Origin of the sequence: Streptomyces sp. NPDC012935 (assembly GCF_042900345.1) — a bacterium.
GTDB lineage: Bacteria > Actinomycetota > Actinomycetes > Streptomycetales > Streptomycetaceae > Streptomyces.
Map to the genome: position 1 here is coordinate 1 of NZ_JBIBBC010000003.1, position 57,173 is coordinate 57,173.

The following is a 57,173-nucleotide window of genomic DNA, read 5'->3' on the forward strand; positions in this document are numbered from 1 at the left end:
GGCGCTGAGGGCGGCGGTCAGGCCGCTGTACGAGTAGAACGAATTCCGGTTCGGGAACATCTGGTTGAACTGCGACTCGCTCACGACGAACCCGGCGGCGGACGCGCTCGGGGCCGGCTGGAACAGCAGAGCGGCGCTGCCCAGGGCGAGTGAGGAGAGCAGTGCGGCTATGCGGCGCCTCGACACAGGATCAACTCCTTTGCGGAGCACGGCCGCACCCGGACAAGGGCAGGGCGAAGCAGAGCCTTGAGCGCACGCGCCGACCGGGTCGGCCACGGCGTGGGGGCGGCCGTGGTGGGGGTTTGGAGACACACTCAACCGCGTTGGTATGTACCAGTCAAGGGTGTAGACCAAATAAGGTGTAGACCAATCAACCGGCCAGGGGGCCAAGGAAGTCGAGACGCGAGCTGACCCGCCGATCCGGCGAGCGAGCCGCTCCCGGCCGCATGACACAGGTCAGCTCAACGCGTCGGCAGAAGCCGGTCAGGCCACGGTGCTGGATCACCGCACCCCTCGGCCCGCGTACGCCCGGACGTCGGCGTCGGGGTCGTTCACCGCGGTCGTCAGCGCCGTGCGGGCTTCGGCATGGGCGGCGTGCCGCAGCAGGCTGAGTACCGCGGCCTTGCGCACATCGGCGTCGGTGTCGCGCAGCAGCCGGGCGAGGGCGGGCACAGCGTCTTCGGGTGCCGTCCCGCCGAGGGCCTTCGCCGCGCCCGCGCGGACCTGCCACGCCGGGTCCGCGAGCGCCGCCGTCACGGTGGCGAGGAGTCCGTCCGGGACGCCGAGGACGCCCAGGGCTTCCAGGGCCGCCGCACGTACCAGGGCGTCGGGGTCGTGGATCAGGCCGTGCAGGGCGGACGGCGTACCTGCCTGCGCCCGCGCAATGGGCGTGGCCAGAGCAGCGAACCCGCGCGCCACGGCGACCCGTACCTCACGTGCGGCGTCCGCGACCGCCCCCGACAGGGCAACGACCGCGTCCACCGAGATCAGGGCGCGTACGGCGGCCAGGCGCACCTCGATGTCCGGGTCGGCCAGGTGCACGGCGAACAGGGCCTCGTCACCCAGACGCAGGGCGCGCAGCACGTCCAGGGCCGCGGCGCGGGCCGTCGGGTCCGCTGCCGTCAGTGCGCGGACCAACGGCGCCCGCAACTCCGGCTCCGCCGTGAGGACTTCGGCCAGCTCACGCAGCGACGACGCGGCGGCGGCGCGCACCTGTCCGTCGCTGTCGGTCAGGGCGGAGCCCAGCGCGGGGCCCGTTCCGGGTGGGGCCGTCTCGGTCAGCGTCTTCACGGCCGCGAGGCGTACGGCGGCGTCCGGGTCCTTCAGGTAGGGCTCCAGCGCCGGGAGATCGGGTTCCTCCTCCGAGAGCGCGACGAGTTCGAGGATCCGTTCCCGGTTGGACTCCGAGGCGTCGTGCGCCGGGCCGTCGGGCGGTGCGGCCTCGCCCGGTTCCGCGGTGGCCTCGGCCGGCGGCGCCTCCCGGCGTCCCGCCGTCGCCGTGGCGAGCGGTTCCACCTCGCCCAGGTGGCGGGAGGGGCCGCCGGTGGGGGTGAACTCGTCGACGGGCACGAGGTAGGGGGCGACGGGACGCGCCGTGAATTCCATGGCTCCCGAAGGACCCTTGCGCAGGTCGAGGTGGTGCAGCCAGCGCGTGTCGTCCCGCTGGGGGTGGTCGAGGCGCTCGTGGTACAGGCCCCAGCGGGACTCGGTACGGGCCAGGGACGACCGGGCCGCCATCTCCGCGCAGTCGCGGATGAACGAGACCTCGGCGCAGCGCATCAGCTCGTGCGGTGTCCGCGCCCCCATCCCGGCGATCTCGTCCCGCATCCGCTCGAAGTGCTCCAGCGCGAGGGAGAGCCGGGCGCCGCTCTTGGGCGGGGCGACGTAGTCGTTGACGAAGCGGCGCAGTTTGTACTCGACCTGGGGCTGAGCCGGGCCGTCAGGACTGCGCAGCGGACGGTAGATCAACTCGTGGGCCTCGGCAAGCTGGTCCTGTGGCAGCTCGCCCTGGTACGCCTTGTACTGAGCCGCGTCCTCGCCCGCCAGGTCACCGAAGACGAACGCCCCGATCATGTAGTTGTGCGGGACGCAGGCCAGGTCGCCCGCCGCGTACAGGCCGGGGACGGTGGTGCGGGCGTGGTCGTCGACCCGTACTCCCGAGGCGGAGTGACCGCCGCACAGACCGATCTCGGAGATGTGCATCTCCACGTCGTGGGTGCGGTAGTCGTGGCCGCGTCCGGAGTGGAAGGTGCCGCGGGTGGGGCGCTCGGTGGAGTGCAGGATGGACTCCAGGGCCGAGATCGACTCCTCGGGGAGATGGCTGAGCTTGAGGTAGACCGGGCCGCGGTCGGAGGCGACCTCGGCGGCGAACTCGGCCATCATCTGCCCGGACCAGTAGTCGGAGTCGACGAACCGCTGCCCGTGCCGGTTGACCTGGTAGCCGCCGAACGGGTTGGCGACATAGGCGCAGGCCGGGCCGTTGTAGTCCTTGATGAGCGGGTTGATCTGGAAGCACTCGATACCCGTCAGCTCGGCACCCGCGTGGTACGCCATCGCGTAGCCGTCGCCTGCGTTCGTGGGGTTCTCGTACGTGCCGTACAGATAGCCGCTCGCAGGCAGCCCCAGACGGCCACAGGCCCCGGTCGCGAGGATCACCGCACCCGCCCGCACGACCACGAACGCCCCGGTGCGGGTGTTGAATGCGGCGGCGCCGACCGCCTTGCCGGCGGCGGTCAGGACCCGCACCGGCATCAGCCGGTTCTCGATACGGACCTTCTCGCGCACCTCCCGCCTGCGCAACTGCCGGTAGAGGACCTTCTTGACGTCCTTGCCCTCGGGCATGGGCAGTACGTACGAGCCCGAGCGGTGCACCTGGCGGACCGCGTACTCGCCATGCTCGTCCTTCTCGAACTTCACCCCGTACGACTCCAGGCGCTGCACCATCTCGAAGCCCCGAGTGGCCGTCTGACGAACCGTCGACTGGTCGACGATGCCGTCATTGGCGCGGGTGATCTCGGCGACGTAGTCGTCCGGTTCCGCACGGCCGGGGATGACGGCGTTGTTGACGCCGTCCATCCCCATGGCCAGCGCTCCGGAGTGCCGGACGTGTGCCTTCTCCAGCAGCAGCACGGACGCACCGCGCCCGGCGGCGGTGAGCGCGGCCATGGTGCCGGCGGTGCCGCCGCCGATCACCAGGACGTCGCAGGTCAGCTCCTCGGCCGAGTCCAGGGCGGGGATCTCCGTCAGGGTGGCGGTGGCTGGGGTCATGGCAGGGGTGCCTTTCAGGACGTACGGGGGGCAGCCGAGGGTCGTGCGGGGCCGAGCCGGGTGGGTGCTCGGGACGTGGGGCCGAGGCACGCTCAGGTCGGGCGGGAGCCGAGGGACTCGAGGATGTCGTGGCGCAGTGCCACCGTCGCAGTGTCGTCGCGGGCGCCCCGGTCACGGGGCCGCGGTACCGTCCGGACACCGGTGAGGCCACCCGCGCCGAGCAGTGCGACGCGGTCACCGAGGAACAGTGCCTCGTCCACGTCGTGGGTGACGAACACGACGGTGGCTCCGGTCCCGCGCAGCACCTCCACCAGCAACTGCTGCATGCCGGCCCGGGTCTGGGCGTCCAGGGCGCCGAAGGGCTCGTCCATGAGCACGGCCCGCGGCTGCCCGGCGAGCGCGCGTGCGAGCTGTACCCGTTGGCGCTGCCCTCCGGAGAGCCGGTGCGGCAACTGCCGCTGCCGGTCGGGCAGGCCGACCCGGTCCAGCCACTCCTCCGCCCTGACACGGCGCTCGACGCGGCCCAACCCTCTGATGGCAAGCGGCAGTTCGACGTTGGCCCGGGCCGTGCGCCACGGCAGCAGCGCGTCCTCCTGGAAGACGAGCGCCCGGTCCGCGCCGGGGCCCGTGACGGGCCGCCCGTCCTGGGCGACCTGTCCGGCGAGCGTGGGCAACAGCCCGGCAAGCGTCCGCAGCAGGGTCGATTTCCCGCACCCGGACGGGCCGACGACCGTCAGGATCTCGCCGGGGGCGGCTTCGAGGTCCACCCCGTGCAGCACGACGGCGCCGGGTCGTCCGAGGTCCGTCCCGGTGAGGCTGAGCCGTGCCCCGGAGGCGGGGAGTTCGGCCCGCGAGGCGGTGGAGGGCGTATGTATGGCGGAAGCGGTGGCGGTGGTGGTAGTGGTGGTGTCCGATTCCGTGCTCATGACGTGGCACTCCCTTCACGGCGCGGCAGCCAGTGCGTCAGGCGGCGTCCCAGGAGCTCCACCACGGTGGAGGTCAGCCAGCCGAGCATGCCGATGCTGACGATGCCGGTGAACACGCCCGGATAGTCCAGGACGGTGTAGTCCTGCCAGGTGCGATAGCCGATCCCGTACTCGCCGGAGATCATCTCCGCGGAGATCACGCAGATCCACGAGACGCCGATCCCCACCGACAGTCCGCCGAAAATCCCTGGCAGCGCGCCGGGCAGCACCACGGAGGCGAGCACCCGCCACCGTCCGCCGCCCATGGTGAGCACGGCCTCCTCCCACACCGGGGCCAGTGCGCGCACCGCGTGCCGGGTGGCGACCAGGACCGGGAAGAAGGCGGCGGTGAAGGTGATGAAGACGATGCCCTGCTCATTGCTGGGGAAGAGCAGGATCGCCACCGGTACCAATGCGATCGCGGGGACGGGTCGCAGCACCTCCAGGACCGGTCCGATCAGGTCCGCGGCCCAGCGGGAGCGGCCGACTGCCACGCCCGCTGCGACGCCGAGCACCGCGGCGAGCAGGAACCCGGTGACGATCCTGCGCAGGCTGTCGCTCACGTCCTGCCAGTACGCGCCGTCGGCGAGCCGCTGCCCGAACTCCCGGGCCACGTCGGTGACGGACGGGAACTGGTCGAAACGCAGCCACAGTTGGACGTCCAGCGTGGTGAGCAGCTGCCACACCGTGAGCGCCGCGAGCAGTGACAGCACGCGTACGACCGGTCGGAGGCGGGCCGTGCGCCGAGCGGGGGCCGGCCGCGCGGAGGCCTTGCTCGCCTTGCTCGCCTTGTTCGCTTTCCTCGGCTTCGTCGGCGGGGCGGTCACCGCGCTCATGACGCCCGCTCCAGTGCGGTGGCGTAGGAGACGGTACGGGCCCCGGGGTGGGCCTCGGTGTACGCGCGCGCGGCTGAGGGCGTGACGAACGGCCGCAGTTCCTCGCCGTCCTGGACCCAGACCGCCTTGTCGGCGTACCAGCGCGTGCCGGTGGCGGCGTCCGGTACGTACGCGGCGCGCACATCGCCCTTGCGCCCGGCGACGAACTTCAGCAGTGCGGCGGGCGAGTCGAAGGGCCGGGTGCTGTCCTCGCCCTTGAGCCACACCTCACTGCGCGAGGGCTCGGGGGTGGCGGCGAGCCGCTCGGCGTACTCCTTGCCGTACACGCGCGTGATCGGGCCCTCGTCGACGAAGGCGTCCACGTCCACGTCGCCCACGAGTTTCGCCGAGCGCAGCACCGGCACGTCCTTCTTCAGCGCGGAGACGAGCTGCGGCTTGACGGTCGGGTCGAAGGTGGCGATGCCGCCACTGCCGTTGTAGAGGTAGACGACCTCCGCGGGCAGGCCGGTGGCCTCGGCGACCTTCTCGGCGGCCTGGACGGGGTGTTCGTTCAGGTAGCGCGTGGCCTCGATCTGTGCGGCGAGGAAGGCGTCGAGCACCTTCGGCCGCTGCTCGGCGAAGTCCTCACGGACCGTCACCCCATGGAAGGTCGGCAGGTCGAGTTCCGCACCGTCGTACAGCGCCTTCGCCTTGCCCTGGAAAGCGAGCAGACCGGGCCAAGCCACGAACTGCGACAGGGCGTCGGCACTGCCCGCTTGCAGTGCCGATGCGCCCACCGACGGCTGCTGGTTGAGCTTGCGGATGTCCTTCTCCGGGTCGATCCCGGCGCGCTGCAGCGCTCGTACGAGGGTCCCGTCGGCGGCCGAACCGATGCTGGTGGACACGTTCTTGCCCCGCAGGTCCTTGAGCGAGGCGAGCTTCGAGTGCGGCGCCGTGACCACGGTGTTGAGGGCGCCGCGCAGGTTGTAGCCGGTGACCGAGACGAGCCGGGTGGGACGATTCAGCTGTTTGCCGCGGGCGGCGTTGATCAGCAGCGGGAAGTCGCCCATGGACCCGATGTCGATCTTCCCCGCGGCCATCTGCGCCGTGATGGGCGCGCCCGTGGCGTAGTCCTGCCACTGGACCTTGTAGGAAACACCGTCCCGTTTGCCCTGGGCGGCGAGTTCGCGTTCGAAGTAGCCGAGCGAGCGCAGCAGGGTGCCGGCGGTGACGGTGTTGATGGTCTTGGACTGGTAGCCGACGGTGACGGTGACGTGCTTGTCGTCGCCGGCCGCCGCATTGCCGCCGCAGCCCGAGACGAGCGTGCTGACGAGGGCTGCCGCGAGCAGGGCTGCTGGAGTCGTGGGTTTCATGGGGAGAGGGCCTTTCACCGCAGCAGGTAGGGCATGTTGACCGTGACGGCCCCGGTGGGGCAGCGGGCGGCGCAGGGGCCGCAGTACCAGCACTCGTCGACGTGCATGTACGCCTTGCCGCTGTCGGGGTTGATCGCCAGGGAGTCCAGCGGACACATGTCGACACAGAGCGTGCAGCCGTCGATGCACTTCGACTCGTCGACGGTCACGGGCACGTCGGCCCGCTGGGGCACCAAGGGCATGGCTGTCTCCAGTGAGGTACTGCGAGGGATGAGTTACGCCTGACGTCCGACTCCCGGCATCAGGCTCCGCGTGGATCGCGGGTGTTCACAGGGAGCGGCGCAGCAGCCCGCTCATCGCGATACGGTCCCCGCGAAACCGGATGAACTCCAGGTCCACGGGCCTGCCGTCGCACAGGTGGGTGAGGCGCTCCAGCATCAGCACGGCGGTGCCGCGCGGTGCCTGGAGGACGGTGGCGGAGTGCGCGTCGGCGTTGACGGCCTCCAGAGTGATCTCCGCGTGCCCGAGCGGTTGCCCGGTGATCTGCTCCAGCAACCGGAAGACGTCGGTGTTCTCCAGGTCGGCGCTGATCAGTTCACTGCCGATGTCCAGCGGCAGATAGGTGAGGTCGAGGGAGAGCGGCAGCCCGTTCAGCCTGCGGAGCCGCTCGATGTAGAGGACATCGGTGCCGGTGGGCAGCCGCAGTCGCTCGGCCACGAGTGCCGGCGCGGCGACCGGGCCCATGGTGCGTACCTCATTGCTCACTCGGCCGTGTTCCCGCAGGGTCTCCGCGAGGCCCATCAACCGGTCGAGGCCGTGCGAGTACTTCTCGGCGACGACGACGGTGCCCACACCGGGCAGCCGCTCGACGAGCTGCTCGGCGCGCAGCAGGTCCAGGGCATGCCGGACGGTGTTCCGTGACACCTGGTAGTCGGCGGCGAGTACGTCCTCGTGGGGCAGTACGCCGCTGGGAAATCCCCCGGTCAGCACCAGGTGCCGCAGCAGGTCCGCGAGCTGCCGCGCCCGGTCGGCACGCAGCCGCCGGCGGCGGGCTGCGGCGAGCGGCGCGGTGTGCTCGCGGGTTCGTTCTGCTGGCATGCGCAGACCATACCGACGGTTGCCGCTCAGTGGTGTTACCGCATCATTGCGCCACCTGAGCACCTCTCGCCAGGACGCTGACCTGTGACTTTGCGGGAGGGCGGCATGGTTTCGCCACTACGTGCCCGGCTCGGCCGTCAGCTGCGGAGGAGTTCACGACGGCGGCGTTCGAGGTACGCCCGCTCCGCCGGGTTCTCCGCGAGCGCGCGGGCGGACTCGTACTCTCGCACGGCCTCCGTGTGGCGCCCCAGGCGGCGCAGGAGGTCCGCGCGGACGGCGTGGAAGACGTGGTAGCCGTCGAGATCCAGCGCGTCCACGAGGTCGAGGGCCGACGCCGGGCTTTCGACCTCGGCCACGGCGACGGCTCGGTTCAGAGCGACGACGGGGCTGGGAGCGATGGCCAGGAGGTGGTCGTAGAGCTGTCGGACCTGGATCCAGTCCGTGGCCTGCGGGGTGGGCGCGTCGCTGTGCACCGCCTGGATCGCCGCCTGGATCTGGTACGGCCCCGGCCGGCCCAGGCGCAGGCACCGGCGGACGAGAGACTGTCCCTCGGCGATCAGTTCACGGTCCCAGCGGCCGCGGTCCTGTTCCGGGAGCGGTATGAGCTCGCCGCGGTCGTCCTGCCGGGCGGGCCGGCGGGACTCGACGAGGAGCATCAGCGCGAGCAGCCCGGCGACCTCGGGCTCGTCCGGCATGAGTTCGGCCAGCAGACGACCGAGGCGTACGGCTTCCGCGCACAGGCCCGCCTCACCCTCGTACCCCTGGTTGAAGATCAGGTAGACGACGGCCAGCACCCCCGCGAGCCGGTCCGGCAGGTCGGCGTCGCGGGGCACGCGGTACGGGATGGCGGCGTTGCGGATCTTCGCCTTGGCCCGCACGAGCCGCTGGGCCATCGTCGGCTCCGGCACCAGGAAGGCCCGCGCGAGCTGCGCGGTGGTGAGCCCGCCCAGCAGACGCAGGGTCAGGGCGACCCGCGCCTGGACGGCGAGGGCGGGGTGGCAGCAGGTGAAGATGAGCCGGAGCCGGTCGTCGCGCACGGGGCCCTCCTCGGGAGGTGCGTCGGAGGTGTGCAACAGGGCGGCCTGGGCGTGGCGTTCGGTCCTGGTGGCCTCGCGGCGCAGCCGGTCGACGGCGCGGTTGCGGGCGGTGGTGATGATCCAGCCTGCGGGGCTCGGCGGCACGCCGGTCTCCGGCCAGCGCCGCAGGGCCGTGGCGAAGGCGTCCTGGACCGCTTCCTCGGCAAGGTCGATGTCGCCGAGGAAGCGGACGAGTACGGCGACCGCGCGGCCGTACTCCGCACGGAAGACGCCTTCGACGTCCGTGGCCGTCATCAGTCCTCGGCCTCGCCCATGAACGGCCGCACCTCGATTGGCAATGTGGTCGCCAGTGCGAGCTTGCGGCCCCATTCCAGCGCCGCGTCCAGATCGGGCGCCTTGATGAGGCTGATGCCCCCGAGCATCTCCTTGCCCTCGGCGTACGGTCCGTCGGTGACCAGGATGTCGCCGTCGCGGGGCCGCAGCACGGTGGAGGACTCCGGTCCGTGCAGTCCTCCGGCGAACACCCAGGCGCCGGCCTCGCGCAGCTCCCGGTTGAGGGTGTCGAGGTTCTTCTCGATCTCACCGAGGACGTCCGCAGCGGGCGGTTCTGCGACGGGCTGCATCACATTGAGCAGGTAGTACTTCATGACGGTCTCCTCGTACATCGTGACCGGTCTGCCGGTCTCTCACCTCCTACACGAACGGCATCCGCCCGGATCGACACCCCGCACGCCGACACCGGTGAGAAGTTCCGGAGAGTCACTCCGCTTACATCGTCATGAACCCGTCGAGCTCTACACATAAAGAAGAAATAAGCGCAGAATGGCCCTAGGCGGCTCTTACCGCACACCGCACCAGACGCGGTCAGGCCTGCGAGTCAAAGGAGACGAGTCATGGCCAACGTCTCGCCCACCAGAGGTGACATAGCAGCTCACCCTGATGTATCCGAAATGCGGGACCGCTACGCCCGCATGCTCGGCGGTCGCGATGTGGCGCTCGTGGACGGACCGGTGTTCCTGCTCGGTCTCTACTGCGCGGCATCCCCCTGGATACTTCACTACACGACGAGCCAGCCGGCACTCGTGACTCACAACCTGATCATGGGTATCGCGATCGGCCTGCTGGCCCTCGGATTCACCCGGGCCCCGGAACGCATGTACGGCCTCAGCTGGGCCTTCTGCGCGATGGGCGTCTGGATGATCATCGCGCCGTGGGTCGTCGGGGAGAGCCCGGACGCGGGCGTCATCGTGAACAACATCATCATCGGCGCGCTGGCCGTGATCCTGGGGATGGTGTGCGCCGGTACAGCGGCGAAGAGCACCCCGAGGCCGTAGCGGCAGACCGAGAGCAGGACACGCAGGCCGGTCCGCACCAGCGGGCCGGCCTTCGCGCGTCCGCCTCCGGGCAACCCGGCTCAGCGGGCCGGCATCAACCACGGTTCCTGGGGCAGGACATGGCCTGTCTCCAGGAGCGACTTGAGGTTGGACAGCACCGCAGGCCAGCCGGACGACACGTCGGCACGCGCGCTCTCGTCGGGCAGGTCCTCGTGGGTCACTGTGAGACGGACGATCTCGGCGTGCTGCTGGATGTCGAAAGTGACCCGGGAGTACTTGTCGTCCTGCCCCTCCTCGTCGGGCGCCACCCAGGTGGTGACGAGGCGGCAGGGGCGTTCGCTCTCCACCACGGTGCCCACCACGTCGGCGATGCCCGAACCGTCCGTACGGACGTGTTCCCAGCGGGAACCGGCCCGCCAGTCCGAGACGTTGCTGTGGCCCCAGTAGGCGGCCGTCAGGTCGGCGTCGGTGAGGGCGTCCCAGACCTTCTCGGCGGTGCTCTCGATATAGGTGACGTACACATACGTGGGCTGGTCGGTCATGGCTTCCTCGGCTCGTCGTTTCACGGCCCCGAGCACGCGCAGGCGCGGGCTCTCGAACTTGTCGATCCACCGCTCCTGGATCTCGTGGAGCGGGACCGGATTGAGGTAGTGCAGCTTTTCCCGTCCCCGCCGCACCGTGCTGACCAGGTTGGCGGCTTCCAGGACGGCCAGATGCTGAGTCACGGACTGGCGCGCCATGTCGATACGCGCGCACAGCTCGCCCAGCGTCTGCCCGTTGTCCTCGTGCAGCCGGTCCAGGAGCCGCCGGCGGGTTCCGTCGCTCAGCGCCTTGAAGACCTGGTCCATCTCGGGGTCGCCCTCTGATCGCACACTCAACGTTATGCAGGCAATTACCTGCATGTCAATGGAGACAGATCGCGAGCCCGCCCGCTTCGACCAATAAATGCCGAATGCCTGTTACACGACGTATGGGGCCCCTTGATGAGCGATCCGTAGCTTCGAACGCATCGGTACGAACGAACCCCACCTAAGGACGATTCACTGATGCGTGCCCCCCGCACCCTGCGCACCGCCCTCATCGCCACCGGCGTCACCGCCGCGCTGGGGGTCTCGGCCGCGGGCGCCTTCGCCGTCGACGCGCCCTCCACCCCGACCGCGAGGTCCGCGGCGCACCAGTCCAAGACCAAGCGCGTCTACGTGAAGACCGTGAAGCTCGCGGACAAGGTCAGCCGGGCCAAGGTCTACAGGACCGGCAAGAACCACTACGAGGCGGAGCTCTGGGCCGAGGGCCTCCAGTACGGCGCCCTCTACACCCAGGGATGGCCCGCCTACGCCCAGAACAACGGACTGCACATCACCCTCCACCCGAACGGCAAGGTCACGTCCTGGCTCCAGCACGCCAAGCCGAAGCCCCAGCCGGTCACGAAGCGCGTCCTGGTCGCCATGCCGACCCTGGCGGACGGGAAGACGCAGGCGAAGCTCTACAAGCTGACGGACGACCATTACGAGGCCGACCTCCACACAGGCACCACCCACCTCGACACCCTCGTCGCCAACGGCCACGCCGCGCACGGCGAGGACAACGGCCTGCATGTATCCCTGCAGCCGGACGGCCAGTTGAGGTCCTGGCTGGACGGGCACTGACCTGGGACGCCAAAACGCCTCGCCGAGCATCCCCGCACCCGGGCACCCTGCTCGCATGGACCATGCGGAGGTACTGCTCATCGGGGGAAGGGCCGGGGTCGGAAAGACGACTGTCGGCTGGGAGGTGTCGGCTCGGCTGCGGGTCGCGCGGGTCGCGCACGCAGTGATCGACGGTGACTTCATGGGCGCCGTCCATCCGGCGCCGCCGGGGGACGCAGACCGGGCCGGCGTCACGGAGCGGAACCTGGCTGCCGTGTGGGAGAACTACGCGGCCCTCGGCTACCGGCGTCTCGTCTACTCGAACACCGTCAGCGTGCTCGACGAGGCCGCGCCCATGTTCCGGCGGGCCATGGGGGATCGCGTACGGCTCGTACGGGTCCTGCTCACCGCCACCGACGAGACTGCCGAACAGCGGCTGACCGGGCGGGAGCTGGGCTCCGAGCTGGAGCACGAGATGAGGAGCAGCGCGCGCAGGGCGCGGCTTCTCGAGGAGCGGGCGCCGGTGGGTGTGGTGCGCGTGGTGACGGACGGCCGCTCAGTGATCGACATCGCCTCGGAGGTGGTGGCTGTCACCGGCTGGGCCGACATGGGACTTGGCGGAGCGTCGGCCACTGGTTGAACCGGAGCGGACTGTCCCTGCCCGCAGGGGGAACTCAACCATTGCGGGGACAGGAGGAAGAGGGGCGAAATGGAGATCTCGGGCATCATCAGTGCCATCGTGATCGGCATCGTCATCGGTGTGCTCGGACGGCTCGTGATTCCGGGCCGCCAGCGCATCGGTGTCCTGTGGACGATCCTCGTCGGCATCGTGGCCGCCCTGCTCGGCTCGGCGATCGCGGCCGGCCTCGACGTGGCCGACACCGACGGCGTCGACTGGGTCGAGTGGCTCATCCAGATCGGCCTCGCCGCGCTCGGCGTCGCCGCGCTGGACCGGACGAAGGCGCGCCGCTGACGCCGTAGCCGAAGACACGAGGGGCGACCTGACGTTCAGGCGGCTCGCCACGACGGCCCGCACGAGCGGCGAGGCCGTCGTGGCGAGCCACGCCGCTACGGCCCGTACGGGTACGGCGTCGTGGTGGTCGGTGGCTCGAAGCCCAGCCGTTCCAGGACGGGACGGCTCGTAGCCATGGCGTCGACCTGGAGGTACCGGTATCCGCGGTCCGCGGCGGCGCGGGCGCGGCGGGCGACGAGGGCGCGGTGGATGCCGCAGCCCCGCCGGCCCGCGGGCCGCGCGCCTGCACGCATGGCCCGGTCGAAGAGCGCGAGTACCCCGGCGTGATCCAGGGGGTGACCTCAGCAGCAGGTCGATGCCGGGGCAACACCTCTAGGGGCGCGCCCGTCCCTCCTCGCCGTCCGGGCCTACGTCGGCGAAGCTGGGTCCGTAGAAAACGCCCTAGGGAAACGCAGGGAAGCCGCGCCGCGAGGAAGGCCCGCACACCATGCCCGTGAAGAACGCCGAACTGCCTTATCTGCGCCGCTGCGTCGCGCTCGCGACCGAGGCTCTCGAGGCCGGGGACGAGCCGTTCGGCTCGGTGCTGGTGGGGGCGGACGGCTCGGTGCTCGCCGAGGATCACAACCGGGTGGCCTCGGGTGACCACACCCGGCACCCCGAGTTCGAGCTGGCACGCTGGTCCGCGGCCCGTATGGCGCCCGAGGAGCGGGCGGCCGCGACGGTGTACACGTCGGGCGAGCACTGCCCGATGTGCGCGGCCGCGCACGCCTGGGTCGGCCTGGGACGCATCGTGTACGTCGCCTCGTCGGAGCAACTGACCGGCTGGCTGGCCGAGTTGGGCGTGCCCGCCGGGCCGGTACGGCCGCTGCCGATCCAGGAGGTCGCACCGGGCGTGGCCGTCGAGGGCCCCGTGCCCGAGCTGACCGAGGACGTCCGCGCGCTGCACGTCCGGTTCCACCGGCCTCAGGGCTGAGCCCTCCCGCTAGCCGAGCTCCAGCGTGGTCACGCCGAAGACCCGCTCCTGGGCGTACGGCCGCACCGGCCCGGTGTACATACGGGCAGTCTCGAAGGAGGGCGTGAAACCCGCCTCCTCGGCGAGCGCCACGCCCGCCGGGTTGGTCTCGGGCACGTCGACGGCGACCTCGCGGCCGGCCACCTCGGCGGTCAGCGCGGCGAACAGAGCCCGCGCGTCCTCGGGGGTGTCGGCGAAGAGCGGGCCGATGCGCGGGCAGTCGTGGCCGGGGCGGATCACGCCGTAGCCGGTGACGCGGCCACCGGTGCGACGGACGACGGCATGATGCCCGGGGCCGGTGAGCCAGTGCGCGAGGAAGCGGGGACGGTCGGCGGGGGTGCAGGTGCCGTCGTACGCGGTGATCTCCGCCAGGTCCTGTGGCCGTACGGCGCTGACGTCCGCCGGAACCTGGGCCGAGGGCGCGGTCCCGCTGAAGCGGAAGGTGCGGTGGGCGAGCTCGAAGCCGGAGCGACGGTAGTTGTCCTGCTGGTCGACGACGCCGTCGAGACCCACCGTGCGGTTCTCCGCGTGCGCGAGCGCGGTCTTCCATGTGGTGAGGCCACAGCCCTGGCCGCGGACGTCGGGGCGGACCAGGTACCAGCCCAGGAAGCTGTAGTCGGCTCCGTAGTTGACGACGGAGATCGCCGAGACCGGCTCGCCGTCGATACGGCCGATGAAGAAGCCCTCGGGGTCCTGCGCGAAGAACGCCTCGCTGTCCGCGAGCCCCGGGTTCCAGCCCTCGTCGACGGCCCATCCGCGGACGACCGGCCAGTCGTCGAGGCCGGCCTGCGTGATCACGAGGTCCTGGGGGGCCGGGGACGTCATGGGTGTGCTCCGTTCCGTGCGGGTTCGGGAGGATGCGGGCGTGGTGATCGCCCACGCCCACAGCATCCTCGCGGATCTTCGGGGAGCACGTCACGGCATGATCAAGCCGTTGCCTCGCACAGGGGGCTGTCCGGACCGGTGTGCGCATGACGAAGGCCCCACCGCCCGCCGGGTGGGGCCTTCCCTGCCGCGCGTGAGGCGCGGGTCAGCTCACCGCCTGCGGGCGGAAGCGCCGGTACAGGACGGCTCCCCCCACTACGAGGAGCGTGCCGCCCGCCGCTGCCGCGGCGAGGGCCTGGTCGGCGCCCGTGTGGGCGAGGGTGCCCTCGGGCTCTCCCTGCGCGACGGGCGCGGGCGGCACCGGCCGGTGCTGGTGCGCCCGGGGCGGCGCCGGCTTCGGTGCCGGCTTCGTGGTGTCGGAAGGGCGGTCGCCAGGACCGTTCACCGACTCGTTGTCGATCGCCGCATTGCCGACCCCGACCACGTTCACGCTGTTGCCGCTGACGTTCACCGGGAGGTGAACCGGGAGCTCCACGACGTTGCCGGACGCGATGCCCGGCGAATCCTTTCCGCGGCCTTGGGCCGAAGCTCCGCTGTGCGACGCCGCGCCCTTCTTGCCACCGTCCGCGTTAGTGCAGGTGTTGCCGACGGCCGGATTGAGCAGCCCCACCACGTTCACGGTGTTCCCGCACACGTTCACCGGCACATGCACCGGCAGCTGAACGGTGTTGCCGGAGAGAAGCCCCGGCGATTCGGCCGCGGCACCATCCGCCGCGGAGTCGGCATACGCCGGGAACGTCACTGCCATCGCGCCCGAGGCGGCGACGGCGATCACACCGTATCGGGTAACCCGTCTCATAGGTTCCCTGCCTTCCAGACATGGTCGCGGGCACTCGCCCGCACCGGATAAAACGCAGGCGAACCATCCGAGTTATGGCTAATCGGCCATTCACCCCATCGAGTGTCAGGGTTGTCGAACTAGCGGTAAAAACTTCCACCGGCAACGAAAAGGGGCAGGGTACGCCCGCACGAGCGGTCCCGCACGTCCGGAGGCGTGCGTTCCGGGGCCCGCCTATCGTGAGCCAGGACGCCGTTTACCGGTCCGCGACGGGCGTCTCTGGAGGCATCGATGCTTGCCCACCTGTCAGCGCGGCCCATGCTGCGCCGCTGCGCGGTAACCGGCGCGGTAGGGCTGGCCCTGCTCGGCACGGGGCTGCCGGCGGCCACGGACAGTCCCGAGCCCGACCTCACACGGTTCTACCGGCAGAAGGTCACCTGGGCGAAGTGTCCGGGCGAGGGGCCGAAGGACATGCAGTGCGGCAAGGTCACCGTCCCTCTCGACTATGCCCGCCCCAGGACGGGGACGCTCGACCTGGCGCTCGCCCGCTACCGGGCCACGGGCGACAAGCAGGGTTCGGTGCTGGTGAACTTCGGCGGGCCGGGCGGTGCCGGCATCCCCCAGTTCGCCACCGCCGGCAAGGAGTTCATGGAGCTGACGGACGGCTACGACATCGTGACGTTCGATCCGCGCGGCGTCGGCAGGTCCTCGCCGGTCAGCTGCGGGGACGGCGAGGAGAACATCGACATGGCCGAGGACGGCACGGAGCTCGGACGTGATCCGCAGTCCGTCCTCGCCGACTTGAAGAAGGCGGCCGACGCGTGCGCCCGGCACTCCGGCCCCGTCCTGCCCTACATAGGCACGATCAACGCCTCGCGCGACATGGACGTGATGCGCGCGGCCCTCGGCGACAAAAAGCTCAACTATCTGGGCTTCTCCTACGGCACACGGCTCGGCTCGGTGTACGCCGCCCAGTTCCCCGACAAGGTCGGCCGGTTCGTGCTCGACGGCGTGGACACGCTGACCGAGTCGCTGATGGAGCAGGGCGTCGCGAGCGCCAAGGGGCAGCAGCAGGCGCTGGACGAGTTCATCAACTGGTGTGTGCAGGACATCGCCTGTCCGTTCGGGCAGGACGCACGCGAGGCACGCAAGCAGGTCGTACGACTGGTCGACTCGATGGACGAGAACCCGGTGCCGTCGGCGTTCGGCGAGCCGTTCACCGGCCAGGACCTGGTCGGCGCCATCGGGCAGGCGCTCTACAGCGAGGAGATGTGGCCCTCCCTGGAGCGGGCCCTGGCCTCACTGGTCGAGGACGGCGACACCCACGCCATCGAGGCCTTCGCGTCCGGCGGTGCCGCGCCCTGGCGACGCGAGGAGACCGACGCCCCCGGGGAGACCGACGGCCCCGAGGAGTCCGAGGAGCCCGACGGCGGCCTGGTCGACGAGGAGGACGTCCCCCTCGACAACCTCCCCGCGGCCCTGATGGCGATCAACTGCGCGGACGACCCCGACCGCCCCACCGGCAAGCAGATCGTCGACGGTCTCGACGGCCTGCGCGCCGCCTACGAGCAGGCCTCACCGGTCTTCGGCCCCTACCGGCTCACCGGGGTGCTGATGTGCTACGGCCGCCCCAGGGGCACGGACTTCATACGCGACGACGTGAAGGACGTGCACACGCCGAAGATGCTCCTCGTGGGCACGCGCGGCGACCCGGCGACGCCGTACCGCTGGACCGAGGAGACGGCGAAGCGACTCGGCTCGTCGGCCGTGGTGCTCGACAACAAGGGCAGCGGCCACACCGGCTACGCCTCTTCCAAGTGCGTTCACCGCAAGGTCGACACCTTCCTCCTGTACGGCACACTGCCGGCCGACGGCAGCTCCTGCGGCCCCGAGGAGCGCCGGGAGTAGATCCAGTACGGGGTGATGGATTGCCCCTAATGCCCGATCGGTGAATCGGTCCTATCGTGCTGTTATGGAGCACGCACTCAGTCCCACGACCCTCTCCGAGCTGCGGCGCCCGCGCCCCTATCCGGCCGTGTCCGTGCTGACGCCCACGCATCCCCGGGAGCCCTATCGGGCCCAGGACCAGGTCCGGCTGCGCAATGTCGTGGCCAAGGCCAAGAAACAGCTGGAGGCTGATCCTTCGGTCACCCGCGAGCGCCGGTTCGATGTCGAACGGCAGCTCGACCAGGCCCTCGCCGAGATCGATCTGACGCACGCCGAGGACGGCCTGGTGATCTTCGCCGCGCCGGGCGAACACCAGGTGTGGTCGGTCGCCCGAACCGTGCCCGAGCGCGTGGTGCTCTCGGACACCTTCCTGACCCGCAACCTCGTCTCCGCGCAGGCCGCCGAGCGGCCGTTCTGGGTGCTCTCGGTCTCCACGGACCGTGTCACCCTGTGGCACGGCGCCCTGGATCGCGTCACCGAGGCCCGCGTCGGCGGCTTCCCGCTGACCCGGGACATCCAGAACTTCGACGCGGAACGCCAGGAACAGATCGGCGACGTGCCGAGCAAGTTCCGCGACGAGGACACACGCCACTTCCTGAAGGAGGCGGACTCCGCGCTGGGCGCGGTCCTGCAGCACAGCCCGGGGCAGCTGTACGTCACCGGCGAGCCGGCCGCGCTGTCCCTGCTGGACGAGATCGGCGGCATCACCAGGTCCGCCGTGCACGTCCCCCACGGCGGGCTCGCGCAAGGCACCCGCGAAGCGGTGTGGCAGGCGGTCCGGCCGGTCATCGCCGCCGAGAACCGCAGAGGGACCGACGCAGTGGCCCGGGAGCTCGAAACCGCCCTCGGCCGTAAGGCGTTCGCCGCCGGCGTCGACGAGGTGTGGCGCAGCGCGCGCGAGGGCCGGGTGCGGCTGCTGGCCGTCGAGGAGAACTACCGCGTGACGGTGCGCGGCGAGGACGGCGACCATCTGATCCCGGCGGAGAGCGGCGACCTCGACGCCCGCGAGGACATCGTGGACGAGATCGTCGAGCAGTGCCTGGAGACCGGCGCCGAGGTCCGCTTCGTGCCGGACGGCACGCTGATCGACGCCCAGGGGATCGCGGGCGTGCTGCGGTACTGACGCCGGAGCGGCGAGGAGGCACAGCGGCGGCCCGTTCGCCTCCTCGCACGCCGCCGCGGTGCTCACGTCATACGCTGCCGAAGAGCGCGCTCAGGCCGCGCTCCACAACCGCCCCGAGGTCCTCCTCGCCGGACGCGACCACCGCGTACGTCCGCAGCAGGAAGCGGTTCAGGGCCGCGGTGTCGAACTGCAGCAGGGCCATGCCGTAGGGCGAGTGCAGCTCCACGACCGTACGCTCCTCGCCGCACGGCCAGATGTGCACGTCTCCGTCCCCGGCCGGGCCGCGCAGCCCCGCCTCCAGCAGGCTGCGCGCGAAGGTCCAGGTGGCACCGTGACCGTCGAGGGAGACGTCGCCCGGGAAGTCGATGTACACCGCCAGCGGGTCCGTGGAGGCATAGCGCAGCTTGGCGGGCACGGACAGTTCGCGCTCGTCGCCTGTGATCAGACGGGCGTGGGCGGGCTGCTCGAGGGCGATGTCCATGGGCGGTCTCCCTGCGGGTCGGCGGTCGGGCTCGGTTTTTGCCGCTGTCCTCTTACGACCCCGCAAGTGCCCTTCGCATTACGTCCAAGTGGACATCAATTTTGTGACCTGCATCACTACCGATGAGTGCAACCCCGCAAGGGGTGCCCGTCGCCGCTCCACCTCTAGAACATGCGACCGTCGAACACGCGGATGACGGCCGTACAATCGCCCGTTCGGACCGCCAAGTGGCGTACGCTGCCTACGACTTGACACACCCGATGACGTACACCATCCGTATCGGATGGGCCCTCCGTGAAGACTCTGGCATATGCCGGACGCACCACCGAATCGGGTGTTGCCAAATCCCTTACAGGGCGTCGCGGGCTGTGCGACAGTCGTAACGGTCCTTCCGTCAGCCTTGGTCGTACCGTCCCCGCATCGGAGTGCGTCATGCCGTCCCACGTCTCTGCGGACCGCCCCGCCGCTCAGCCGCCCGGACGCGGCTCGGTCGAAGCGCTTATATCGCAGACGCGACGGCTCAAGGGCGACGTCGACGCCGTACGCCGGGACACGCAGAGCGACGGTTCGGACCCGCAGGAGCGGTGGCAGCGGGCGCTGTGCGACCTCGCGCTGCACCACCTCAACGACCTCGACGAGCACTTGGCCCAGCTGCGGGACGGCCCGGCCCCCGCCTTCCCGGCGTCCGAGGCCGCGCCCACCGGCCGGGCCCTGCCGCCTGCTCCCCGGCGCGGCTCGCTGCTCAGCCGGGTCGGCAGTGCGGAGTGGAACCTGCTGACGGACGAGGCCAGTTGGTCCGGCGAGCTCTACGAGATCCTGGGGCGCGACCCCGCCGCTCCGCCCCTCACCCTTGACGAGCTGCCGTCCCTGGTGCTCGACGAGGACCGGTCGAAGCTGACGGCGATGGTCACCGACTGCCTCATCGACGCCAAGCCCATCGACGGGGAGTTCCGGATCGTACGGCCCGACGGCGAGGCCCGGACCGTGCACATGATGGGCGAGCCCGTGCTCGACTCTGACGGCAGCACCGCCTCGATGTGGGCCGTGCTGCGGGACGTCAGCGAACTGCGCCGCTGCCGGCGTGCGGTGAGCGAGACCCGTGACTCGCTCCAGCACGACCGGCACCACGCGCAGACCGAGCACCGGCTGGCGGTCGAGCTGCAGGAGGCCGTGCTGCCGCCGTGGCGCGGCTCCCTGCGGCTCCCGCACCAGGGCCCGCGGACACTGGACCTCGCAGCCCGGCACCTGCCCGCGTCGACGAGCACGCTGATCGGCGGCGACTGGTACGACGCCCTCGAACTGGCCGACGGGGAAACGCTGTTGAGCGTCGGCGACCTCACCGGGCACGGCGTCGCCGTGGCCTCGGGCATGGCCACCCTGCTGGGGGCCGTACGCGGCATGGCGATGGCCGGCACCCAGCCGGGCCAACTGATGTCCTGGCTCAACCAGTTACTCGACGCCACCGTCCAGCCGGCTCTCGGCAGCGCCGTCTGCTGCCGCTACCGGCCCGAGACCCGCACCCTCGCCTGGGCGCAGGCCGGACACCCCGCCCCGCTGCTGTTCCGCGACGGGACGGGGCGCAGGCTGAACGCGCCGGACGGCGTCCTGCTCGGTGCCACCTCGGGTGCCGTATACGCGCAGGCCGAAGAGACCCTCGAGGTGGGCGACGTGCTCCTGCTGCACACCGACGGACTGGTGCCGGGGCACAGCGCAGCGGACTCCGTGAACAGCCTCCTCGGCCTGGGCGCCCGCATCAGCGAGGCAGGCACCGCACAGGACTGCGTGCGGCTGGTCGTCGAGGAGTTCGGTGAGAGTGAGCGCGAGGACAACGCCTGTGTGCTCGTGGCCAGGGTGACGTCCTAGAACTTCAGCGGCCCAGGACCTTCTGGAACTTCCGGGAAGGGATCAGCGCACAGTCCCCTTACGCCCGTGCGCTGTTGCCGCCGCCGGACTTCTTCATCTTGGGCAGCGCCAACTGGATCTCCTCCCGCAGTTCGTGGATCTTCGGGTAGCTGGAGTACTCGGCGGTCAGTCGGTACATCTGGCGCAGCCGGTCCCAGGTGCGGCCCGACGAGTTGGAACCCATCGACATCAGGGCCAGTCGCGCGTAGCGGTCGGCCTGTTCGGGGTCGTCCGCGATGAAGCAGGCGGACGCCATGGACAGATGGTCGAAGATCTTCGACCGCTCGCGCCCGTCAACGCGCAGGGCCAGGGCCTTCTCCGCGAAGTGCTGGGCGTGCGCGGCAGCGCCCGGCTCGAACTCGGCCAGCGTGCGGTAGGCCAGGGCCTGCATGCCGTACAGATCCTCGTCCTTGAAGGTCTGCATCCAGCTGGGTGGCGGCACGTCGCTCTTGTCGGAGACGAAGAGGTCCTCCGCCTGTCCCAGGGTGCGGCGCATGGCCTGGCCCCGGCCCATCGACGCCTGCGCCCAGGCCTCGATGGTGTGGAACATGGCCCGGGTGCGCGGCAGTACCTCGTCACCGGAGCCGGACTGGGCGAGTTTCATGAGGTCGAGTGCGTCGTCGGGCCGGCCGAGGTGCACCATCTGGCGAGCCGCTCGGGAGAGCGCCTCTCCGGCGCGGGGCCGGTCGCCGCCCTCCCGGGCCGCGTGGGCGGCGATGACGAAGTACTTCTGGGCCGTTGGCTCCAGGCCGACGTCGTGCGACATCCAGCCTGCGAGGACGGCGAGGTTGGCGGCGACGCCCCACAGGCGCCGCTGCAGATGTTCGGGGTGGTGGTAGGCGAGCATGCCGCCCACCTCGTTGAGTTGCCCTACGACTGCCTTGCGCTGCAGCCCGCCGCCGCGGGCCGCGTCCCAGGCCCGGAACACCTCGACCGAGCGCTCCAGTTCCTCGATCTCCTGCGACCCGATGGGGGCGGCCTCGTAGCGGTCGAACCCGGCGGGGTCGGCGTGCAGGGGGTCGTCGAAGTGGGGAGCGTCGGCCTTGAGGGCCGGGTCGGTGTGCAGCCAGTCGTGCATGGCGCTGCTGAGTGCGGATCCCGCGGCGAGCGCGGCACCCGCGCCCACCAAGCCGCGTCGGTTGAGCATGAGGTCCATTCCCGTGAATTCGGTGAGGACCGCGGCGGTCCGTTCGGGCGCCCACGGCACACCGTCGGGATGCTCAACGCTCCCGCCGTCCTGCCGTTTCCCCGCACGCCCGTGCCGGACCAGACCGAGGTCCTCGATGGTCACGACACGGCCGAGACGCTCGGTGAACAGGGCTGCCAGCACCCGCGGCACCGGATCGCGCGGGATCTCTCCCATGTCGATCCACCGCCGCACCCGCGAGGTGTCGGTCGACAGCTGGGGGTGGCCCATGGCCGCCGCCTGCCGGTTGACCAGCCTCGCGAGTTCGCCCTTGGACCAGCCGGCCAGGCCGAACAGGTCCGATAGGCGGGTGTTGGGTTCTCCGCTCACGTCAAGCCCCCAGGTTCTCGGCTGAGTTGACAGTAGCCCGGTGAAAGATGCCGGGCGACTATTCGCCAGGGTTCGCCAGGGTGCGCCAGATGGTGTGCCACTGCGCATCGGGTGTCAGGTAGGAATGCGCCACCCCGACCCGGTCGCCCTTTGGAATATGGCCGGTGCATTCCCCAGGGTGCACCCGGGCGACCGGATCGGGCAGCGCATTGTCGTCGCAGGCACACGAAGGGATCTGTTTCTCCCATGTACGCAGCATCGTCCTCCGTGTCCGCCCCGCCCCGGTCGCTACGTTCCCGCCCGGCGGGCAGCGGCCCCTACCTCGCCCCCGCGCGGCCGGCGCCCGCCCCCGTGCTCGGGGCGGGCCGGCCGCCGCGTGCCGCGGGGCTCGGCACCCAACCGCTCAGCGGGAGACTCGACTTGTCCGGCCCTCAGGGCGCCCAGCTGCGCACCGCGATCGCGTCGGTGCACCGGATCTGCCCGGAGTTCGCTCCGGTGCAGGTGCTGCGCCGCAGCGGGCGGTCCGTCCTCCTGGTCGGCACGACCGGGCGCAGCACGGCCGTCGCCAAGTGTTTACTCGACCACTCCCCGGAGTGGTCGGAGCGGATCCGCCACGAAATAGCGGCATACCGCTCGTTCGTCCGGCACCGCCCTCCGGTGCGCGTGCCGAGACTGATCGCAGCGGATCCGGACAACTGCACCCTCGTCATCGAGCGGATGCCGGGCCGGGTGGCGGCACTGCAGCGGCACCCGTTGGAGACGCCGCCGCGTGCGGACATCCGGGCGGCACTCGGCGCGATCTGCCGGCTCAACGCGTGGCGGCCGCCGGCGGGCACGTTCGACGCGCCGCTGGACTACGCGGCCAAGATCTCCCGGTTCCACGAGCTGGGGCTGCTCACCGACCGGGACATGGGGGATCTGCAGAAGCTGCTGCACGGCATCGCGGCGACCGCGGGCCGGCAGGGCATGGGCCAGTTCTGCCACGGCGACGCACTGCTCTCGAACATCCTGCTCTCACCGGCCGGTCCAGTGCTGGTGGACTGGGAGCACGCGGGCTGGTACCTGCCGGGCTACGACCTGGCCGTGCTGTGGTCGGTGCTCGGGGACGCGCCGGTGGCCCGGCGGCAGATCAGCCAGATCGCCCAGTCGGCGGGTCCGGCGTCACGGGACGCGTTCCTGGTGAACCTGATGCTGGTGCTGACCCGTGAGATCCGTACCTATGAGACGGCCGTGCAGCGTTCGATGCACGATGCTCCGACCCCGGCGGCACCGGGAGTGGCCCACCCGGGTGCTGCGCCGTCCGGCGAGGAACAGCGGCTGCTGCTGCGGCGGCTGCACGACGACTGCCAACTGGCCCGACGGGCCTTGCGCGCGGCGGTCGGCACTCGCTGACGGGGACGGTGGTCCGCGGTGCGCCCTGGAGACAGCGGCGTACCGCGGGCTTTCGTGTGACCGGTCCCAATGGGATACGCCACTGACGCCTCGCAGGCCAGGAGACCGCCACCACGAAACTCCCGGGAATCCCGGTTGACAAGGGAATTCGCCTGACGGTTGTCATGATTGACGGATCGTCGGACAGCCGGTACCACAGACGCACGCCCGGCCCCCGCACGGCTCATCGCGCCCGACCGTCCCAGGAGGCTCCCTTGCGAGGATCCGTCACCGCCTTGGCAACTGCGACACTGTTGTTCCCGTTGCTCGGCGCGGCGCCGTCCGACGCCGGGAGCTCGGAGAACGCTCTGCAGTCGGCTTTCGCGTCCGCCGCCGCCAAGTACCACGTGCCGCAGAGCGTGCTGCTGGGCGTCTCCTATCTGCAGTCCCGCTGGGACGCGCACGCGGGTTCGCCGAGTGTGACCGGCGGCTACGGCCCGATGCACCTCACCGACGCCCGCACCGCCCTCGCCGAGTCGCCGCCGCACCACAGCGATGGCTCGGAGGACGCGCGCGGCGACAGCGCCCGCGCTCCCCTGCTCCACGAGGCGAAGCCGCCGGAGCCCGCCACGGTTCCGGCCCGCCTCAGGACGCTGCCGAAGGCCGCCGAACTGACCGGACTGAGCGCGGAGCTGCTGCGTAGGGACCCGGCGGCGAACGTGGCAGGCGGCGCCGCCCTGCTCGCCGCGGCGCAGAAGGAGCTGGGCGAACCGCTGAGCTCCGACCCGGCCGAGTGGTACGGCGCGGTGGCCCGCTTCACCGGCGCCGGCGACACGGCTGCTGCGGCGGCGTACGCGAACGACGTCTACGACGTGTTGCGCACCGGACAGGAGCGGCACACGGACGCGGGGCAACTGGTCGTCCTGGCAGCCCATCCGGGCCTCTCCCCCGACACCGGGCAGTTGCGGCGGGCGGGGCTGCGCAAGCCCGACGCCGCCGGGACGGAGTGCCCGCCCACGGTGTCCTGCGAGTGGATCCCGGCGCCGTACGAGGAGTTCGGGGACAGCGACTACGGCAACCACGACCTGGGGGACCGTCCGGCGTCCCAGAAGATCGAATACATCGTCGTCCATGACACGGAGGGCGCCTGGGAGGGCGTCCTCGACATGGTGCAGGACCCGACGTATGTGTCGTGGCAGTACTCGCTGCGCTCCACCGACGGCCACATCGCCCAGCATGTGAAGGCCAAGGACGTCGCCTGGCACGCGGGCAACTGGTACATCAACTCCAAGTCGATCGGCCTGGAGCACGAGGGCTTCCTGGCGAAGCCGGACGCCTGGTACACGGAGGCGATGTACCGGTCCTCCGCACGCCTGGTGACGTACCTCGCCAAGAAGTACGGCATCCCGCTGGACCGGCAGCACATCCTCGGCCACGACACCGTGCCGGGTCCGACCTCGTCGACGATCAGTGGCATGCACACCGACCCGGGCCCGTACTGGGACTGGCGGCACTACTTCGAGCTGCTGGGCCGGCCCTTGGTGCCCACCGCGGGCCCGAACGGCGGCCTGGTGACGATCCGCCCCGACTACGCGACCAACAGGCCCCGCTTCACGGGCTGTGTCTCCGCGGGCCAGCCGTGCGCGGACCACGGTTCGAGCGCGGTGCGGCTGTATTCCGGGCCCGGCGAGTCGTATCCCCTGATCAAGGACGTCGGCCTGGGTTCGACTCCGACCACCGGCGTCAACGACCTGTCGTCGCGGGTCTCGACCGGCCAGCAGTACGCGGTCGCCGGACGGGACGGCGACTGGACGGCGATCTGGTACCTGGGCCAGAAGGCCTGGTTCAAGAACCCGGCCAAGAATCCGACCGCTGTGCACACGGCCGGCCGCGTGGTGACGCCGAAGGACGGCGTGCAGAGTGTCCCGGTGTACGGACGCGCCTACCCCGAGGCCTCGGCCTATCCGTCGGACGTGCCTGCGCAGGCGGTGTCGCCGCTGCCGTACACCCTGCCCGCGGGCCAGAGGTACGTGGCCGGTGACAAGGTGCCGGGTGAGTACTACTACGCGGTGACCTTCGACTCGGCCTCGCACCGGGTCGTGACCGGCAAGGACGTGTACTACGAGATCCAGTTCGGGCACCGCGTGGCGTACGTGCGGGCGGACGACGTACGGGAGCTGCCCTCGGGGTCGTAGCCGGGAACAGCCGGGACGATTCAGCTCTGCTGGAAGAGCTCCGCGGGCAGCGGCTTCAGGAGGGCGTACAGGTCGTCCGTGATGGGGCGGTCCCACGCGGCGATGGTGACCAGGACGTTGTCGCTGCGGTCGAACTGCACGCAGGAGATCCGGCTCTCGGAGAGCTTCAGGCGGCGCACGATCAGGAGGTTGTCGCCCTGCATCACCGGCACGTCCTCGCTGCCGACGACGGTGACCTCCTCGTCGTTCTCCAGGGCCAGCAGCAGCTGTGCGACCTCGAACGGGATCTCGTCCTCGTCGACCTCGCGGGCCGGCGAGCCCTCCGGCAGATTGCCGATGATCATCGCGGGGCCGCGGCCGCCGAAGAGGTCGTAGCGCAGGAAGACGCCCTGGCAGCTGCCGTCGGGGGCGGGCAGCAGCCCGGCGCCCAGATTGCCGGGCCAGTCGCCCGGGTCCATGGCCAGAACGTCGAAGTCGGGCCCGGCGGGCGTGGCGCTGCGGCGGCGGAGGAACGACATGTCGCCATGGTACGTGGCCGGGCCTGTTGCATGACGTGCGGGCATGGGTTCGAGGTGTGCTCCCCGGCCCGTGAGCGGGGGCTCCCGCAATGTCTCATGTCGAGGGCGTGAGGCAGCCCGGAGCGGATGACATGACGGGCCTCGGACCCCCTGCGCTCAGCGGGCCCCTCACTCCTCCAGTGGCTCCGGTGGCTCCGGGGGTACGACCGCGACCGGGCTCGCGGTGTGCAGGAGGACGGCGTGTGTCACCGAGCCGATCATGCGGGCCGGGGCCAGGAGGCGGCGTCGGTGGCGGCCCACGACGACCAGGTGCGCGTCCCTGGACGCCGAGACGAGGTGGCCGGCCGCGTCGCCCGGAGCGATGTAGAGCTGGGCGTGGACTTCGGGGTGCCGCTCGTGGTGCGGGGCCAGGAAGCCTTCGGCGAGGGTGCGGGTCTCGGCCTCGACGGCGTCCTGGTCCTCGGACGGGGGCACGATCTGGGCGGTGGCTGCCGTCCAGACGTGCAGGGGCCAGTTGTAAGCGGCGATGACCTGGAGCCGGGCGCCGCGCAGGGCGGCCTCGGCGAAGGCGAAGGCCAGGGTCGCGTCGTCGGGGCTGTCGACCTGGAGGCCGACCACGACCCGCGGGCCCGGCTCGATCGGCGTGTCGTCGTGGACCTCGCGTCCCGGCTTGGGCACCACGACGACCGGACATCCGGCATCGCGTGCGGCGGCCATGCCGTTGGAGCCGAGCAGCAGGCTGGCGAAGCCGCCGCGCCCCCGGCTGCCGAGCACCAACAGCTGGGCCGTGGAGCCCAGTTCGGCGAGCATCGCGGCGGGAGCGCCGCCGAGGGCGACGTACTCCGTCGCCGGCCGCTCGGCTCTCCCCTCCAGATACCGGCGTACCCGCTCGAGAACCGGATCATCCTCCGGATCCGGCCGTCCGGTCGGCATCGCGACGGGCTGAGCCCACACGACGTACTGCTGCACGTGAACCACCCGCAGCGGCGCCTCACGCACCAGGGCGGCCTCGAAAGCCCAGTCCAGTGCGACCAGGCTGTCGTCCGAGCCGTCGACCGCCGCGATGACCGGCAGGGTGCTCATGGGTTCCTCACCTCCGGAAATACGACCGTTCCCCCGGGGCCAGCCTGGCTCAGGCGTCGGCCCGAGGGGCGCTCTCAAGGTCGCGTGTCCGGAAAAACGGGCGGAACACCCCCGGATCGGCCCGAAGGCGGCCGACGCGCGGGGCGCCCGCCCGTCGGCTCGCCTGCGTCCGCGCCGTCAGGTCAGGTCGAACTCGCCCTCCCTCGCGCCCGACACGAAGGCACCCCACTCGGCGGGTGTGAAGATCAGGGAAGGGCTCTCCGGGCGGCCGCTGTTGCGCATCGCGATGAACCCCTCGACAAAGGCGATCTGGACATCCCCCAGGCCACGGCTGCTCGAGTGCCAATCGGCGTCTGCGAGGTCCAGCTCCGGCTTGTCCCAGCCCGTGATCGGCTGCTGCTGGATGGTGCTCTCGGCCACGTCCGTGCTCCTCCCGATTCGTCGTCCGCGGGCCAGCCTAGCGATCGGTTCCGGGTGCCGACAGGCCACGTGAGGGGGACCTTTCAGGAGGTCGGGGGTTCCGCTCCCACGAGCCACATCGAGAAGAACTGGGACCCGCCTCCGTAGGCGTGCCCGAGGACTCTCCTGGCCCCCTCCACCTGGTGTTCTCCCGCCTGCCCGCGCACCTGGAGGGCCGCCTCCGCGAACCGGATCATGCCGGACGCCCCGATGGGGTTGGTGGACAGGACGCCGCCCGACATGTTGACGGGCAGGTCGCCGTCCAGCTCGGTGACGCCGGACTCGGTGAGCTTCCAGCCCTCGCCTTCGGCGGCGAAGCCGAGGTTCTCCAGCCACATGGGCTCGTACCAGGAGAACGGCACGTAGATCTCGGCGGCGTCGATGTCCCGGCGCGGGTCGGCGATCCCCGCCTGCCGGTAGACGTCGGCCGCGCAGTCCTTGCCGGCCTGCGGCGACACGGCGTCCTTGCCGGCGAAGAGGGTGGGCTCGCTGCGCATCGCGCCGCCGAGCATCCAGGCGGGCGGGCGGGGGGCGCGGGCGGCTCCGGCGCGGTCGGTGAGGATCATCGCGCAGGCGCCGTCGGAGGAGGGGCAGGTCTCCGAGTAGCGGATCGGGTCCCACAGCATGGGCGAGGCCTGGACCTTCTCCAGGGTGATGTCGTGCTCGTGCAGGTGGGCGTAGGAGTTCTTCAGCGCGTTGCGCCGGTCCTTGTACGCCACCAGCGAGCCGACCGTGTCGGGCGCGCCGCTGCGCCGCATGTACGCGCGCACGTGCGGCGCGAAGAAGCCGCCCGCCCCGGCAAGCAGGGGCTGCTGGAAGGGGATCGGCAGGGAAAGTCCCCACATGGCGTTGGACTCGGACTGCTTCTCGAAGGCCAGCGTCAGCACGGTGCCGTGCACGCGGGCCGCGACCAGGTTGGCGGCGACCAGCGCGGTGGATCCGCCGACCGAGCCGGCCGTGTGCACCCGCAGCATGGGCTTGCCCACGGCGCCGAGCGCGTCGGCGAGATACAGCTCCGGCATCATGACGCCCTCGAAGAAGTCGGGCGCCTTGCCGATGACGACGGCATCGATGTCGTCCCAGGTCAACTCGGCGTCGTCGAGGGCGCTTCGGGCCGCTTCCCGGACGAGCCCGGCGATCGACACGTCCCGGCGCGCCGCGACGTGCTTGGTCTGGCCGATGCCTACGACGGCCACGGGCTCCTTGCTCATCGCGGATCCCCTTCGAGTACGGCGACCAGGTTCTGTTGCAGACAGGGTCCTGAGGTGGCGTGCGCGAGCGCCCGGTCGGACTCGCCCCGGTGGACACGTGCGGCGGCCTCTCCGACGCGGATGAGTCCGGCGGCCATCACGGGGTTGGCGCCGAGCGCCCCACCGGACGGGTTGACGCGTACACCGTCGCCGAGCTTCAGCGCCTTGCGCAGGACGATCTCCTGGGAGGTGAACGGAGCGTGCAACTCGGCGGTGTCGACGGGACGTTCGAATGCGCCGGCCCGCTCGGCGGCGAGGCGGGTCGAGGGCGAGTCAGTCAGGTCACGCACGCCCAGGCTGTGTGCCTCGATGCGGTGGTCGATGCCGCGGATCCAGGCGGGCCGGTCGCACAGTTCGCGGGCCCGCTCCCCCGCCGCGAGGATCACCGCGGCGGCACCGTCTCCGATGGGCGGGCAGTCGCCGGTGCGCAGCGGTTGGACGACGTACTCCCCTTGCGGCACCGAACCCCGGAGCTGGGCATGGGAGTTGGCGGCCGCGTCGGTGCGGCTGCGGGCGGCGACGGCGGCGAGCGCGGGTTCGTCCGTGTCGCCGGCGTCGATGAGGGCCTGGGCCTGGAGGGCGGCCAGGGCTACGGAGTCGGGCCACAGTGGGGCGATGTAGTAGGGGTCGAGCTGGCGGGTGAGGACGTCGCGGAGCGGACCCGGTGAGGACTTGCCGTAGGAGTAGACCAGCGCGGTGTCGGCGTCTCCGGTCAGCAGCTTGGTCCATGCCTCGTACAGCGCCCAGGCGCCGTCCATCTCGACGTGCGACTCGGAGATCGGCGGCCAGGCGCCGACGCCGTCGAGGGCGAGGGTGAAGGAGAAGGCACGACCGGCCAGGTAGTCGCTGGAGCCGGAGCAGGTGAAGCCGATGTCGGCGGTCTTCAGGCCGGTCTGTGCGAGGACCTCGTGCAGGACGGGCATGAGCATCTCCACCTCGGAGAGCTCCTCGCTGGTGCGCCGGTGGTCGGTCTGCGCGAAGGCGACGACGGCGATCTCGCGGTTCACAGCAGCTCCCTGTAGGTGTCGTAGTCCGCGTCGGGCTCGCCCGTGGGCCGGTAGTGGTCGGGAAAGCGGGAACTCTGCGTCCACACCGGTTCGACCCGCAGACCCATGCGCACCTGGTCGTACGGAATGCCGCCGATACGGGCGTGCAGGGCGAGGTCGGCCCCGTCGAGGGCGATGTGGGCGTAGACGTACGGCACTTCGATGTCGAGGTTCTTCGCCTTGATGTTGACGATGCAGAACGTGGTGACCGTGCCGCTGGGGCCGACGTCGACCTGTTCCGATGTGGCCACGCCACATGTGGGGCAAGCACCCCTCGGCGGGACGTACACCTTGCGGCAGGACGGACAGCGTTCGCCGACGTTGCGTCGTTCGGCCAGGGCGTTGATGTAGGCGGACTGGGCGCGGCCCGGTGAGTACGTGTAGTCGAGCCGGGCGGCAGCGACGATGCCGGTGATCGGGTCCGCGAACCGGCCGGTGTGGTGCGCCGGTTCGGCGGAGCTGCCGTCGTCCGGGCCGCTGTCCTTCAGGGCGTCGTCGTACGGCTCGAAGCAGGCGATGTCCGTGATGGCGCCGGTGCGTTCCCCGGCCCAGCGGACGCGGACGCGCATGCCGGTGTGCACGATGTCGGGGCCGGGGGCGTCGAGGGCGTGCAGGAGGGCGGTGTCGGCGCCGTCGAGGCGGACCAGTACCCAGGCGAAGGGCGTGTCGAGGGGCTGGTCGCGGCGGGGGGCGTGGTTCCAGGCCCAGGTGGTGACCGTACCGGTGGGGGCGACTTCGACCAGGTCGCGGATCTCCTCGGCGGTGACGGGGTCGTACTCGACCGGTGGGACGAGCGTGCGGCCGTCGCTGGTCCGCACCCCGAGCACGACGCGTTCGCGCAGGCCGGTGAGGAAGGCGCTCTGGACGGGGCCGACGGAGCGGGTGAAGGGGAACTCTACGACGAGGGGTGCTTTGAGGATTTCGGGCATCGAGGGCTTGCCTCCTTCGGGAGGGGCTTGTGTGGCGGCCGGGCGGTACATGAGCGGCGCTGGCGAACCGCGCCCCGAAGGGGCGGGGCTGTGACATGTGCGGCTCCGCCGCGTGGGCGCGACCGGCCGCAGACGGCACGCAGCTTGCGAACCGGCCCTCGCCGGCGCGGCGCTACTCGCGCTGGTAGACGGGTGTCCGCTTCTCCGCGAAGGCGCGGGCGCCCTCCTTGGCGTCCGCCGTGTCGAAGACCGGCCAGCCGCGCTTGAGTTCGGCGGCGAGACCGTCGGACTCGGTCATTTCGGCCGTCTCGTAGACCGACGCCTTGACGGCCTCGACGGCCAGCGGGCCGCAGGCGTTGATCTGTTCGGCGATCTCCAGGGCCTTGGCCAGTGCCGTGCCGTCGGGGACGACGTGCCCGATCAGGCCGATGCCGGCGGCCTCGCGGGCGCTGTACGGGCGGCCGGTGAGCAGCATCTCCAGGGCGTGGGTGCGCGGGATCTGGCGTTGCAGGCGGACCGTGGAGCCGCCGATCGGGAACAGACCGCGCTTCACCTCGAACAGCCCGAACGTGGCCGACTCGCCCGCGACCCGGATGTCCGTGCCCTGGAGCATCTCGGTGCCGCCCGCCACGCAGTACCCCTCGACCGCCGCTATCACCGGCTTGCGCGGCCGGTGGTGGCGGAGCATCGCCTTCCAGTGCAGGTCGGGATCGGCTTTGAGCCGGTCGCGGTACTGCTCGCCCGCCATGCCGTTCCCGGCCAGGGCCTTGAGATCCATGCCCGCGCAGAAGGTGCCGCCGGCTCCCGTGAACACGATCGAGCGGATCGAGTCGTCCGCGTCGGCCTCGGCCCAGCCGTCGTGGAGGCCGACCAGCATCGGCAACGAGAGCGCGTTCTTCGCCTCGGGCCTGTTGAGCGTGAGCACCAGTGTGGCGCCCTCGCGCCGCACGGCGAGGTGTTCCGTCCCAGCCATGACCAGTCTCCCCTCTGAAAGAACGAGAACAGGTTGCAGTAGGCGCGGAGGCACTTCAAGGGTTTTCTGACAGCCAGTCAGATTCTTTTGCGCGCAGGCTTCACAGTTGTGCCGCCCTTTGCTCTGATGACCGGCGAACCGTCGGAGAGCGAGGCCGTGGCCGAGGTCAGGAGGAGCGGTGGAGTACAACATTGCCGACCTGTTCGAGTCGGTCGTGGACGCGGTTCCCGACCGCGAGGCGCTCGTGTACATCGACCACCCGGGCACGGGCCTGGAGCGCCGCCTGACGTACGCACAGCTCGACGCGGCCGCCAACCGGATCGCGCACCACCTCATCGACAGCGGGATCCGCCCCGGCGAGCACCTCGGGCTCCACCTCTACAACGGCATCGAGTATCTGCAGACGGTGCTGGCCTGCCTGAAGGCGCGGATCGTCCCTGTCAACGTCAACTACCGCTATGTGGAAGAGGAGTTGGTGTACCTCTATCGGGACGCCGATCTGGTGGCCCTGGTCTTCGAGGCGGAGTTCACGGACAGGGTGGCGGCGGCGCTGCCGCGCGTGGACGGGCTACGGCATCTGGTGCGGGTGGGCAGCGTGACCCCGGGCGCCGTCAAGGCGCCGGTCGTGCCCGCCGTGGCCTTCGCGGACGCCGAGGCCGCCGGGTCGCCCGAGCGCGGGTTCCCGGCACGGTCGGGAGACGACCAGTTCATCATCTACACCGGCGGCACCACCGGGATGCCCAAGGGCGTGATGTGGCGCCAAGAGGATCTGTTCTTCTCGGGCCTGGGCGGGGGTGCGCCGACCGGCGAGCCGGTGAAGAAGCCGGAGGAACTCGCCGAGCGGGTGGCGGCCGGCGGCGACGGAATCACCTTCTTCCCGACCGCCCCGCTGATGCACGGTACTTCCACACTGACCGCCTTCATCGGCTTCAACTTCGGCCAGCGCATCGTGATCCACCGCAAGTTCGTCCCGGAGGAGGTCCTGCGGACGATCGAGCGCGAGAAGGTCACGAGCGTGTCGCTGGTCGGCGACGCGATGCTGCGACCGCTGGTCGACGCGCTGAACGGGCCGATGAAGGGCACGGACTGCTCGTCGATGTTCAGCGTGTCGTCGTCCGGGGCGATCATGTCGGACACGGTCCGCCGGCAGTTCCAGGACTTGGTTCCGAACGTGATGCTGCTGAACAACTTCGGTTCCTCGGAATCCGGCTTCAACGGTACGGCGACCGAGGACTCCGGCCCCGAGCGCGGTTTCCGCATCCGGGTCAACTCCCGTACGCGGGTGGTCGATCCGGCGACCCACGAGCCTGTCGCCGTCGGCGAGGTGGGCCGGGTCGCGCAGTGCGGTCACGTTCCGCTCGGCTACTACAACGACCCCGGGAAAACGGCCGAGACCTTCTTCGAGAAGGACGGCCGGCGGTGGGTGCTGCTCGGCGACATGGCCACCGTCGACGCGGAGGGCGTGGTCACGGTGCTGGGACGCGGCTCTCAGTGCATCAACACCGGGGGCGAGAAGGTGTACCCGGAGGAGGTCGAGCAGGCGCTCAAGTCCCACCCCGACGTGTACGACGCCCTGGTGGCCGGGGTGGCGGACGCGAAGTGGGGGCATCACGTGGCCGCCGTGGTGCAGTTGCGGGCGGGGGCGGCATCGCCGTCGCTGGCGGACATCCAGGCGCACTGCCGTTCCCACCTCGCGGGTTACAAGATCCCCCGTCAGTTGGTGATCACGGACTCGATCCGGCGCTCGCCCAGCGGGAAGGCGGACTACCGGTGGGCGCGCGAGGTGGCGGCGGCAGCGGACGGATGAATTCCGGGCAGGTCTGATTGAACCTAAGGTGACGTGCGGACGTACTCGTGGTGGCAGGCTCGGTCATCGGGCGCTGTTTGCCATGCCATCGCAAGACCGCACGGGAGGACCTCCGGGTGTCGCAGGAGGCAGCAGAGCAGGTACGGGAGTCGGAGGACTCGACCACGGCTGAAGCGGGCGAGCCCGCCGAGGCGGTCGAGGCGGCTGAGGGGAACACGGCGGTCGAGGAGGCCGACCAGGCCGAGGCGAAGGCCGCGGTCGAGGAAGCCGACCAAGCGGAGGCGAAGGCCGCGGTCGAGGAAGCCGACCAGGCCGAGGCGAACTCGGCCCTCGATGAAGCCGACCAGGCCGAGGCGAGCAGCGCTGCGGAGCGGCACGGCTTCGCGGCCCCCGGCTGGTTCGGCTGGCGCCGCCGCTACCCCCGTACGGCACGCGGCATCACCGTGGGGACGACGGCTCTGGCGGGGGCGCTCCTGCTGTTCGCGCTTCTCGTGCCGAACCGCCTCGAACGGCTCGGCCCCGAGGCGTTCTTCCGGCTCCCGGCCGAGGGGATCCTGCTGGCCGGTCTGCTGCTCGCGCTGCCGCCGCGGTCACGGCGGCTGATGGCGGTGGTCTCCGGTGCGCTGCTCGGGCTGCTCACCGTCCTGAAGTTCGTCGACATGGGCTTCTACCAAGTGCTGGCCCGCCCCTTCGATCTGGTCCTGGACTGGATCCTGCTGGACGACGCGGCGGAGTTCGTCCGGGAGTCCTTCGGCCGGACCGGGCAGGTGCTGGCGGTCGCCGGGGTCATCGTGCTGTTCGTCGCCGTACTGGTCCTCATGACGCTCGCCATGGTGCGGGTGACGAACCTCATGGTCGGCCACCGTGCCGTCGCCGCCCGCACGACGCTGATCCTCGGTACCGCGTGGATCACCAGCATGACGCTGGGCATCCAGGTCACCGGCGTGCCCCTCGCCACCAAGGGCAACGCCGAGTTCCTCAACAACCGTGTCGAGCAGGTGCGCGCGGGCCTCAGGGACGGGCGGGTCTTCCAGAAACAGGCGGCCGTCGACGCCTTCGCGAAGACCCCGCCGGATCAGCTGCTGACGGGGCTGCGCGGCAAGGACGTCCTGTTCACGTTCATCGAGAGCTACGGCCGTGTGGCCATCGACGACCCTGCGATGGCACCGCAGCTCGACGCGACGCTCAAGGAGGGGACGAACAGGCTCGAGTCGGCCGGATTCGAGTCACGCAGCGCCTGGCTGAAGTCCCCGGTGACAGGGGCCGGCAGCTGGCTCGCCCACTCCACCTTCCTCTCCGGCCTGTGGATCAAGAACCAGCAGCGGTACCGGAGTCTGACGACCAGCGACCGCGCGACGCTGAACAGCTACTTCCGCAAGACCGGCGCGTGGCGCACGGTCGGCGTCGTGCCCGGCGTGCGACGGGCCTGGCCGGAGGGCAAGTACTTCGCCCTCGACCACATCTACGACTCCGAGCACCTGGGCTACCAGGGCCCGTACTTCAGCTGGACCCCCGTGCCCGACCAGTTCAGCCTGGAGGCCTTCCAGCGTCTGGAGCACGGCAAGAAGGACCGGGAGCCGATCATGGCGGAGATCATCCTGGCCTCCAGCCACAACCCCTGGTCCCCCATCGCCCGCATGATCGACTGGGACGACCTCGGCGACGGATCGGTCTTCCACCGGATCAAGAAGGAGGGCACGGACCCCAAGGAGGTCTGGAAGGACCCCGAGCGCGTCCGCACCGAGTACCGCCGCGCCATCGAGTACTCGATCGACAGCCTGACCGAATGGGTCGAGCGCTACGGCACCGACGACACGGTCCTCGTCTTCCTCGGCGACCACCAGCCCGTGCCGACCGTCACCGCCGGCAGCACCAGCAAGGACGTCCCCGTCACGGTCGTCGCCCGCGACCCGAAGGTCCTCGACAAGATCGCCGACTGGCACTGGACGGACGGCCTCAAGCCCGCGCAGAACGCACCGACATGGGGCATGGACAAGTTCCGGGATCGCTTCATGACGGCGTACGGGCCGCAGGCGAAGTGAGGACGACTCGGGCCGGGTCGGGTCATGCCGAGCGTCGGGGCGCGCCGCCCTCCGTCCCTCGGGGAAGGCGCACGGGATGTCCGCGAAGGCTCGCTTCGATGTCGTCGAGGGCGCGGCGGGCGACGGCGATGCGGGCCCTGAGTTCCTGATCGCGTCCACCGAGCCCCGCCTGATCGGTCTCGGGCCGGCCGGTCTCGTGCGTGGCAGGGCCCCTGCGGCGCTGTTCCCGTTCCTCCTCCAGCTCTCGTGCCTCCTCCAGGGAGCTGATGACGACGCCGATGAGGACGTTGACCAGCACGAAGGAGGCGATCAGAACGTAGGAGGCGTAATAGAGGACGCTCCAGGGCGATATCTCCAGACCGGCGTGGACCGCTTCACCGAGGCCGTCCAGCGTCATCAGCAGGAAGAGGGTGAGGACGGCGCGACCGATCGAGCCGTACTGCTCGGGGTCGTGCAGGCCGAAGAACACCCAGCCCACCATGGCGTAGACGTACAGCAGCAGGGCGCCCACCAGCAGGAAGCTGACGGTGCCGGGCAGGCTGCGGGCGACCGCGACCATGACGATGCGCAGCTGGGGCAGGAAGCGGGCGGTGCGCAGGACGCGGGCGAGGCGCAGCAGCCGTAGGACGGTGGCGTTCTCGCGGACGAGCGGCAGGAACGCGCAGACCACGACGGCGAGGTCGAACAGGTTCCACGGGTCGCGCAGGAAGTCCCGGGGCCGGTCGGCGTGTGCGCAGGCGCGCAGCGCGATCTCGGCGGTGAAGGCGGCGAGGCAGGCGTGTTCGGCGTAGCTCAGCCAGTGGTGCCACTCGCCGACCAGGCCGCGATACGTCTCCGCGCCCAGCAGCGCCGCGTTGGCCAGGATCACGCCGAGCACGGCAAGGGCGAACCAGCGGGCCTCCGTGACGGCACGGGCCCCTTCCGCCAGCACGAGGCGGGCGGGTCGGGGCGCGTCGGGTGTGCGGTTGTGAAGGTGGTCGGTCATCGTGCTGAATCTGCTCCGGTGGGCGGCCTGGTATGCCCGGCCGTGCCGCCGGGACGGCCGACGAGGTCCGATCCACGAACGCCATTGCCGTGCCCCACTCCGCAGAAAGTGCGGCCCGCCCCCTTGCCTGATCAATCCGTGCCTGGATTACTGATCTCGAACACCCAGACCGAATGATCGGTCGTCCGGATTGGCGCGGTTGGCGAGGGAGAAGTCCCCATGGCGGATGCGACGGAGCTGCTGGACTCGGGGGAACGGCTCGCGCCGGAAGCGTTGCGGGCGTTGCAGCTGGAGCGATTGCGGACGTCGCTGCGGCACGTGTACGACAATGTGCCCTTCTACCGGGACTCCTTCGACAAGGCGGGCGTACGGCCCGACGACTGCCGTTCGCTTGCCGATCTGGCGCACTTCCCGTTCACGACCAAGGCCGACCTGCGCGAGAACTACCCGTACGGGATGTTCGCCGTGCCCCAGGACCGCATCCGTCGCATCCACGCCTCCAGCGGCACCACCGGTCGGCCCACGGTGGTCGGCTACACGGACGGCGACCTTTCCCTGTGGTCCGACATGGTGGCCCGGTCCATCCGGGCGGCCGGCGGCCGGCCCGGGGACAAGGTGCATGTGGCGTACGGCTACGGGCTGTTCACCGGCGGGCTCGGTGCACACTATGGCGCCGAACGCCTCGGCTGTACGGTCATCCCCGCGTCCGGCGGCATGACGGCCCGCCAGGTCCAGCTGATCCAGGACCTAAAGCCCGAGATCATCATGGTGACCCCGTCGTACATGCTCACCCTTCTCGACGAGTTCGAACGGCAGGGCGTCGATCCGCGCGGGACATCCCTGCGCGTGGGCATCTTCGGGGCCGAACCCTGGACCGAGCAGATGCGTAGCGAGATCGAGGAGCGGTTCGCGATCGACGCCGTCGACATATACGGGCTGTCGGAGGTCATCGGGCCCGGGGTCGCGCAGGAGTGCGTGGAGACCAAGGACGGGTTGCATGTGTGGGAGGACCACTTCTTCCCGGAGATCGTCGACCCGATCACCGGTGAGGTGCTGCCCGACGGCGAGGAGGGCGAGCTGGTGTTCACCTCCCTCACCAAGGAGGCCATGCCCGTCATCCGCTACCGCACCCGGGACTTGACGCGGCTGCTGCCGGGAACCGCCCGGGTGTTCCGGCGGATGGAGAAGATCACCGGGCGCAGTGACGACATGGTCATCCTGCGCGGGGTCAATCTCTTCCCGACCCAGATCGAGGAGATCGTGCTCCGGACCCCGGGTGTGGCACCCCACTTCCAGCTGCGTCTCACCCGTGAGGGTCGGCTCGATGCCCTGACCGTCCGGGCAGAAGCCCGCCCCGACGCCTCCCCCGAGACCCGGGACGCGGCGGCGCAGGCCATCGTGGCAGCCGTGAAGGACGGCATCGGGGTGTCGGTCGCCGTGGAGATCGTCGAACCGGAGTCGCTGGAACGCTCCGTGGGCAAGATCCGGCGCATCCAGGACCTGCGCCCCCGCTAGGGCCTGTTGTGAAAGTGGCCTCTGCCGCGCGACGTCCGGCGGGCGACGAGGCCACTTTCGCAACAGGCCCTGGGGCCGGTGCGCCCCGGGCCCCGGCGGGATCAGTCCCGAGCGAACCTGTCCCGCAGCTCCCGCTTGAGGATCTTCCCGCTCGCGTTGCGCGGCAGCTCGTCCACGAACACCACCCGCTTCGGCGCCTTGAAGCGGGCGAGCTTCTCGCGCGCGTGGTCGATCAGTTCGGTGTCGCTCACCTCGCCGCGCGGGACGACGACTGCCGTTACGGCCTCGATCCAGCGCTCGTCGGGCAGGCCGATCACGGCGACCTCGGCGACGCCCTCATGGCTGTACAGGGCGTCCTCGACCTCACGTGAAGCGACCAGTACGCCACCGGAGTTGATGACGTCCTTCACCCGGTCGACGATCGTGAAGTAGCCGTGCGCGTCGCGCACCGCGAGGTCCCCGGAGCGGAACCAGCCGTCCCGGAAGGCCGCTGCGGTCTCCCCGGGCTTGTCCCAGTAGCCCTCGCACAGCTGCGGGGAGCGGTAGACGATTTCGCCGGCCGTGCCGTCGGGCACGTCCTCGCCGTCCTCGTCGACCACCCGGGCATCGACGAAGAGGACGGTACGGCCGCAGGAGTCCATCCGGCCCTTGTGCTCGTCTGGGGGCAGCACCGTGGCCAGCGGGCCGATCTCGCTCTGCCCGAAGCAGTTGTAGAAGGCCAGCTTCGGCAACCGCTCACGAAGCCGCTCCAGGATCGGCACCGGCATGATCGAGGCGCCGTAGTACGCCTTGCGCAGTCCGTCGAGGTCGCGGGTCGCGAAGTCGGGGCGGCCGGCAAGGCCGATCCAGACCGTGGGCGGCGCGAACAGGCTGTCCGCGCGGCCCGCCTCGATGAGGTCGAAGAGCTGGTCGCCGTCGGGCGACTCCAGAATGATGTTCGTGGCACCGACCGCCAGGTACGGCATGAGGAACACGTGCATCTGCGCCGAGTGGTACAGCGGCAGCGAGTGGACGGGACGGTCGCCGGGGCTCAGATCGAGGGCGGTGATCGCGCTCAGGTACTCGTGGACCAGGGCGCGGTGGGTCATCATCGCGCCCTTCGGGAGGGCCGTCGTACCGGAGGTGTAGAGGAGTTGGACCAGGTCCTCGCTGCGCGGCTCCGGACCGTCGTGGGCGACTGCCGTGGCCTGGCGTGCCAGCAGTGAGTCGTCGGCGTCGCGCAACGGCATCGTGGGGACGCCGTCGGGTAGCCGCCCGGCCAGGCCGGGGTCGGCGAGGATCAGGGAGCTGCCGGACTGGCGGACGATGTAGGCGAGGTCGTCGCCGGTGAGGTTCTGGTTGACGGGGACGTGCACGAGTCCCGCGCGGGCGCATGCCAGGAAGGCGATCAGATACGCGCACGAGTTGTGGCCGTAGGCGGCCACCCGGTCGCCGGGGGTGAGGCCCTTCTCGAGCAGGACGCTCGCCGCGCGGGAGACGGCCTCGTCGAGTTCCTCGTACGTCCACGCACGCTCGCGGTCCTCTACCGCGACGCGTGCCGGGGTGCGTCGGGCACTGCGGCGCAGCACTCCGTCAACCGTACTGCCGTGTCCTGGCGTCATGACACATGATCCTCGGTGCGTCGCAGGGCCGGGTCAAGAAGCAGGCCCGACACTGACCGGGGACACATACCCGTTGGTACGCTCAACGGCTCCTTCCCTCAATGACGTTGGGAGGCACCATGCGCACCCGCCCCAGACGGTTCGTCGTCGCGGCCGTCGCCCTGCTCGCCACCGTGGCCGGGCTGCCCGCGTCCGCGGCCGACCGGCAGGACCCGCAGGACCGGCACAACCCGCACGAACAGCTGTCACACGGCGGTATGTCCGCCGTCGTCCGCTACACCGAGTACGGCATTCCGCACATACTCGCCAAGGACTACAGGTCCATGGGCTTCGGCACCGGTTGGGCGCAGGCCGCCGACCAGGTGTGCACGCTCGCCGACGGGTTCGTGACCGTGCGGGGCGAGCGTTCCCGTTTCTTCGGCCCGGACGCGGCGACCGACATGTCACTGTCATCGGCCACCACGAACCTCTCCAGCGACCTGTACTTCCGTGGCGTACGTCAGACCCGCACCGTGGAGAAGCTGCTCGCCGAACCCGCACCGCGCGGCCCGAGCCGGCAGGTCAAGGACCTCATGCGTGGCTTCGCCGTCGGGTACAACACCTGGCTGAAGCAGAACCGGATCACCGACCCCGCGTGCAAGGGCGCCGCCTGGGTGCGGCCGATCACCCCGCTGGACGTGGCCGCCCGCTCCTACGCCATCGCGGTGCTCGGCGGTCAGGGCGGCGCCGTGGACGACATCACCTCCGCGCGGCCGCCCACGGGTTCGGCCGCCCACGGCAAGGGCATCGGGACGAGCCCGGATGCCGCGGCCCTGATCCGGGCCGTGCGCGAGCGGGCGGGCGACGCGGACATGGGGTCGAACGCGGTCGCCTTCCATGGTGACACCACGGCCAACGGGCGCGGGCTGCTGCTGGGTAACCCGCACTACCCGTGGCACGGCGGACGCCGCTTCTGGCAGGCGCAGCAGACGATCCCCGGCGAGCTCGACGTCGCCGGCGGGTCACTGCTCGGGTCGCCGGCGATCTCCATCGGCTACAACTCCCATGTGGCGTGGAGCCACACCGTCGCGACGGGTGTCCCGTTCAATCTGCACAGGCTGACGCTGGATCCGGCCGACCCCACGGTCTACCTCGTGGACGGCAAGGCCGAGCGGATGAAGAAGCGGACCGTGAGCGTCGCGGTCAAGGGCGGTGCCCCTGTCAGCCGCACCCAGTGGTGGACACGGTACGGCCCGGTCGTCGCGTCCTTGGACGGTGACCTCCCGCTGCCATGGACGGCGACGTCGGCGTACGCGCTCAACGACCCGAACGCGGCCAACATGCGGTTCGCGGACACCTCGCTCGGATTCAGCAAGGCGCGCGGCACGGCGGACGTTCTCTCGACCCTCGCCCGGAGCCAGGGGCTCCCGTGGGTGAACACCATCGCCGCGGACCGCTCGGGGCACACCCTCTACACCCAGTCGCAGGTCCTGCCCCGCGTCACCGACGACCTGGCGGCGCGATGCTCCACGGACGTCGGCAAGGCCACCTACCCGGCCGCGGGACTCGCGGTCCTCGACGGCTCCCGCGGCGACTGCGCGCTCGGCAGCGACGCCGACGCCGTTCAGCCCGGGATCTTCGGGCCCGCGCGCATGCCGACGCTGAAGGACGCGCCGTACGCGGAGAACTCCAACGACAGCGCCTGGCTGGCCAACGCCGACCGGCCGCTCACCGGCTACGAGCGGGTCTTCGGCAACGTCGGAACGCAGCGCTCCCTGCGCACCCGCGGCGCGATCGAGGACGTGGCGGCGATGGCGCAGCGGGGCGATCTGACCGTCCGGGATCTGGAGCGCCAGCAGTTCGCGAACCGCGTGCCTGCGGCCGCCCTGGCGGCGGGCGACACTGCGAAGGCGTGCGCCGCGCTGCCGGGCGGTACGGCAACGGGCAGCGACGGCAAGGCGGTCGACGTCACCGAAGCGTGCCCGGTGCTCGCGGCCTGGGACGGCACCATGGACACCCGCAGTCGGGGTGCCCTGCTCTTCGACCGCTTCTGGCGGAAGCTGACGGCGAAGGTGCCGGGCGCTCAGCGGTGGAAGGTGCCGTTCTCGGCGGAGGACCCGGTGCGCACCCCGAACACGCTCAACACCGGGGCTCCCGGTTTCGCCGCGGCCCTCGCGGACACGGTCGCCGAACTGCGGGCGGCGGGCATCGCCCTCGACTCCCGCCTGGGGAAGCACCAGTTCGTCGTGCGCAACGGGCAGCGCGTTCCCGTTCCGGGCGGCACCGAGGGACTCGGTGTGTGGAACAAGATCGAGCCGGTGTGGAACACGGCGCAGGGCGGCTACGCAGAGGTGACGACGGGCTCCAGCCACATCCAGGCGGTGGGCTGGGACGGCAGCCGCTGTCCGGTGGCCCGTACGTTGCTGACGTACGCGCAGTCGTCGAACCCGAACTCGGCCCACTTCCGGGACCAGACTCGGCTGTTCTCGGATGAGAGGTGGGTGACGGCGCGGTTCTGTGAGAAGGACATCCTGTCGTCGCCCGTCCTGAAGGTTGTCCGCGTGCGCGAACGCTGAGCGACTGTGGTCCCGTCCCCGATGGGGCGGGGCCACACCTGAGCGACGGATGAGCACGGCCGTCGATGCACGTTACACAAACGAGCATTTCGCCGAATGCTTCTTTTACTCCTCTGTGCTCCTGTGCGCCCCCTTGAAGAAAGGTTTCGGGAAACCGAACGCCGCTCGGACTGGGCAGGACTTGTCTCAAGTATCAAGTCCGTGGCACGTTCACCGATTTCACGTGCCGCGCCAGACAGGAGGTACTCATGAGCCGTGTTGTTCCCGAACAGGAGCGAGTATGGCGGACAGGTACTGCTCCAGGCATATTCCCCATCCTCGGTCACGGTATCGCGTTGTTCCGCCGACCGCTTGCGTTTCTGAATTCTTTGCCCGCGTACGGGGATCTGGTCGAAATACGGCTGGGCCCCCAGCGTGCCTGGATGGTGTGCCACCCGGAGCTGGTCCACGAGATGCTCAGGGATCCGCACACCTTCGACAAGGGGGGCCCTCTCTACGACAAACTCGGGAGGCTGATGGGTGACGGCCTCGTCACCTGCCGCCAACCGACGCACCGGGACAAGCGAAGGTTGTTGCAACCCGCCTTCCGGCCTTCCCACGTCGCCACCTACACGGACCTGGTCTGCGAGGAGGCGGAGTCGGTGTGCCGCGACTGGCAGGCCGGGCAGGCGGTCCCGGTCAGTGAGGCGATGATGGCGCTGACGACGCGGGTGATCAGCCGTGTCCTGCTGTCCGACTCGCTCGACGACGCGACGGCCGCCGAGGTGCGGGACTGTCTCACCGACATCGTCCGTGGGCTGTTCGTCCGCACGGCGGTGCCGATCGACGCCCTTTTCCGCCTTCCCACCCCCGCCAACCGCCGCTACCTGCACGCGGTCGACCGCGTGCACGAGATCATCGACGACGCCATCGCGGACCGGCGCCGGGGGGCCTCCCACGACGACGTACTGGACACTCTGCTGGCCGCCGCGCGCGGTGACGGCGGAGCGGGAGCCATTTCCGACCAGGAGGTCCACGATCACCTGATCACGCTGCTGCTGACGGGTGTCGAGGCCCCGGCACTGTGCCTCGCCGACGCCTTCAGCCTGCTGGCTCGCCACCCGGAGGCCGAACGCCGCCTGCACGCCGAACTCGACGCCGTACTCCCCGGCGGCCGACGACCCGGCCCCGACGATCTGGCACACCTCGTCTACACCCGGTGCGTCGTCTCCGAGACGCTGCGCCACACCTCCCCCGGCTGGCTCTTCACCCGCGTCGCCACCAAGGACACCGAACTCGCCGGGCACCCGCTGCCCCGCGGCACCACGGTCCTGTACAGCCCCTACCTCCTGCATCACGACCGCTCGTCGTTCGCCGAACCCGACCGTTTCCTCCCCGACCGCTGGTTGCCGGGGCAGATCACCGCGGCGCAGCGCCGCGCGATGATTCCGTTCTCCGCGGGCAGCCGCAAGTGCCTCGGGGACGAGTTCGCGATGGTCGAAGCGACGCTGGCGCTCGCGACCATCGCGGGCCGTCGACAGCTGCGTCATCTGCCCGGGCACGTCGAGCGCACACCTCGCCCCGCGATCACCATGGGGCCGCGTTCCCTGGTCATGACCTGCGAACCCCGTCCGTCCCTACCGTCCGGCGCACCGTCCTCCGCGACCCGAGTACAGGCCGCACATCGCGCTTCGGATTCCCGAATGGCAGGTGACAGCAGTGTCGACAACGAATGAGGAAATCACTGTCGGCGTACCGGGCGGAACTCGGGCTCCCAATCTCAGGGAACTCATCGACGCGCACCTCGAGATGCCCTTCCCCTTCCAGCGGAATCGGCGCGAATCCGCGGCCACGGCCGGCGTCGACGCCTGGCTGACCGTGTGGGGGCTGACCGACGAACCAGGAGTGGCGGCGATGATCGCCCGCACGCGCCCCGCGGAGCTCGCGTCCTACACCAGCCCCACCATGGATTCCGGTCTCCTCCAGATCGTCGCCAATCAGATCGCCTATCAATTCGTCTTCGACGACTGGGCGGAGGAAGTCGGCCGCCGTTCACCGGGTCTGCTGCTGCCCACGCTGTTGGAGAGCATCGCGATTCTGCGGGACGGCCTGCCGCCCAGCACCCCGCTCGGCGCGGCCCTGGCCGATCTCCACCGGCAGGTCCGGGAGCGGTGCACGCCGGGCCAGGCCGCACGGTGGGCCTGGAAGAGCCGTGAGTATGTGCACGGCCTGTTGTACGAAGCGGTGGCGCAGGCCCACCCTCGCACGCTGGGTACCGCAGACTGCATCTCCATACGGTCGCTGACCGCCGGCGTCGAGCCGTTCTACCCGCTGTACGAGGCTGCCCAGCCCCGCGAAATGGCCCTCACCGAACTCCACCACCCCGTCGTACGGCGACTGAGCCGGCTGTCGTCCGACGTGGCGGTGTGGACGGCCGACCTGTTCTCCGCGGTGAAGGAGGAGCGGGCGGGCGAGATGATCAACCTGGCCCTCGCCCATCGGCGCGAGCACCGATGCTCGCTGCAGGCCGCCGTGGTCCTCGCCATCCAGGAGATCAACGGCGCGATCAAGGAGTTCCAGAAACTCCACGCGGAGATCGAACCGGAGTTGAGTGCCGCGGGCATCGGTTATGTGGAAGGCATGATCGGCTGGATCCGCGGGTGTTACCACTGGTCCCGTACGGTGCCACGCTATGCGGATGTGGCGTCGGTGTCCGCCGTGCCGTAATGGCCCCTGCCGTACTGCCGCGACAGCTTCACCTGAGGGTGTCCATCCCGACCTCATACCCGGGGGACGGGCCTTCTCCCTCCCGCAGTGGATGATTCACCCGTTGGTGCCCAATCCGGCCTGCCCCAGCTCCGCGAGGCGTACGCTCGGCCGTCCCGGAGCCGAACGACAGAAGGCGGTACGGCAGATGGCGATGGAGCCACGGCACCCGATCACGGAGCAACATGCGTTGATCGAGCGCCGGCAGGAACTTCATGCCCTCGATGCCGCGTTCAAGGAGTTGCGATACGCCACGGACGGCGTGCCGCGGGCGAGGCGCAGGGGTCTGCTCGCCTTCACGGGGCCGGCCGGACTGGGCAAGACGGCACTGATCACGCAGGCACGCGCCCGGGCCGCCGCGCACAAGTTCACCGTGCTCTCGGGCAGGGGCGGGGAGAAGGAACAGGAGTCGGCGTTCCGTGTGGTGCGCCAATTGGTGCAGCCTTCCCTCGCGAGGATGGACGGGGCCGAACTCCGCGCTTTCCTGGGGAGTTGGTACGACATCGTCGCCGGCGTACTCGGTCTTGAGGCGCGGGGTCCGGCCCCCGCGCCGGACCCGACCGGGGTGCGCGAGGGTCTCGACTGGGTCATGACGCGCCTGACGGTGCGCAAGGCGCCGGTGGTCCTGCTCCTGGACGACCTGCACTGGGCGGATGCCGAGTCCCTGAACTGGCTGGGCTCCTTCGCGACCCGGGTCGATGACCTTCCGCTGCTGATCGTGGTCGCCTACCGGCCCGACGAGTTGCCGACCGAGGCCGACGAACTCCTCGCGCTCGTCGCGGACCACGGGGACCGCCCCCACGACCTGGCGCGGCTCTCCGCGGACGGCGTGGCGCAGATCGTCAGGAACGAGCTCGGGGAGGCCGCCGAGGACCGGTTCTGCAAGGAGTGCTGGTCGGCCACGGGGGGAAGCCCGTTCGAAACGGTTGAGCTCGCCATCGGGCTCCGCGAGCGGAACTCGAGGGGCACCGAGGCGGACCTGCCGGCGATGCGCGAGCTCGCCGCGGCGATCAAGGGCCCGGGACTGATCGAGCGTCTGGAACGACTCGACACCGCTACTGTCCGCTTCGCACACACGGCGGCCGTGCTGGGTTCACCCTTCTCACCGCAGCTGGCCGCGACCATCGCGGTGCTCGGCGAAGAGGCCGTCGCCGAGGCGACCGAGAAGTTGCGCGGGGCGAGGATCCTGGCCGACGGCCACAGTCCCGCAGGTGAGCTCGAGTTCGTACATCCGCTGATCGCCACGACGATCTACCGGTCCATCAGCTCAGCCTTCCGTGTCGGTCTGCACGACGCCGCCGCGGAAGCCGTGCTGGCCGCGGGATACGGCCCCGTCGCCGCCGCCCGGCATCTGCTGGAGGTCCCCTGCGAGGGCCGGGCCGAGACGGTCGCGTGTCTGCGGGAGGCTGCCCGCGAGTACCTTCGCGCCGGTGCGACAGAGGCCGCCGGACGCCTGTTGACCCGCGCGCTGCAGGAACCGCCGCCTTCCGAGGACCGCGCGGCGATCCTTCACGAGCTCGCGTGCGCCACGTTCCTGATCGAGCCCACGGCCACGGTGCGGCATCTGCGTCAGGCGCTGGCGGAACCTTCCGTCGACCCCGACCTGCACGCCTCCATCGTGTTCCGGCTGACGACGGCTCTGGCCCACACGGACCGGCTGGCCGAGGCCGTGACGGTGGCCGCCGAGGAGGCGCGGCACGCCTCGAATCCGCGCGTCAAACTGCGCATGCAGGCGGATCACTTCGTCTGGAGCATGGTCCGCACCGAGGACCCCGACGGACCGGCCCGCTCCCGGACGCTGGCGCGCCTGGCCGAGCAGTTGCCGGGTCGCAGTCTGGAGGAGCGCTACATCCTGGGGCTGCGGGCCTGGGATGCCGTGAAGCGCGGCGAACCACGGCGGACCGCCCTCTCGTACGCCGAGAAGGCGTTGCGCGGCGGCCTGAGCTGGACCGACGAGAACCGGGGTTTCGAGGTACCGCTCTCGGTCGCCCTGGTGTTCATGTACGGCGACCAGCCGCGACGGGCCGAGGAGTTGTTCCACCAGGGCATCGACGAATGCGTGAGCAAGGGCTGGCACGGCTCGCACCTGGCCTTCGGCCAGACGATCGCCGGCTACATCCGCTACCGCCGTGGGTGCCTCGCCGAAGCCGAGGATCAGGTACGGGAGGGTCTGCGCACCGCCGACAAGGTGGAAGGAGTCGTGGCCGCCCAGTGGTTCGGCGTCGGCATCCTCATCAAGACCCTGCTGGCGCGTGGGCGGATCGCCGAGGCGCGAGCCCTCGCCGACGAGCACCACTTCGGTGAGACGGCCTCGAACGCCGTCATCTACCCCGACCCGCGCACCGTCTACGCGGAACTGCTGCTGGCCGAGGGGCGGCACGCGGACGCGGCGCCGGTGCTGGCCTCGGTCGGGCAGTGGCTGGACCAACGCGCCTGGCGCAACCCGGCCTGGTGCCCGTGGCAGCTGCGGCTCGCGACCGCACTCGCCCCCACCGCCCCGGACGAGGCGATCCGCCAAGCCCAGGACGCGGTCAAGCGCGCCCGGGACTTCGGCGCCGCCTCCACCATCGGCCAGGCCCTCCACACCCTCGCCGAGGTGACCGGCGGGACGACGGCGCTCGACCTGTACGCGGAGGCGGTCGACCACCTGGAGCAGTCCCCCGCGTCGTACGAGCTTGCCCGCGCCCAGGTCGGCCACGGCGCCGCGCTGTCCCGCAACGGGCGGCTTCAGGAGGCCGCCGACCGGCTCTACCAAGGTCTGGAAGGCGCTGTCCACTGCGGGGCCGAGGCGCTCGCCGCCCGGGCCAGGGAGGAGCTGTCCGCGGCTGGGCTGCGTCCCCTGCCACTGCGGTACACGCAGGCGGACACGCTCACCACTCAGGAGCGCCGGACCGCCGAACTGACCGCCCAGGGCAAGCCGGTGGCGGTGATCGCCAAGGAAACCCACCTCACCGAGCATGGCGTGCGCCATCTGCTGTCCGCCGTCTACCGGAAGATCGGCACCGACTCGACCGGGCTCGCGAGAGCTCTGGAGTCTCTTCCCCACCCGCGATCGTGAAGGGGCCCGCCCCGGACCCCGGTCCGGTGCCGGGCCACCTCACACGGGTCGGGTACGGCCTTCCCAGTACGGTTCCCGCAACCGCCGCTTGTACAGCTTCCCGTTGGGATCCCGCGGCATCTCGGCGATGAAGTCCACGCTCTTGGGCCGCTTGTAGCCGGCGAGTTGCCCGGCACAGTGGTCGAGGATCGCGGCGGCGAGGGCGGGGCCGGGCTCGTGGCCGGGGGCCGGTTCGACGACGGCCTTGACCTCCTCGCCCCAGTCGTCGTGCGGGATGCCGAAGGCGGCGGCGTCGGCGACGGCCGGGTGGGCGAGCAGGGCGGACTCGATCTCGGCGGGGTAGATGTTCACCCCGCCGGAGATGATCATGTCGATCTTGCGGTCGCGGAGGAAGAGATAGCCCTCCTCGTCGAGACAGCCGAGGTCGCCCACGGTGAAGAAGTCGCCGATGCGGTTCTTCTTCGTCTTGGCCTCGTCCTTGTGATAGCTGAAGCCGCCGGTGTTCATCTTCAGGTAGACGGTGCCGAGTTCGCCGGGCGCGAGCCGCTTGCCGTCGTCGTCGAAGATCGCGAGCTCGCTGATCGGCCAGGCCTTGCCGACCGTGCCGGGCTTCTTCAGCCAGTCCTCGGCGGTCGCGAAGGCCCCACCGCCCTCGCTGGCCGCGTAGTACTCCTCCACGCAGTGGCCCCACCACTCGATCATGGCCCGTTTCACATGGTCGGGGCACGGGGCGGCGCCGTGGATGGCGTGCCGCATGGAGGAGACGTCGTAGCGGCCCCTTACGTCCTGCGGAAGCGCGAGGAGTCGGTGGAACTGCGTCGGGACCATGTGGGTGTGCGTGCACTTGTGGTTGTCGATCAGGCGCAGCATTTCCTCGGGTGTCCACTTGTCCATCAGGACCAGCCCGTGGCCGATGTGCAGGGAGGCGCCCGCGAACTGGAGGACCGCGGTGTGGTAGAGCGGCGAGCAGACGAGGTGCACGTTGGCGTCGAACGGCTTGATGCCGAAGATGCCTAGGAAACCGCCGAGGTAGGACTCCTCGGGCGGCTTGCCGGCCAGCGGGCGGCGGATGCCGCGGGGGCGGCCCGTCGTGCCCGAGGTGTAGTTCATGACCCAGCCGAGTTCGCGTTCCGCGGGCGCCGACTCCGGTTGTCCGTCGACGAGTTCGACGTACGGCCTGAAGCCCCCGACCTCGCCGACGGCGTACCGGTGGGTGGCGGGGAGCCCGGCCTCGTCGGCGGCCTGGCGGGCGGGGTCGGCGTAGCGCTCGTGGGCGATGAGCACCTTGGCGCCGGAGTCGGCGACGATCCAGGCGATCTCGGGGCCGACGAGGTGGTGGTTGACGGGAACCAGGTAGAGGCCGGCCTGGGTGGCGGCCAGGTATGCCGTGAAGAACTCGACGCTGTTGGGGAGGACGACCGCGAAGGCGTCGCCGCGTCCGAGGCCGGCCGCTCGCAGGCCGTGGACGAGACGGTTGGCGGCGGAGTGCAGACGCCCGGCGGTCCACTGCTCGCCGTCGGGGGCGACGAGGACCGGGCGGTCGGGATCGGCGGCGGCCTGGGCCCAGAAGCCGACCGGCGGGGTGCTCACGGTGGGGGTGGCGGGGGTGCTCGTCACTGGCCGCTCCTTCCGGCGATGCGGTTGATGCGGTGCACGGCCTGTTCGAAGCCGCGGGTGAGGTCGTCGACGACTTCCTGGACACTGCGTTCGCTGTTCATCCGGCCGACGATCTGGCCGACGGGTGTGCCGAGCAGCGGCTCGACCTCGTACTTCTGGATCCGGGAGACGGCCTCGGCCACGAGGAGTCCCTGCAAGGGCATGGGGAGGGTGCCGGGCCCCTCCGGGTCGTCCCAGGCGTCGGTCCACTCGGTGCGCAGCTGGCGTGCGGGCTTGCCGGTCAGGGCGCGGGAGCGGACGGTGTCGCCGGACCCGGCGGCGAGCAGTTTGCGGGTCAGGCCGGGGGAATGCATGTCGGCCTCTGTGGTGGTCAGCCACATGGAGCCCAGCCACACACCCTGGGCGCCGAGAGCGAATGCCGCCGCTACCTGTTGGCCGCTCCCGATACCTCCGGCCGCCAGGACGGGCAGAGGGTCGACCGCCTCCACCACCTCCGGGGTGAGCACCATGGAGGCGATCTCACCGGTGTGGCCGCCCGCCTCATAGCCCTGGGCGACGACGATGTCGATCCCCGCCTCCGCGTGCTTGCGGGCGTGCCGGGCACTGCCGGCGAGGGCGGCGACCAGCACGCCCTGGTCATGGGCACGTTCGACGACATCCGTCGGCGGTGAACCGAGCGCGTTGGCGAGCAGCTTGATCGGATAGTCGAAGGCGACGTCGAGCTGGGTGCGGGCGACCTGCTCCATCCACCCGGTGATCCGCCAGCCGGACGCCTCCCCCTCGGCCAGTTCGGGCACGCCGTACTTGGCGAGGGTGTCCTTGACGAACTCCCGGTGCCCTTCCGGGATCATCGCCTCGACGTCGGCTTCCGTCACGCCCTCGACCTTCTTCGCGGGCATGACGACGTCCAGCCCGTAGGGCCTGCCGTCGACATGCGCCTCGACCCAGTCGAGGTCGCGTTTGAGATCGTCGGGGGCGGTGTAGCGGACCGCGCCGAGCACTCCGAAGCCGCCGGCCCGGCTGATGGCCGCGGCGACGGCGGGGAACGGCGTGAAGCCGAAAATGGCGTGCTCGACTCCCAGTTTCTTGCTCAGCTCCGTCTGCATGGGCGCAGGATGCCGCAGTCCTCCGGACGACGGAAGGCCTTTTCTGATACACCGTCAGATCTATGGACCGGCCTTGCCGTTGACACGAGTCCCGGCTGACACGAAAGTTTCACCACGCAAGGTGATCCCGGAAAGATACTTTCAGCCGGCGTGGCGGGAGGAACCTCGATGACCGACGGCAGAACCGGACCGACCAGGCGTCAACTGGGCAGGACTGCGGTCGCCTTGGGCGGCGCCCTGACCATCGCCCCCTTGCCCGCAGGACCCGCGGCGGCAGCCGCAGCCGCGCGCACCGCGAGCCCCACCCTGCGCCACGGCTCCCCCGAACGCGCCGGCCTCCTCGCCGCCCACCTCCGCCGGCTCGTCACCGACGCCGAGAAGTTCCTGGGCCCCTCCCCCAAACACCCCTGGTACGCCGGCGCCGTGCTCCTCGCCGGGCGCGGCGACACCGTGGCCCTGCACCAGCCCATCGGGATGGCCGTGCGCTATGAGGCGTACGACGAAACGACCGACACCGGCGTGGAGCTTCCGCCGGACCAGCAGATCCCGATGGCCGAGGACACCGTCTTCGACCTGGCCTCCGTGTCCAAGCTGTTCACGTCGATCCTCGCGGTGCAGCAGATCGAACGGGGTCGACTCGGGCTGGAGGCCACGGTCGCCTCCTACCTCCCGGACTTCGGCCGCGCAGGCAAGCAGGACATCACCATCCGTCAGCTCCTCACCCACACCTCCGGGTTCCGCGCCTGGATCCCGCTGTACAAAGCACCGACGTACGAGGAGAAGCTCCAACTCATCTGGAACGAGGCGCCGCTGAACGCTCCGGGCACCAAGTACCTCTACTCCGATCTGAATCTGATCTCCCTCCAGCTCGTCCTGGAGGAGATCACCGGCCGCGGGCTCGACGCCCTTCTCCACGACGAGATCACCGGCCCGCTCGGCATGCGCCGCACCCGCTACAACCCGCCCGCCGCCTGGAAGCCGAGGATCGCGGCCACCGAGGACGCCCGGCTGCCGTGGTCCGGCCTTGACCGTGGGCTCGTCCGGGGCGAAGTACACGACGAGAACGCCTTCAGCCTGGGTGGGGTCGCAGGCCACGCAGGCGTCTTCTCGAGCGCGTGGGACCTGGCGGTCCTCGGCCGGACACTGCTCAACGGCGGCGCCTACGGCAGGTGCCGCATCCTTGAGCCGGATTCCGTGGAGCTGATGTTCACCGACTTCAACACCGCCTTCCCCGGCGACGAGCACGGCCTCGGCTTCGAGCTCTACCAGCACTGGTACATGGGCGCCATGGCCACCCCGCGCACAGCGGGACACACAGGTTTCACCGGCACCTCCCTCGTCCTCGACCCGACCACCGACTCCTTCCTCGTCGTCCTCGGCAACTCGGTCCACCCGGTGCGCAGTTGGCGCTCCGGCTCCGCGCCCCGGGTCGCAGCGGCCGACAACATGGCCCGTGCTGCAGCGGTCCGACCACGCCACGGCCGTACGGCTTGGTTCTCGGGGATGGCGACCGCCACGAGCGCGACGCTCACGCTCCCCGCCCTGGACACGTCCTCCGGCGAGGCAGAGCTGCACTGCGCCGTGTGGTGGGACACCGAGCCGCAGGCGGACGTCCTGGTCCTGGAGGCCACGACGGACGGCGGGGCGACCTGGGCACCGCTCCCCTTCGCGACGAAACGCCAGGGCGAGCGACCGCAGGCCCACCCGACCGGCGCCGTCACCGGCTGGTCGGGCCGCGTCTGGCACCGCCTCACGGCGCAACTCCCCGCGCACCGGCAGCTGGTACTGCGCTGGCGGTACACCACCGACAAGCTGTACGTGGGCCGCGGCGCGTACGTCGACGGTCTGCACGTCGAGACGGCGCACAGCGTCCTCTTCGACGAGGCCCGGCCGGCGGACGCGGCGCGGATCACGGCGAGCGGGTGGACCGCTTCCGTGAACTGACCGCCGAGCCGGCGCCGGCGGCTCAGCCGGGCGCGTCCAGGCGTTGCCTGCCGATGACGGCCAGCAACCGTAGCGCGTCCTCGGGCGGCGTGCCCGGGGTGGCGGTGCGGATCACGACCCGCTGGTCGCGGTCGGCGATGTCCAGGACGTCGTCGCAGTTGACGGTGACGGGCCGACGACGCCGTCGGGGCGGGCGCCGGCCCACAAGGAGATCGCCCAGGCTGCCGCAAGGCTGGTGGGTGACCGCGCGTCCTACGTCACCGGCGTGGTCCTCCAGGTGGGCGGCCGCGTCCGGGACTGGGCAGGGCCGGTCTCAGTCGCCGACCGCCTCCAGCACGGCCATCGCCGCGTTGTGCCCCGGCACCCCGCTCACCCCTCCCCCGCGCACCGCGCCCGCTCCGCACAGCAGCACGTTCGGGTGGCGGGTCTCCACGCCCCAGCGGCCGGCCTCCTCCTGTGCGTACGGCCAGGCCAGGTCGCGGTGGAAGATGTTGCCGCCGGGCAGGCGCAGGTCGCGCTCGAGGTCCAGCGGGGTTTTCGCCTCGATGCAGGGTTGTCCGTCGGCGTCCGTCGCCAGACAGTCGGCCAGCGGCTCGGCGAGGTGGGAGTCCAGCTGGGCGAGCGTCGACTTCAGCAGTTCGTCGCGTACGGCGTCGTTGTCGCGTTCGAAGAGGCGGGCCGGCGTGTGCAGGCCGAACAGGGTGAGGGTCTGGTAGCCCCGCTCGACGAGGGCGGGGCCCAGGATCGTCGGGTCGGTCAGCGAGTGGCAGTAGATCTCGGACGGCGGGGCGGCGGGGAGTTCACCGGCGGCGGCCTGGGCGTGGGCGGTGGCCAGCTGGTCGTAGCCCTCGGCGATGTGGAAGGTGCCGGCGAACGCCTCGCGCGGGTCGACGGAGCTGTCGCGCAGCCGGGGCAGGCGCTTGAGCAGCATGTTCACCTTGAGCTGGGCGCCCTCGGCAGGGGCCGGGGCGATGTCGCCGGTGAGGGCGGCCAGTTCCTGCGGGGAGGCGTTCACCAGGACGTGCCGGGCCGCGACGACCCCCTCCCCGTCCGCCGTGCGATAGCTGATCTCCGCGGTACGTCCGTCCGTGTCGATCCGTACCGCCTCGTGCCCGGTGACGACGACCGCGCCCGCGTCGCGCGCCGCGGTGGCCAGGGCGTCGGTGAGGGCGCCCATGCCACCGACGGGGACGTCCCAGTCGCCGGTACCGCCGCCGATCACGTGATAGAGGAAGCAACGGTTCTGCTTGAGCGACGCGTCATGGGCGTCGGCGAAGGTCCCGATCAGGGCGTCCGTCAGGACCACGCCCCGGACCAGGTCGTCCGCGAAGCGGTCCTCGATCGCGACGCCGATCGGCTCCTCGAAGAGGGTCCGCCAGGCCTCCTCGTCGTCCACCCGGCGGCGCAGCTCCTCGCGGCTCGGCAGGGGCTCGGTGAGGGTCGGGAAGACCCGCTGGGCGACCTCGCCGGTCATGGCGTAGAAGCGCTGCCAGGCCGCGTACTCGCGCTCGCCGCCGGTCAGCCGGGCGAACGCCTCCCGGGTGCGCCGCTCGCCACCGCCCACGAGCAGTCCGGTCGGCTGTCCGTCCCGGTCCACGGGCGTGTAGGAGGAGACATTGCGGGTGCGGACGCGGAAGTCCAGGCCGAGGTCCCGGACGATCTTCTTGGGCAGCAGGCTGACCAGGTACGAGTAGCGGGAGAGCCGAGCGTCGACGCCGGCGAACGGCCGCGTGGACACCGCGGCGCCCCCGGTGTGGTCCAGTCGCTCCAGCACCAGCACGGACCGTCCGGCCCGGGCCAGGTAGGCGGCGGCGGCCAGGCCGTTGTGGCCTCCGCCGACGATGACGGCGTCGTACGTACGGTGTCCCGGGTGTCCCTCGTGTGCTGGCATGGTTCTTCGTAACACGTGATGATCTAGGTCGGCCATAGGTGAACGCGCCGGAGTCACCTCCCGCCACCGGCCTTCACCGGCCTGAGGACGCCCGCTGCTGCCGCAGCACCGCCACCCTCCGGTACAGCTCCACCGCCTCCGCGCCCCGCCCGAGCTGCTCCAGGCAGTGGGCCTCGTCGTTCCGGCTGGCGAGGGTGTCGGGGTGGTCGGCGCCGAGGACGTGTTCGCGGGCGGTGGCCACCCTGCGGTACTCGGTGAGCGCGTCCGGCCAGCGGCCCAGCCAGCCGAGGCTCACCGCGACCTCGCGCCGACTGACCAGGGTGTCGGTGTGGTCGGGGCCCAGCACGCGCTCACGGATCGCGCACACGTCCCGGGACTCGGCGAGGGCCTCCTCCCAGCGTCCGAGGCGCCCGAGGTTCACGCCGAGGCCGTGGCGGGCGCGCAGGGTCTCCGGGTGGGCGGGGCCATGGACGCGGGTGCGGTCGTCGATCAGGTCGAGGTAGAGCTGGAGCGCCTCCGCGCTGCGGCCGAGGCGGCCGAGGCTGATGCCGACCTCGTAGCGGGCGGCGAGCGTGTCGGGGTGGTCCGGGCCGAGGGCCTGCGCGCGGGCGTCGGCGACCTCGCGGTAGGTCTGCAGGGCCTCGGCCCAGCGTCCCAACTGGCCGAGCGCGTAGGCGACTTCGTAGCGCGTGACCAGGGTGTCGGGGTGGTGCGGGCCGAGGACGCGGGAGCGCGCGACGGCGACCTCGCCGGCCATTCGGTAGGAGTCCTCCAGGCGGCCGAGTCTGCTCAGGTTGAAGGCGAGGTTGTGGCGGCAGCGCAGCGTGTCGGGGTGGTCGGCGCCCATGGCGCGTTCCCGTGCCGTCAGTACGGACGTGTAGACCTGGTGCGCGTCGAAGTGGCGGCCCAGCTGGCCGAGTACGTACGCCATTTCCTGACGGGCGGCAAGCGTCTCGGGGTGGTCGGGGCCGAGGGAGAGACTGCGAGCCCGGGCGACGTGCTTGTACTCGCGCAGGGCGTCGGCGGCGCGGCCGGTGCGGCTGAGGGTGAAGGCGACCTCGTAGCGGCTGGCGAGGGTGTCCGGGTGGTCGGGGCCGAGGAGGTGCTCACGTTCGGCGGCGACGGCCCGGTGCACCTCGCCCGCCTCGGTCCAGCGGCCCAGTCGGCCCAGGCTGAGACCGGCGTTGTGCCGTCCGGCCAGCGCCGCGAGCGCCGCCGCGGAGGGCGTGGGCGTTTCGTCGGGGACGGCGGCCTCCTCGGGCCGGCCGGTCGTGGGCCGGGGGATCCACTCGCCGGTGAGAGCGGCACCCGCGTCCGGAGGTGTGGTCCGCAGGCCCGCGCCGGTGGCCTTGTGGCCGGTGGTCATGCCGCGGGTCCAGGACGGCAGGCGGGGCTCGCGGCTCACGGGCGCCGGGGGCCTGAGGTCCGGCTGCGGGGTCACCACGGTCGGCACATAGGCCGGTGTCGTACGCCCCAGACTGATCCGGCGGCCCAACTCACGTCCGTCGTGCGGTCGTTCCTCGGGTCGCTTCGCCAGCAGGTCGAGAATGACCTGCTCGAAGTACTCGGGCAGCTCGGCGCGGTGGCTGCGCGGCGGCCTGGGCGCGGTGTCGCGGTGGCCGACGAGGATCGCCCAGGGGTCGTCGAGGTCGAACGGCGGTACTCCGGTGGCGATCTCGTAGAGAACGCATCCCAGCGAGTACAGGTCGCTGCGCTGGTCCACCTCCTCCCCGCCGATCTGCTCCGGCGACATGTAGTGCGGTGTGCCCATCGCGATGCCGGTGCCGGTCAGCCGGGAGGTGAAGCCGATGTCATGGGCGAGGCGCGCTATGCCGAAGTCGCAGATCTTCACCGTGCCGTCGGCGAGCCGCATGATGTTCGCGGGCTTCAGGTCGCGGTGCACGATGCCCTGCTGGTGGGTGTAGGCGAGGGCGGCGGCGACCTGGTCGGCGATGTCGACGACGTCCGGGACGGGCAGCGGATGGTGTTTGTTGTCCTCCAGGAGCTGGCTGAGGTTGCGGCCCTGGAGCAGCTCCATGACCAGGAACAGGACCCCGTCGGACTCGCCGAAGTCGTGGACCACGGTCACCCCGCGGTGCTGGAGCGCCGCGGCCACCCGGGCCTCGCGGCGAAACCGCTCCCGCAGGACACGCGTGAAGGAGTGGTCGTGCTGCGGTCCCAGCGGCTTGAGGCACTTCACGGCGACATGCCGGCCCAGCGACTCGTCGCGCGCACGCCACACCTCGCCCATACCGCCGCGCCCGATCGGATCGAGCAGCCGGTACCGGCCCTGGATCAGCCTGCTGTCCCCCATCGCCCGCGATCGCCCCCCGTCACGGTCAGCCTTGCCCT

Annotated in this window: 44 protein-coding genes and 3 pseudogenes; 18 read left to right on the forward strand and 29 right to left on the reverse strand. The window is 70.8% G+C overall.

Annotated elements, in window-relative coordinates; all coding sequences use genetic code 11:
* The 9 genes and pseudogenes from ACFY5C_RS08905 to ACFY5C_RS08945 form a co-directional block, all read right to left on the reverse strand.
* Positions 1-186: pseudogene (locus tag ACFY5C_RS08905) on the reverse strand (chitinase); the annotation flags it as partial.
* A 315-nt stretch (positions 187-501) separates the two neighbouring features.
* A complete protein-coding gene (locus ACFY5C_RS08910) occupies positions 502-3,267 on the reverse strand; it encodes a fumarate reductase/succinate dehydrogenase flavoprotein subunit (RefSeq protein ID WP_389442253.1) in 2,766 nt (921 codons plus the stop codon).
* A 92-nt stretch (positions 3,268-3,359) separates the two neighbouring features.
* Positions 3,360-4,193, reverse strand: a complete 834-nt coding sequence (locus ACFY5C_RS08915) for an ABC transporter ATP-binding protein (protein ID WP_389442256.1) — start codon at positions 4,191-4,193, stop codon at positions 3,360-3,362.
* Entirely contained in the window at positions 4,190-5,068 is an 879-nt protein-coding gene (locus ACFY5C_RS08920; RefSeq protein WP_389442258.1) for an ABC transporter permease, read from the reverse strand. The genes ACFY5C_RS08915 and ACFY5C_RS08920 overlap by 4 nt, the downstream gene beginning before the upstream one ends.
* Complete coding sequence (locus ACFY5C_RS08925) at positions 5,065-6,420, reverse strand: ABC transporter substrate-binding protein (RefSeq protein WP_389442260.1); 1,356 nt, start codon at positions 6,418-6,420, stop codon at positions 5,065-5,067. Before ACFY5C_RS08925 ends, ACFY5C_RS08920 begins: the two co-directional genes overlap by 4 nt.
* A 14-nt stretch (positions 6,421-6,434) precedes the next feature.
* Positions 6,435-6,662 carry a ferredoxin family protein gene (locus ACFY5C_RS08930; RefSeq protein WP_031480193.1) on the reverse strand — a complete coding sequence of 76 codons (228 nt, stop codon included), beginning with the start codon at positions 6,660-6,662 and terminating at the stop codon, positions 6,435-6,437.
* 85 nt (positions 6,663-6,747) lie between these two features.
* Entirely contained in the window at positions 6,748-7,518 is a 771-nt protein-coding gene (locus ACFY5C_RS08935; protein ID WP_389442263.1) for a GntR family transcriptional regulator, read from the reverse strand.
* A gap of 137 nt (positions 7,519-7,655) precedes the next feature.
* Positions 7,656-8,849: an RNA polymerase sigma factor gene (locus ACFY5C_RS08940; protein WP_389442265.1), complete on the reverse strand. Its 1,194-nt coding sequence runs from the start codon at positions 8,847-8,849 to the stop codon at positions 7,656-7,658.
* A complete protein-coding gene (locus ACFY5C_RS08945) occupies positions 8,849-9,202 on the reverse strand; it encodes a YciI family protein (protein ID WP_389442268.1) in 354 nt (117 codons plus the stop codon). The genes ACFY5C_RS08940 and ACFY5C_RS08945 overlap by 1 nt, the downstream gene beginning before the upstream one ends.
* Before the next feature lie 246 nt (positions 9,203-9,448).
* Here ACFY5C_RS08945 and ACFY5C_RS08950 point away from each other — a divergent pair, with 246 nt between their 5' ends.
* Positions 9,449-9,889 (forward strand): SPW repeat protein, encoded by a 441-nt coding sequence (locus tag ACFY5C_RS08950; RefSeq protein WP_389442271.1) that lies wholly within the window; start codon positions 9,449-9,451, stop codon positions 9,887-9,889.
* 80 nt (positions 9,890-9,969) lie between these two features.
* Here the strand turns inward: ACFY5C_RS08950 and ACFY5C_RS08955 are convergent, their stop codons facing one another.
* Positions 9,970-10,737: an ArsR/SmtB family transcription factor gene (locus tag ACFY5C_RS08955; protein WP_389443357.1), complete on the reverse strand. Its 768-nt coding sequence runs from the start codon at positions 10,735-10,737 to the stop codon at positions 9,970-9,972.
* Positions 10,738-10,935: 198 nt separating this feature from the next.
* On the opposite strand from ACFY5C_RS08955, the gene ACFY5C_RS08960 reads away from it, so the two are divergent.
* From ACFY5C_RS08960 to ACFY5C_RS08970, 3 genes are all read left to right on the forward strand, one after another.
* On the forward strand, positions 10,936-11,535 hold the full coding sequence (locus ACFY5C_RS08960; RefSeq protein WP_389442273.1) for a hypothetical protein: 600 nt from the start codon (positions 10,936-10,938) through the stop codon (positions 11,533-11,535).
* Positions 11,536-11,590: 55 nt separating this feature from the next.
* Positions 11,591-12,154 carry an AAA family ATPase gene (locus tag ACFY5C_RS08965; RefSeq protein ID WP_389442276.1) on the forward strand — a complete coding sequence of 188 codons (564 nt, stop codon included), beginning with the start codon at positions 11,591-11,593 and terminating at the stop codon, positions 12,152-12,154.
* A gap of 69 nt (positions 12,155-12,223) precedes the next feature.
* The gene (locus ACFY5C_RS08970; RefSeq protein WP_389442279.1) at positions 12,224-12,487 is read left to right on the forward strand and encodes a GlsB/YeaQ/YmgE family stress response membrane protein; all 264 of its coding nucleotides are present in this window, start codon (positions 12,224-12,226) and stop codon (positions 12,485-12,487) included.
* A gap of 95 nt (positions 12,488-12,582) precedes the next feature.
* On the opposite strand, the pseudogene ACFY5C_RS08975 reads toward ACFY5C_RS08970, so the two are convergent.
* Positions 12,583-12,756: pseudogene (locus ACFY5C_RS08975) on the reverse strand (GNAT family N-acetyltransferase); the annotation flags it as partial.
* 218 nt (positions 12,757-12,974) lie between these two features.
* On the opposite strand from ACFY5C_RS08975, the gene ACFY5C_RS08980 reads away from it, so the two are divergent.
* Positions 12,975-13,460 carry a nucleoside deaminase gene (locus ACFY5C_RS08980; RefSeq protein ID WP_389442281.1) on the forward strand — a complete coding sequence of 162 codons (486 nt, stop codon included), beginning with the start codon at positions 12,975-12,977 and terminating at the stop codon, positions 13,458-13,460.
* 9 nt (positions 13,461-13,469) lie between these two features.
* Here ACFY5C_RS08980 and ACFY5C_RS08985 read toward each other — a convergent pair whose 3' ends face one another.
* Positions 13,470-14,324, reverse strand: coding sequence for a GNAT family N-acetyltransferase (locus ACFY5C_RS08985; protein WP_389442284.1), 855 nt, complete (start codon positions 14,322-14,324; stop codon positions 13,470-13,472).
* Positions 14,325-14,529: 205 nt separating this feature from the next.
* Positions 14,530-15,183 carry a chaplin gene (locus ACFY5C_RS08990; protein ID WP_389442286.1) on the reverse strand — a complete coding sequence of 218 codons (654 nt, stop codon included), beginning with the start codon at positions 15,181-15,183 and terminating at the stop codon, positions 14,530-14,532.
* 270 nt (positions 15,184-15,453) lie between these two features.
* Between ACFY5C_RS08990 and ACFY5C_RS08995 the strand changes: the two genes are divergently transcribed.
* Positions 15,454-17,070, forward strand: coding sequence for an alpha/beta fold hydrolase (locus ACFY5C_RS08995; protein WP_389442289.1), 1,617 nt, complete (start codon positions 15,454-15,456; stop codon positions 17,068-17,070).
* A gap of 64 nt (positions 17,071-17,134) precedes the next feature.
* Complete coding sequence (locus ACFY5C_RS09000; protein ID WP_389442291.1) at positions 17,135-18,232, forward strand: chemotaxis protein; 1,098 nt, start codon at positions 17,135-17,137, stop codon at positions 18,230-18,232.
* A gap of 67 nt (positions 18,233-18,299) precedes the next feature.
* Here the strand turns inward: ACFY5C_RS09000 and ACFY5C_RS09005 are convergent, their stop codons facing one another.
* Positions 18,300-18,713: an SsgA family sporulation/cell division regulator gene (locus ACFY5C_RS09005; protein WP_389442293.1), complete on the reverse strand. Its 414-nt coding sequence runs from the start codon at positions 18,711-18,713 to the stop codon at positions 18,300-18,302.
* Positions 18,714-19,145: 432 nt separating this feature from the next.
* Between ACFY5C_RS09005 and ACFY5C_RS09010 the strand changes: the two genes are divergently transcribed.
* Entirely contained in the window at positions 19,146-20,576 is a 1,431-nt protein-coding gene (locus tag ACFY5C_RS09010) for a PP2C family protein-serine/threonine phosphatase (RefSeq protein ID WP_389442295.1), read from the forward strand.
* A gap of 58 nt (positions 20,577-20,634) precedes the next feature.
* Here ACFY5C_RS09010 and ACFY5C_RS09015 read toward each other — a convergent pair whose 3' ends face one another.
* Positions 20,635-22,131, reverse strand: a complete 1,497-nt coding sequence (locus tag ACFY5C_RS09015) for a hypothetical protein (protein WP_389442297.1) — start codon at positions 22,129-22,131, stop codon at positions 20,635-20,637.
* A gap of 246 nt (positions 22,132-22,377) precedes the next feature.
* On the opposite strand from ACFY5C_RS09015, the gene ACFY5C_RS09020 reads away from it, so the two are divergent.
* Positions 22,378-23,523 carry an aminoglycoside phosphotransferase family protein gene (locus tag ACFY5C_RS09020; protein WP_389442300.1) on the forward strand — a complete coding sequence of 382 codons (1,146 nt, stop codon included), beginning with the start codon at positions 22,378-22,380 and terminating at the stop codon, positions 23,521-23,523.
* Between the two features lie 164 nt (positions 23,524-23,687).
* Positions 23,688-25,697 (forward strand): N-acetylmuramoyl-L-alanine amidase, encoded by a 2,010-nt coding sequence (locus tag ACFY5C_RS09025; protein ID WP_389442303.1) that lies wholly within the window; start codon positions 23,688-23,690, stop codon positions 25,695-25,697.
* A 20-nt stretch (positions 25,698-25,717) separates the two neighbouring features.
* Here ACFY5C_RS09025 and ACFY5C_RS09030 read toward each other — a convergent pair whose 3' ends face one another.
* The 7 genes from ACFY5C_RS09030 to ACFY5C_RS09060 all read right to left on the reverse strand — a co-directional run bounded on the left by ACFY5C_RS09030 (position 25,718) and on the right by ACFY5C_RS09060 (position 31,955).
* Complete coding sequence (locus tag ACFY5C_RS09030) at positions 25,718-26,215, reverse strand: hypothetical protein (protein WP_389442306.1); 498 nt, start codon at positions 26,213-26,215, stop codon at positions 25,718-25,720.
* 168 nt (positions 26,216-26,383) lie between these two features.
* Positions 26,384-27,298, reverse strand: coding sequence for a universal stress protein (locus tag ACFY5C_RS09035; RefSeq protein WP_389442309.1), 915 nt, complete (start codon positions 27,296-27,298; stop codon positions 26,384-26,386).
* Between the two features lie 177 nt (positions 27,299-27,475).
* A complete protein-coding gene (locus ACFY5C_RS09040; RefSeq protein WP_363043009.1) occupies positions 27,476-27,718 on the reverse strand; it encodes a DUF397 domain-containing protein in 243 nt (80 codons plus the stop codon).
* 83 nt (positions 27,719-27,801) lie between these two features.
* The gene (locus ACFY5C_RS09045; RefSeq protein WP_389442311.1) at positions 27,802-28,968 is read right to left on the reverse strand and encodes a thiolase domain-containing protein; all 1,167 of its coding nucleotides are present in this window, start codon (positions 28,966-28,968) and stop codon (positions 27,802-27,804) included.
* Positions 28,965-30,014 (reverse strand): thiolase domain-containing protein, encoded by a 1,050-nt coding sequence (locus ACFY5C_RS09050; protein WP_389442313.1) that lies wholly within the window; start codon positions 30,012-30,014, stop codon positions 28,965-28,967. The genes ACFY5C_RS09045 and ACFY5C_RS09050 overlap by 4 nt, the downstream gene beginning before the upstream one ends.
* Positions 30,011-30,982: a Zn-ribbon domain-containing OB-fold protein gene (locus tag ACFY5C_RS09055; RefSeq protein ID WP_389442315.1), complete on the reverse strand. Its 972-nt coding sequence runs from the start codon at positions 30,980-30,982 to the stop codon at positions 30,011-30,013. Before ACFY5C_RS09055 ends, ACFY5C_RS09050 begins: the two co-directional genes overlap by 4 nt.
* A gap of 172 nt (positions 30,983-31,154) precedes the next feature.
* Entirely contained in the window at positions 31,155-31,955 is an 801-nt protein-coding gene (locus tag ACFY5C_RS09060; protein WP_389442317.1) for a crotonase/enoyl-CoA hydratase family protein, read from the reverse strand.
* 178 nt (positions 31,956-32,133) lie between these two features.
* Between ACFY5C_RS09060 and ACFY5C_RS09065 the strand changes: the two genes are divergently transcribed.
* Entirely contained in the window at positions 32,134-33,762 is a 1,629-nt protein-coding gene (locus tag ACFY5C_RS09065; protein WP_389442319.1) for an acyl-CoA synthetase, read from the forward strand.
* A 443-nt stretch (positions 33,763-34,205) separates the two neighbouring features.
* A complete protein-coding gene (locus tag ACFY5C_RS09070) occupies positions 34,206-35,804 on the forward strand; it encodes a sulfatase (RefSeq protein ID WP_389443359.1) in 1,599 nt (532 codons plus the stop codon).
* 22 nt (positions 35,805-35,826) lie between these two features.
* Here ACFY5C_RS09070 and ACFY5C_RS09075 read toward each other — a convergent pair whose 3' ends face one another.
* Positions 35,827-36,789: an ion transporter gene (locus ACFY5C_RS09075; protein ID WP_389442322.1), complete on the reverse strand. Its 963-nt coding sequence runs from the start codon at positions 36,787-36,789 to the stop codon at positions 35,827-35,829.
* Between the two features lie 219 nt (positions 36,790-37,008).
* On the opposite strand from ACFY5C_RS09075, the gene paaK reads away from it, so the two are divergent.
* Complete coding sequence (gene paaK / locus ACFY5C_RS09080; protein WP_389442324.1) at positions 37,009-38,304, forward strand: phenylacetate--CoA ligase PaaK; 1,296 nt, start codon at positions 37,009-37,011, stop codon at positions 38,302-38,304.
* 101 nt (positions 38,305-38,405) lie between these two features.
* Here paaK and ACFY5C_RS09085 read toward each other — a convergent pair whose 3' ends face one another.
* Positions 38,406-39,905: an acyl-CoA synthetase gene (locus ACFY5C_RS09085; RefSeq protein ID WP_389442327.1), complete on the reverse strand. Its 1,500-nt coding sequence runs from the start codon at positions 39,903-39,905 to the stop codon at positions 38,406-38,408.
* Positions 39,906-40,024: 119 nt separating this feature from the next.
* Here ACFY5C_RS09085 and ACFY5C_RS09090 point away from each other — a divergent pair, with 119 nt between their 5' ends.
* The 4 genes from ACFY5C_RS09090 (at position 40,025) to ACFY5C_RS09105 (ending at position 48,263) form a co-directional block, all read left to right on the forward strand.
* Positions 40,025-42,460 (forward strand): penicillin acylase family protein, encoded by a 2,436-nt coding sequence (locus ACFY5C_RS09090; RefSeq protein WP_389442329.1) that lies wholly within the window; start codon positions 40,025-40,027, stop codon positions 42,458-42,460.
* 248 nt (positions 42,461-42,708) lie between these two features.
* On the forward strand, positions 42,709-44,175 hold the full coding sequence (locus ACFY5C_RS09095) for a cytochrome P450 (protein ID WP_389442331.1): 1,467 nt from the start codon (positions 42,709-42,711) through the stop codon (positions 44,173-44,175).
* Positions 44,159-45,166, forward strand: coding sequence for a (-)-alpha-amorphene synthase (locus ACFY5C_RS09100; RefSeq protein ID WP_389442334.1), 1,008 nt, complete (start codon positions 44,159-44,161; stop codon positions 45,164-45,166). Before ACFY5C_RS09095 ends, ACFY5C_RS09100 begins: the two co-directional genes overlap by 17 nt.
* Before the next feature lie 187 nt (positions 45,167-45,353).
* Complete coding sequence (locus ACFY5C_RS09105; RefSeq protein WP_389442335.1) at positions 45,354-48,263, forward strand: ATP-binding protein; 2,910 nt, start codon at positions 45,354-45,356, stop codon at positions 48,261-48,263.
* 39 nt (positions 48,264-48,302) lie between these two features.
* Here ACFY5C_RS09105 and ACFY5C_RS09110 read toward each other — a convergent pair whose 3' ends face one another.
* Together ACFY5C_RS09110 and ACFY5C_RS09115 are read right to left on the reverse strand one after the other, a co-directional pair.
* On the reverse strand, positions 48,303-49,880 hold the full coding sequence (locus tag ACFY5C_RS09110) for an acyl-CoA synthetase (RefSeq protein ID WP_389442337.1): 1,578 nt from the start codon (positions 49,878-49,880) through the stop codon (positions 48,303-48,305).
* Complete coding sequence (locus ACFY5C_RS09115; RefSeq protein WP_389442339.1) at positions 49,877-50,986, reverse strand: NAD(P)H-dependent flavin oxidoreductase; 1,110 nt, start codon at positions 50,984-50,986, stop codon at positions 49,877-49,879. The genes ACFY5C_RS09110 and ACFY5C_RS09115 overlap by 4 nt, the downstream gene beginning before the upstream one ends.
* Positions 50,987-51,154: 168 nt before the next feature.
* Between ACFY5C_RS09115 and ACFY5C_RS09120 the strand changes: the two genes are divergently transcribed.
* Positions 51,155-52,930 (forward strand): serine hydrolase, encoded by a 1,776-nt coding sequence (locus ACFY5C_RS09120; RefSeq protein ID WP_389442341.1) that lies wholly within the window; start codon positions 51,155-51,157, stop codon positions 52,928-52,930.
* Positions 52,931-52,952: 22 nt separating this feature from the next.
* Here ACFY5C_RS09120 and ACFY5C_RS09125 read toward each other — a convergent pair.
* The 3 genes and pseudogenes from ACFY5C_RS09125 to ACFY5C_RS09135 all read right to left on the reverse strand — a co-directional run.
* A pseudogene (locus ACFY5C_RS09125) lies at positions 52,953-53,102 on the reverse strand (transcriptional regulator); the annotation flags it as partial.
* A gap of 141 nt (positions 53,103-53,243) precedes the next feature.
* Positions 53,244-54,821, reverse strand: coding sequence for a phytoene desaturase family protein (locus ACFY5C_RS09130; protein WP_389442344.1), 1,578 nt, complete (start codon positions 54,819-54,821; stop codon positions 53,244-53,246).
* A gap of 73 nt (positions 54,822-54,894) precedes the next feature.
* Positions 54,895-57,135 (reverse strand): tetratricopeptide repeat protein, encoded by a 2,241-nt coding sequence (locus tag ACFY5C_RS09135; protein WP_389442346.1) that lies wholly within the window; start codon positions 57,133-57,135, stop codon positions 54,895-54,897.
* Between the last annotated feature and the right edge of the window lie 38 nt (positions 57,136-57,173).

Excerpts from the sequence above, each read along its gene's own strand:
- ACFY5C_RS08910 (WP_389442253.1), bottom strand. The coding sequence starts at position 3,267 with ATGACCCCAGCCACCGCCACCCTGACGGAGATCCCCGCCCTGGACTCG.
- ACFY5C_RS08915 (WP_389442256.1), bottom strand. The coding sequence starts at position 4,193 with ATGAGCACGGAATCGGACACCACCACTACCACCACCGCCACCGCTTCC.
- ACFY5C_RS08920 (WP_389442258.1), bottom strand. The coding sequence starts at position 5,068 with ATGAGCGCGGTGACCGCCCCGCCGACGAAGCCGAGGAAAGCGAACAAG.
- ACFY5C_RS08925 (WP_389442260.1), bottom strand. The coding sequence starts at position 6,420 with ATGAAACCCACGACTCCAGCAGCCCTGCTCGCGGCAGCCCTCGTCAGC.
- ACFY5C_RS08930 (WP_031480193.1), bottom strand. The coding sequence starts at position 6,662 with ATGCCCTTGGTGCCCCAGCGGGCCGACGTGCCCGTGACCGTCGACGAG.
- ACFY5C_RS08935 (WP_389442263.1), bottom strand. The coding sequence starts at position 7,518 with ATGCCAGCAGAACGAACCCGCGAGCACACCGCGCCGCTCGCCGCAGCC.
- ACFY5C_RS08940 (WP_389442265.1), bottom strand. The coding sequence starts at position 8,849 with ATGACGGCCACGGACGTCGAAGGCGTCTTCCGTGCGGAGTACGGCCGC.
- ACFY5C_RS08945 (WP_389442268.1), bottom strand. The coding sequence starts at position 9,202 with ATGAAGTACTACCTGCTCAATGTGATGCAGCCCGTCGCAGAACCGCCC.
- ACFY5C_RS08950 (WP_389442271.1), top strand. The coding sequence starts at position 9,449 with ATGGCCAACGTCTCGCCCACCAGAGGTGACATAGCAGCTCACCCTGAT.
- ACFY5C_RS08955 (WP_389443357.1), bottom strand. The coding sequence starts at position 10,737 with ATGGACCAGGTCTTCAAGGCGCTGAGCGACGGAACCCGCCGGCGGCTC.
- ACFY5C_RS08960 (WP_389442273.1), top strand. The coding sequence starts at position 10,936 with ATGCGTGCCCCCCGCACCCTGCGCACCGCCCTCATCGCCACCGGCGTC.
- ACFY5C_RS08965 (WP_389442276.1), top strand. The coding sequence starts at position 11,591 with ATGGACCATGCGGAGGTACTGCTCATCGGGGGAAGGGCCGGGGTCGGA.
- ACFY5C_RS08970 (WP_389442279.1), top strand. The coding sequence starts at position 12,224 with ATGGAGATCTCGGGCATCATCAGTGCCATCGTGATCGGCATCGTCATC.
- ACFY5C_RS08980 (WP_389442281.1), top strand. The coding sequence starts at position 12,975 with ATGCCCGTGAAGAACGCCGAACTGCCTTATCTGCGCCGCTGCGTCGCG.
- ACFY5C_RS08985 (WP_389442284.1), bottom strand. The coding sequence starts at position 14,324 with ATGACGTCCCCGGCCCCCCAGGACCTCGTGATCACGCAGGCCGGCCTC.
- ACFY5C_RS08990 (WP_389442286.1), bottom strand. The coding sequence starts at position 15,183 with ATGAGACGGGTTACCCGATACGGTGTGATCGCCGTCGCCGCCTCGGGC.
- ACFY5C_RS08995 (WP_389442289.1), top strand. The coding sequence starts at position 15,454 with ATGCTTGCCCACCTGTCAGCGCGGCCCATGCTGCGCCGCTGCGCGGTA.
- ACFY5C_RS09000 (WP_389442291.1), top strand. The coding sequence starts at position 17,135 with ATGGAGCACGCACTCAGTCCCACGACCCTCTCCGAGCTGCGGCGCCCG.
- ACFY5C_RS09005 (WP_389442293.1), bottom strand. The coding sequence starts at position 18,713 with ATGGACATCGCCCTCGAGCAGCCCGCCCACGCCCGTCTGATCACAGGC.
- ACFY5C_RS09010 (WP_389442295.1), top strand. The coding sequence starts at position 19,146 with ATGCCGTCCCACGTCTCTGCGGACCGCCCCGCCGCTCAGCCGCCCGGA.
- ACFY5C_RS09020 (WP_389442300.1), top strand. The coding sequence starts at position 22,378 with ATGTACGCAGCATCGTCCTCCGTGTCCGCCCCGCCCCGGTCGCTACGT.
- ACFY5C_RS09025 (WP_389442303.1), top strand. The coding sequence starts at position 23,688 with ATGATTGACGGATCGTCGGACAGCCGGTACCACAGACGCACGCCCGGC.
- ACFY5C_RS09030 (WP_389442306.1), bottom strand. The coding sequence starts at position 26,215 with ATGTCGTTCCTCCGCCGCCGCAGCGCCACGCCCGCCGGGCCCGACTTC.
- ACFY5C_RS09035 (WP_389442309.1), bottom strand. The coding sequence starts at position 27,298 with ATGAGCACCCTGCCGGTCATCGCGGCGGTCGACGGCTCGGACGACAGC.
- ACFY5C_RS09045 (WP_389442311.1), bottom strand. The coding sequence starts at position 28,968 with ATGAGCAAGGAGCCCGTGGCCGTCGTAGGCATCGGCCAGACCAAGCAC.
- ACFY5C_RS09055 (WP_389442315.1), bottom strand. The coding sequence starts at position 30,982 with ATGCCCGAAATCCTCAAAGCACCCCTCGTCGTAGAGTTCCCCTTCACC.
- ACFY5C_RS09060 (WP_389442317.1), bottom strand. The coding sequence starts at position 31,955 with ATGGCTGGGACGGAACACCTCGCCGTGCGGCGCGAGGGCGCCACACTG.
- ACFY5C_RS09075 (WP_389442322.1), bottom strand. The coding sequence starts at position 36,789 with ATGACCGACCACCTTCACAACCGCACACCCGACGCGCCCCGACCCGCC.
- paaK (WP_389442324.1), top strand. The coding sequence starts at position 37,009 with ATGGCGGATGCGACGGAGCTGCTGGACTCGGGGGAACGGCTCGCGCCG.
- ACFY5C_RS09085 (WP_389442327.1), bottom strand. The coding sequence starts at position 39,905 with ATGACGCCAGGACACGGCAGTACGGTTGACGGAGTGCTGCGCCGCAGT.
- ACFY5C_RS09090 (WP_389442329.1), top strand. The coding sequence starts at position 40,025 with ATGCGCACCCGCCCCAGACGGTTCGTCGTCGCGGCCGTCGCCCTGCTC.
- ACFY5C_RS09095 (WP_389442331.1), top strand. The coding sequence starts at position 42,709 with ATGAGCCGTGTTGTTCCCGAACAGGAGCGAGTATGGCGGACAGGTACT.
- ACFY5C_RS09105 (WP_389442335.1), top strand. The coding sequence starts at position 45,354 with ATGGCGATGGAGCCACGGCACCCGATCACGGAGCAACATGCGTTGATC.
- ACFY5C_RS09115 (WP_389442339.1), bottom strand. The coding sequence starts at position 50,986 with ATGCAGACGGAGCTGAGCAAGAAACTGGGAGTCGAGCACGCCATTTTC.
- ACFY5C_RS09120 (WP_389442341.1), top strand. The coding sequence starts at position 51,155 with ATGACCGACGGCAGAACCGGACCGACCAGGCGTCAACTGGGCAGGACT.
- ACFY5C_RS09130 (WP_389442344.1), bottom strand. The coding sequence starts at position 54,821 with ATGCCAGCACACGAGGGACACCCGGGACACCGTACGTACGACGCCGTC.
- ACFY5C_RS09135 (WP_389442346.1), bottom strand. The coding sequence starts at position 57,135 with ATGGGGGACAGCAGGCTGATCCAGGGCCGGTACCGGCTGCTCGATCCG.